Source organism: Streptomyces caeruleatus, from assembly GCF_001514235.1.
GTDB classification, from domain to species: domain Bacteria; phylum Actinomycetota; class Actinomycetes; order Streptomycetales; family Streptomycetaceae; genus Streptomyces; species Streptomyces caeruleatus.
This window is the reverse complement of record NZ_KQ948938.1, coordinates 1-56,085: the sequence shown is the minus strand read 5'-3', so window position 1 is coordinate 56,085 and position 56,085 is coordinate 1. Positions and strand designations below refer to the sequence as shown.

The window sequence follows — 56,085 nt, the reverse complement described above, 5'->3', positions numbered from 1 at the left end:
CCGACCAACACGCACCGCACGAGCCGCACGCCCTGGGCCCCAGCCACCCGTTCCGCACGGTCACAGGCCGCCGCGGCTCCCTCCGCCCAGTGGTCGGCCGCCGCGAGCGCCGCCAGATCCGCACCGCCGGCCGCGCGGTGCCGGGTCACGACGGCGTGGCCCAGGGCGAGTACGACGCCGAATACGACACAGAGCACGGTGATGGCACCGACGCTCCAGACCGTGGCGGAACCTCGGTCGGAACGCAGGCCGGCACCAGGGCCTCGGGGGGCGTCTCGGCTGACGGCACGCAGGTCGGCTCCACGTGGGCCGAGGGTGCGCAGCCAGGCCCGGGCCCGCCCGACGGAACGCCCCGGTGGGGAACCCCCTCTCATGTCCCTTCCCCCACCATCGCCTCGGCCGCCGCCACGGCCTCCTCCCGTACCTCGAAGGGAAGGCCGCTCAGCACCGGCGGCTCGGCCACGACGACCACGCGCACCTCGTCCTCCTTCCGGCCCACCGTGACCTTCGCACCGCGCGGTGCCGCCTCGCGGGTCACCCTGATCACCGCGTCGGCCGGATCCTGCCGGGCCGCCGCACGGGCGCCTGTCCGGGCCGCGTCCACGCACTGGATCTGCGCGGCCACCACGAGCAGCCCCCACACCAGCGCCATCGCGAACATCACCAGCACCGGCAGCACGACGGCCGACTCCGCCGTCACGAACCCCCGGTCCGACTGCCGACCCGACCACCGGCCCGGCTCTCGGCCCAACTCTCGGCCCTGTTGACGGTCCGACTGTCCCAACTGTCGCTCCGCCCACCGGGCAGCGCCGAGCCCCTCCGCCCGCTCACATTTCCGCATCGAGCGCCCGTTTCACGATGTCCTGAAGCTCCGCGCTGACCTGCCCGCTCGTCACGACCTTGTAGAGCACCACGGCGAACGCCACCGCCGCGACGATCCCCATCGCGTACTCGGACGTGACCATCCCCACGTCGCTCCGCATCGCCCGCGCCCTGCACACCAGGGCACGCATCCGTGCCCGTACTGCCTTGTACATCTCAACCCCCGTAAGGTTCGGTTCTGTTACTCCTGCTGCTGACCGGCGGCGCTTGCCGCCCCTCAGTCCGTCATGCCGTCACGCGTCGCCCATCACCTGTCGCCCATCACCTGTCACCCGTCACCCGTCACCCGTCACCGACCACCCCCTCCCAGCACCCCACCCGCCAGCCCGATCACCACCGGTGCCACGCCGACCGCGATGAACGCGGGCAGGAAGCACAGCCCCACCGGGGCGGAGACCATGACGGCCGCCCGTCTGGCCCGTTCGGTCGCGGTGCGCGTCCAGTCGGCGCGGGCCTCCACGGCGAGCCGCGCGGCCGGACCCGCCGCGGGGAGCCCGGACACATCGGCCCGTTCCAGCAACCGCGCCAGCGCACCGGCCCGTGGCAACGACGCCAGCCGCTGCCACGCCTCACCCGGCTCACCACCGAGCCGCACCTCCGCGGCGCCTCGCGCCAGCCCTTCTCCGACGGGACCGCCCAGCGCCTCCCCGACGGCCTGCGCCGCGATCACCGGAGCAGCTCCCGCGGCGATGCAGGCCGCCAACAGATCCGCCGCGAGCGGCAGTTGCCGCGCCACCTCACCGGCATCGGGCTCCTCCACCGGACCGGCGGCCTCCTGTCGTCGCCGCCACAGCCACAGCCCGCCCGCGGCGATCGAACCCACCGCCATCCCGGCCGCCCCGCCGACCAGCGCCCAACCGGCGCCCACGACAGCCGCCATGGGCAGCACTCGCCGCACACCGTGCCGGACGTCGAACCGTCGGCGGGTCGACTCCACGTCCCCTGTCGTCATCAGCTCGGCGAGCCGTCGCCGGGCGCCACGTTCCCGCCGGGCCACGATCGACCAGTGCAACAGCCACCCGACGGCCAGCGCCGCTCCCAGCGCCATCCCCAGCCTGTGGACAACGTCCGCGCTCACCCCGACACCTCCCTCTCACTCCCCGAGCGGCTCGAATCCCTCATGCCGCCTCCGCTCCCCGAGCGGCTCGAATCCCTCATGCCGCCTCCGCTCCCCGCACGATCCGCATGGCCCACCACATCCCCAGCCCCTCCAAGGACCCGCCGACGACCAGGCAGCCGATCCCGGCCCCGGTGTGCAGCAGTACATGGAGTGGCTCAGCCCCCATCGCGGCGCCTAGCAGCAGCCCGAGGACCGGCAGGCCGGCGAGCATCACCACCGTCGACCGCGCCCCCGCCAACTGGGCTTTCAGGTCGGCGCGCTGATCCCGCTCGGCGCGCAACGCCCCTTCCAGCCGGTCGAGTCCGGCCGCGAGCCCCGCGCCCTGTCCGACGGCCACCCGCCAGCACGCCGCCAGGCCCAGCAGCCCCTCGGCGCCCGGCTGCCGTCCCGCCGCGGTGAGCGCCCCCGGCACATCCCCGCCGAACCGCGCCGCCGCCAGCACCGCGGCCTGCGCCTCACCGAGCCCACCCGAGTCCCGTGCCGCCCACTGCAGCGCCTCACCCGGCTGCCGTCCGGCCCGCACCTCCCCGGCCAGCGCCCCGCACAGCGCGATCACTGCGTTCCCGTGACGTTCGCTTGCCCGCCGCGCCTCCCGGGCCAGCCGCGCCCGCCGCAGCAACGGCACTCCGGCCGCCCCCGCGACAACCGGCAGCACCGACGACCCCAGCACGGCCAGCACCAGCCCGATCACCGGCGCCCACCACTCGGCCCGCAGCCGTCCCCGCAGCCGCCGCAGCTCCCCGGCCAACCACCGCCAGTCGGGCGGCCCCGCACCCACCGCCCCGCCGCCCGCGAGCAGCAACTGCGCCCGCCGAGCCCCCGAGTTCGGCCCACCCAGCAGACAGACGGCCGCCCCGAGGCACATCACGGCCGCGCCCAACGACACCTCACCCACGCAGATCACCCGCACCCTTCACGCCCCGGCTCTCATCGGCTGCGTCGCCCTCTCCCCGAAGCAGCCCTCGCAGCCGCTCCCATCCGCGCTCGTGAACGAACCCCTCATCGCCCCACCGCAGCGCCGGCACCGTCCGCACCCACCCCGACGCGTCCCGCTCCAGCACATGCACCTCGGCGATCCGCCGCAGCCCGGTCCGGTCGCGTACGAGATGGACCACGACCGACAGTGCGGCCGCCAACTGGCTGTGCAGCGCGGCCCGGTCGAGTCCGGCCGCCGTGCCGAGCGCTTCCAGCCGGGCCGGGACGTCGGCCGCCGCGTTGGCGTGGACGGTCCCGCAGCCTCCTTCGTGGCCGGTGTTCAACGCGGCCAGCAGATGGACCACTTCGGCGCCGCGCACCTCGCCCACGACCAACCGGTCCGGTCGCATCCGCAGCGCCTGCCGCACCAGGTCCTCGAGGGTGACGAGCCCGGCGCCCTCCTGGTTGGCGGGTCTGCTCTCCAGCCGTACGACATGCGGATGTTCCGGCCTGAGCTCCGCCGAGTCCTCCGCGAGCACGATCCGCTCGCCCGCACCGACCAGTCCGAGCAACGCGCTCAGCAGCGTCGTCTTGCCGCTGCCGGTCCCGCCGCTGATGAGGAACGACAGCCGCGCGTCGACCAGCGCCCGCAGCACCCGGTCCCCGCCCGGCGGTACGGTGCCCGCGGCGACCAGCTCGCCGAGCGTGAACGCCCGCGGCCGTACAACCCGCAGGGACAGGCACGCGCAGCCGACGGCGACGGGTGGCAGCACCGCGTGCAGCCGGGTCCCGTCGGGCAGCCGGGCGTCCACCCAGGGCCGCGCGTCGTCCAGGCGCCGCCCTGCCACCGCGGCGAGGCGTTGTGCAAGGCGCCGTACAGCCGCCGCGTCCGGGAAGGACACCGAGGCCAGCTCCAGGCCACCGCCCCGGTCCACCCAGACCCGGTCCGGCGCCGACACCAACACGTCCGTCACCGATGGGTCGGCGAGCAGCGGCTCCAACGGGCCGCTGCCGACCAGCTCGGACCGCAACTCCTCGGCCGCTCCGAGGACTTCGGCGTCCCCCAGCACCCTGCCCTGCTCCCGCAACGCCTGCGCCACGCGCGCGGGTGTCGGCTCACCGCCGCTCTCGGCCAGCCACTGCCGCACCCCGTCCAGCAGCCCCGACGGCATACCCGCCCCGGCCGCCGTCCCGTTCGACGCCCATGCCCCAGCCGAGGGAACGAGCCGATCGGTCGAACTCCGCCGCGCGGGGGCCGTACTCGTCGCGGCCTCCGGCACGCGCCGCACCACCAGGGCGCCCGTATCTCCCTCCGCCACCCGCCGCACCACACCGGCGTTCACCGAACCGTCCGGCACCCGCCGTCCGACCGCATCACTCCCCGAACCCTCCACCGCCCATCGCGGCACAGCCCTTCGCCCCTTCCCGTCCGACCTGGGGTCCGACCGGGCGCCCGTCCTCCCGTCCGTCCTCCCGTCCGTCCTCCCGTCCGTCCTGCCGTCCGCCCTTCCGTTCCCCGTCCCGCCCGACCGCCACCGCGCAGGAGCCGCCCGCACCGCACCACCCGTGCCATCGCTCACCCAGTCGAGCCCCGAAGCCGTACTCACACCCCCGCTCGTCCCCTCTCTCATGCCGCCCTCGCCTCGAGCAACGCGCCCTCCCAGAACTCCCGGCAGAACCGCGCCAGCGGCCCGCGTCCCGCCACCCCCGGCGGTTCCTTGCTCTCGTGCGGCCGTAACAGGCCGGATTCCAGCGGCACCTCGCCCACCAACGGCAGCTCCAGCAGCCGGGCCACCTCGCGGTCGTCGAGCCCGGGTGCGTACGGTCCGCGTACCGCCACCCTCAGGTCCCGCAGGACCAACTGCACCGCGGAGGCCACCTGTCGAGCCGCCGCGACGGCGCGCAGTTCGGCGGGGACCACGAGGATGCCGACGTCGAGCTGGGCGAGGGCCTCCGCCACCCCGTCGTCGATACGGCGGGGCAGGTCGACGACGACCGCGCCGCCCCGGCGCCGGGCTGCGGCGAGCACCGCGCGCATCGCCTGTGGCGGGACGGCGACGCAGTCGCCGCGATCCCAGCTCAGGACCCGCAGCGAGTGCAGTTTCGGCAGTGACTCCTCCAGAGCGCCGCTGCCGAGCCGCCCGCGCGAGCCGGCGAACGCGGGCCAGCGCAGCCCGTCGGCCGCCTCGCCGCCGAGGAGTACGTCGAGTCCGCCGCCCAGCGGATCGCCGTCCACAAGCAGGGTGCGCAGCCCCTCCCTCGCGGCGGTCACGGCGAGGGCACACGCGAGCGTGGAGGCTCCGGCCCCGCCACGGCCGCCGATGACACCGACGGTGAGGGCGGGACGGCCGACGCCCTCGGCGACGTCGGCGATACGGTCGACCAGCCACTGCTCGCCGTCGGGCAGCATCAGCACGTGGTCGGCGCCGATCTCGACGGCCCGGCGCCAGACCCCGGAGTCGTCCTGGTCCCGGCCGACGAGCACCACTCCGCGTCTGCGCGCGACCCCGCGCACACGGCGTGCGGCGTCGTCGCCGACCAGGACGAGCGGCGCGGCCTCCCAGCTGCCCCTGGGTTCGGGCACGCCGTGGTGGACCTCGGGTGTGGCGCCGGCCGCCGCGCACAGGCGCAGCAGGTCGTCGAGCAGTCCGGCGTCCTCCGTGACGATCAACGGCTTGCCCGGTCGCCCGGAGGCGGCGGGCGGCGGATCGTGAGTGACGACTGCGGTCACGGTTTTCGTCCCCCTTCGCTGCATCACTCGCGCAGCCCTGCGGCCCCGCGATTCCCAAACGTGTGAAGAACCGGCAACCGGCCTCCATATGAACGGCCGATACGAACCGGCCAAACCCGCCCGACTAACCAGAACCGGCCATGAAGTCGGCCCTCGGCGGTGCGCGTTGGAATCACGGTGCAGCGATCCCGGAAATCGTGTGGATCTTGGTCGATAACTGTGGACAACTCGGCGGTTGTGAATATCGCCGTCACCCATACCGGTGACCCCCGCACCGACCCCTGTGCGACTTCCGCAGAGCAGCGCGACGGCTACACACAGTCACGGATCATGGGCATGCAAAAAAGGCGGCCGCAGCCGCCTCGTCGCGGCCTCGCGGCCGCGCTCGGAAGAGGAAAACCCACCCGGACATGCGACGACCCCCGCCGGGGGGGAGAGCGGGGGTCGTCTCCACGGCCGACTCGGGGGGGGGAGGAGTCGGACCGGGTTAGCACGGTCGCGAACGATCCGTGACTTCCATGGTGTACCCGAGAGCCCTCTCAGGCAAACCCACGCGCCCACCTTACGCCGAATGGGCTGCGCCTATGCTCAGGGTCGTGGAAAACCACTCCTTGCCCCGCACAGCCGCCTTCTTTGACCTGGACAAGACGGTCATTGCGAAGTCGAGCACGCTCACGTTCAGCAAGTCCTTCTACCAAGGCGGTCTGATCAACCGCCGGGCCGCCTTGCGGACCGCATATGCCCAGTTCGTCTTCCGACTGGGCGGTATGGACCATGACCAGATGGAGCGCACGCGCGAGTACCTCTCCGCGCTCGTCCGCGGCTGGAACGTCCAGCAGGTCAAGGAGATCGTCGCCGAGACGCTGCACGACCTGATCGACCCGATCATCTACGACGAGGCCGCCTCCCTCATCGAGGAGCACCACACGGCCGGGCGCGACGTGGTCATCGTGTCCACGTCGGGCGCCGAGGTGGTCGAACCGATCGGTGAGCTCCTCGGCGCCGACCGCGTGGTGGCGACCCGTATGGTCGTGGGCGAGGACGGCTGCTTCACCGGCGAGGTGGAGTACTACGCGTACGGGCCGACGAAGGCCGAGGCGATCAAGGAGCTTGCCGCGTCCGAGGGTTACGACCTCTCCCGTTGCTACGCCTACAGCGACTCGGCCACCGACCTGCCGATGCTTCAGTCCGTCGGCAATCCGCACGCCGTGAACCCCGATCGCGCGCTGCGCCGCGAGGCACTCGCGCGCGGGTGGCCGATTCTCGACTTCCATCGCCCGGTCCGGCTCAAGCAGCGGCTTCCGTCCTTCTCCGTACCGCCGCGGCCCGCCCTTGTCGCGATGGCTGCCATAGGAGCCGCCGCGGCCACCGCGGGCCTCGTCTGGTACGCGAGCCGGCGCCGATCGGCGCTCGCCTGAACCGCGCCCCTCGGATTAGACGCGCCTCGCCGACATGCCGATGACCGTTTGTCTCCGATTTGCGACCAAAAGTAAAGAACTGCAGCCAGGCCTTCCGCTTGGTTGGGTCCCGGAGTACAAAGGACTCAACGGCCCGCGAGACCAAGGACATCCAAGAGGATCACCTTCGATACGCATTTGGCCCCACGGACCGAGCATGAACATCGAGCACCCACGCGACGTCGACCCGTCGATTACGGGCCAGCCGCACCAGGTGACGGGCAAAGTTCCCGACCTGATGGGCAACATATCGAGGACGCTTGGTAACCCGGTGAACATGCCAGCGGCGGTACGAATCCTCGTACCGCCGCAACTTGTGTGAGCCACCCGCAGAGCCCCCGTAAAGGGGCTCTTTTTCACGCCCTATGCCTTTCGAGCCGCTCCACGACAGCCCACGCGCGCGTGCGTCACGCCGCGCCGCGCTGCAGCGCCTCGCAGACGGCCGTCGACTCGCGCGCCCCGAGTTCGACCGCCTTGCCGCAGTGGGCGATCCAGGCCGCCATGCCTTCGGGGGTGCCGGAGACATAGCCCTCCAGCGCAGCCAGATAGGCCGCGCGGCCCAGTTCGGCGTGACCGACCTCGGCCGCGCAGACGGACTTCGGGTCGAGACCGCTGCCGACCAGGACGACACGCTCGGCCGTGCGCGCGATCAGACCGTTGTGCGAGGTGAAGGGGCGCAGTGCGACGAGCTCGCCATGCACGACGGCGGCCGTCACCAGCGCGGGCGCCGAACCGCCGGCGATGATCAGCTCGGACAGCCCCTCCAGCCGGCCGTGCACCTCCGCCGCGCTCGGCAGCGGCAGCTCGACCAGCGGCTCGTCGACCGCCTCACCCTCCTGACGCGGCCGCCCCACCCGGTCGTCCTTGCCGGCCGCCGCCACCAGGTGCAGCCGGGCCAGCACCCGCAGGGGCGACTGCCGCCAGATGGACAGCAGTTGGCCCGCCTCGGCCGTCAGCCGCAGGGACGCGCCCATGACGCGCGCCTCGTCGTCACCGCTGAAGTCGGTACGTCGACGCACCTCTTCGAGTGCCCAGTCGGCTCCGGACAGCGCGGCCGAGCCGCGCGCGCCACGCAGGGCCGCCTCGGCGGTGATCTCGTTGCTGCGGCGCCGCATGATCCGGTGCCCGTACACCCGGTCCACGGCCTTGCGCACGGACTCCACGGACTCGGGGACTCCGGGCAGTGAACCGAGGGCCGCGAGCGGATCGGCGGCCGCGCCTGTCGTACTCATGAGTACGACAGTACGCACCTCGGGCCCGTACCCCACGATCGAGTGGCCTTCTTCACGCACACCTGCCACATACAGCTATCGTCCGACTACGCTTCGTGAACATGAAAATTGCTTTCGTCGGAAAGGGCGGCAGCGGCAAGACCACCCTGTCCTCCCTGTTCATCCGCCACCTCGCGGCCACCGGCGCGCCGGTCGTCGCCGTCGACGCCGACATCAACCAGCATCTGGGTGCCGCGCTGGGCCTCGACGACAGGGAGGCCGCCGCACTGCCCGCGATGGGCGAGCGCCTGCCGCTGATCAAGGACTACCTGCGCGGCTCCAATCCGCGCATCGACTCCGCCCGCACGATGATCAAGACGACGCCGCCCGGCGAGGGATCGCGGCTGCTGCGGGTGTGCGAGAGCAATCCGGTGTACGACGCCTGCGCCCGGCCGGTGGAACTCGACGGCGGCGCCGTCCGTTTGATGGTCACCGGCCCCTTCACCGACTCCGACCTGGGGGTCGCCTGCTACCACTCCAAGACGGGGGCGGTGGAGCTCTTCCTGAACCACCTGGTGGACGGCCCCGACGAATACGTCGTGGTCGACATGACGGCGGGCTCGGACTCCTTCGCCTCCGGCATGTTCACCCGCTTCGACATCACGTTCCTCGTCGCCGAGCCGACCCGGAAGGGGGTCTCCGTCTATCGCCAGTACAAGGAGTACGCCCGCGACTTCGGCGTCATCCTGAAGGTCGTCGGCAACAAGGTGCAGGGCCAGGACGACCTCGACTTCCTCCGCGCCGAGGTCGGGGACGACCTGCTGGTGACCATCGGGCACTCGGACTGGGTGCGCTCCATGGAGAAGGGCCGCCCGCCCCGGTTCGAGCTCCTGGAGGACGCCAACCAGCTCGCCCTGCGCCGGCTGCGCACGGCCGTGGACGCGACGTACGAACTGCGGGACTGGGAGCGCTACACGCGCCAGATGGTGCACTTCCACCTGAAGAACGCCGGGTCCTGGGGAAACGAGCGCACCGGGGCCGACCTGGCCGCGCAGATCGACCCCGGATTCGTACTGGGCGAGAGCGTCAGCACCTGTCCGGGCGACAACTCCCGTCTGACTCCTACTGCCTGACGGCCGGAGCCCCGGGCACCCCCTTCGGGGCGGGGGCCGGGCTCGCCGACAGGAAGGACGCCCAGCCCTCCTTCGGAGGCTCGCCGACGTCCAGGGTGCGCAGCTTCTGCAAGGTCGCCGGGTCCTGGGCGTCCAGCCAGTCGGCGAGCTGACGGAAGGAGACGCAGCGCACGTCGGGCTTGTTGCAGACCGCTTCGACGACGTCCTCAACGGCGCGCATGTAGGTGCCTCCGTTCCAGGACTCGAAGTGGTTGCCGATGATCAGGGGCGCACGGTTGCCGTCGTAGGCCCGCCGGAAGCCCGCGAGCAGACCGTCCCGCATCTGGTCCCCCCAGAAGTCGTGCTTGGCGGGGTCCCCCTGGGTCGCGGTGCCGGACTGGTTGACCATGAAGTTGTAGTCCATGGTCAGCTGCTCGTAGGAGTGCCCGGGGAAGGGCACGAGCTGCATCGACAGGTCCCACAGGCCCCCCTTCTTCGCGGGCCACAGCTGGTTGTTGACGCCGCTGGAGTCATAGCGGAAGCCCAGCTCGCGCGCGGCCTTCATGAAGTTCTTCCGGCCCTCCAGACAGGGGGTCCGGGCGCCGATGAGTTCCTTGTCGTAGTCGAAGGGCAGAGGGGCCGCCTTCGTCATGCCGGTGGTGCTCTTCCAGGACTTCACGAACCTCTTCGCCTGGGTGATCTCGTCCTTCCATTCCTCCACCGACCATTCGCCGACTCCGCCGCCGCTGCCGCAGAAATGGCCGTTGAAGTGCGTCCCGATCTCGTTGCCTTCGAGCCACGCCAGGCGCAGTTGCCGCACGGTGGCGGCGATGCCCTCCTCGTCGTTGAAGCCGATGTCGGAACGGCCCGGGGAGTGCTGGGGCGGCCGGTACAGATCGCGTTTGTGGTCCGGCAGCATGTACACGCCGCTGAGGAAGTACGTCATCGTCGCGTTGTTCGCCTTGGCGACCGCGCGGAAGTGGGAGAACAGCTTCTGGCTGTCCTCGCCTGCGCCGTCCCAGGAGAACACCACGAACTGCGGTGGCTTCTGACCTGGCTTCAGGCGCTCGGGTCTGGGCAGCTGCGGCTGCGCCCCGGTGTAGGCGGTGGACCCGTCGCCGATCAGCCGCACCACGCTCTGCGGCGCCGGCGCCGCAGGCTGCGCCTTCTCCGGCCCGGGCACCCCCTGCCGGGCATCGTCGCCGGTCGAGCAGCCGGCGAGCGATGCGGCACAGACCGCGGCGGCCGCGGTGCCCGCGGCGATCCTGTGCGCGGGGGCGATCCGCCGCGTCACGGCGGCCCCGGGCGTCACGGCGGCCCCGGGCGTCACGGCGGCCCCGGGCGTCACGGCGGCCCTGGGCGTCACGGCGGTCCTGGGCGTCACGGCGGTCCCGTGTGTCGCGTAGGTCATGCGGGGGGCGGCGTTCCTGCGGGTGGCGGCCATGTTCCGTCCACCTTCTTCCTTCTCTCGGGAGCCGACAGCGCCGCCAAGGTCGCACGGGACTGAGAAGGAATAAGTACGACAAGCCGACTAATCAACCACTTCACTCTTCAGAGGGATTTATTAGTCCATTTGCTCGGAAAAACTATTCCCGCCCTTTACTCTGCATTACGGTCTGTTTACCGACTGTTGATGCATCCCGCCGCTGCATGCCGTGACCACACGGCCGCGACCCGACCCCTCGCCCGAGAGCGGGGGACCACCAGATCCGCGACCGCGCTGCCCCGGAGGAGACGGGAAAACAATGTCAGCCTTCGTTCCCACCCGAGCCGACGAACCGAGTCGAGAGAAGCGCATCCACGAACCCCACAGCCCACCCCCGACCCGACCCCGCCGACCCCGCATCGAGGGCGCCGACCTTTCGGCCTCGATCGCGGTCTTCCTGATCGCACTCCCGCTGTCCCTGGGCATCGCCCTGGCCACCGGCGCACCCCTCCAGGCCGGCCTCGTCGCGGCCGCAGTCGGAGGACTCGTCGTCGGCTACCTCGGCGGCACCCCCCTCCAGGTCAGCGGCCCCGCCGCCGGCCTCACGGTCGTCACCGCCGAGCTCATCCACCGATACGGATGGCGTACGACCTGCGCCATCACGGTCCTCGCCGGCGTCGCCCAACTGGGCCTCGGCTTGGTGCGCGTGGCACGCGGCGCGCTCGCCGTCAGCCCCGCCATCGTGCACGGCATGCTCGCCGGCATCGGCGTCACCATCGCCGTGGCCCAGCTGCACATCGTCCTCGGCGGCACCCCGCACAGCTCGGTCCTCGACAACATGCGTGAGCTGCCCGCCCAGCTGGCCGGCGTGCACCCGGCCGCTCTGTCGGTCAGCGTGCTGACCCTGGCCCTGCTGCTGATCTGGCCCCGACTGCCCGGCCGTCCCGGCGCGCTCCTGCGCAAGGTGCCGGCCCCACTCGTCGCCGTCGCCGGAGCCAGCACCACCGCCTCCCTCGCCGGGCTCAGCCTGCCCAAGGTCGACCTGCCCTCGTGGAGCAGCCACGCGCTGGCCACACTGCCCGAGGGACCGGTCCTCGGCCTCGTCGCGGCCGTGCTGACGATCACGCTGGTGTGCAGCGTGCAGTCGCTGCTCGGCGCGGTCGCCGTGGACAAGCTGGTCGCCACCCGCCCCGAGCTGTCCGCCCGCGTCGGACGCTCCGACCTGGACCGCGAGCTGCTCGGCCAGGGCGCCGCCAACGTCGTCTCCGGCATGCTCGGCGGGCTGCCCGTCGCCGGGGTCGCCGTGCGCAGTTCGGCGAATGTGCAAGCCGGTGCCGTCAGCCGGAACTCCACGATGCTGCACGGCGTTCTCGTAGTAGTCGCCGCGCTGCTGATGGTCCCGATCCTGGAGCTCATCCCGCTCGCCTCGCTCGCCGCCCTGGTGATGGCCGTCGGCATCCAGATGGTGTCCCTGCACCACATCCGCACGGTGACCCGCCACCGAGAAGTGCTGGTGTACGCCATCACGACCCTCGGCGTGGTGTTCTTCGGCGTCCTGGAAGGCGTGACGCTGGGGATCGCCATGGCCGTCGCCGTCGCCCTGCACCGCCTCACCCGCACCCGCATCACCCATGACGAGAAGGAAGGAATCCATCACGTACGAGTACGAGGGCAGTTGACGTTCCTCGCGGTGCCACGGCTCAGCCGGGCCCTGCACCTCGTACCCCAAGGGGCCCACGCCGTCGTGGAGTTGGACGGTTCGTTCATGGACCACGCGGCGTACGAGTCACTGCAGGACTGGCAGAACACGCAGTCCGCGCACGGCGGCACCGTCGAGCTGATCGGCCGCAGGGCCGGCGTCAGGATCGGCGAGCCGACGGGACCGGTCGGCCTCCACCTCGACGCGGAGACGGCCACGGCCGACGCGGCCGACTGCCGTTGCCACCCCTGGACGCCCTGGCGCAATCACCAGTGCGAGATCCCGGAGTCCGTCGCATCCGGCGACGGTCGCCCCGGGGCGACGCCCGCGACCGGGTCCGACGACACTGGCGGGGCCGACAGAACCGAGGCACTGAGCGCTGCCGGTTCTGCCGATGCCACCGGCGCCACCGGCGCCACCGGCGCCACCGGCACCTCCGGCACCTCCGGCACCTCCGGCAGTACCGGTGAGCTCGACACGGCCGGCGGTTCCGGCGGAATCGGCGGCACCGACGGTCTCGCCAGACCCGGGCGCCCCGGCGAGGGCTCTGCCGACGGGTTCGGCGGCACCGACGGTCTCGCCAGACCCGGGCGCCCCGGCGAGGGCTCTGCCGACGGGTTCGGCGGCACCGACGGGAACCGCCCGAGCGGCCACCAACTGGCCCGTGGCATCAGCGCGTTCCAGCGCAACACCGCGCCCCTGGTGCGGGGTGAGCTGGCGCGGCTGGCGCGTGAGGGACAGCAGCCCTCCCAGCTGTTCCTCACCTGCGCGGACTCCCGGGTGGTCACGTCGATGATCACCTCCAGTGGTCCCGGTGACCTGTTCGTCGTGCGCAACGTGGGCAACCTCGTGCCGCTGCCCGGCCAGGAGAGCGGGGACGACTCGGTGGCGGCCGCGATCGAGTACGCGGTCGACGTCCTTCAGGTGCGGTCCATCACGGTGTGCGGGCACTCCGGGTGCGGGGCGATGCAGGCGCTGCTCGGCTCCGAGCCGGACGGCACGCAGACCCCGCTCAGGAGGTGGCTGCGGCACGCGCAGCCGAGCCTGGAGCGGCTGTCCGACGAGAGCCGGCCGTGGGCCAGGCTCGCCGGACGCGCACCGGCCGACGCGGTCGAGCAACTCTGCCTGACCAACGTGGTCCAGCAGCTGGAGCATCTGCGGGCCCACGAGTCGGTGGCCCGGGCCCTGCGGGAGGGAGCCCTGGAGTTGCACGGGATGTACTTCCACGTGGCTGAGGCACAGGCGTATCTGCTCGCCGAGGAGGGCGGGGACGACGACGTGTTCGATCACGTCGGGGTGGCGGATCTGTCGGCATGACGCCGGGAGAGTGAGCGCGGCCCCGTTCGGTGCGGGGCCGCGCTTCTCGTGGGAGGCGTGTCCCGTGGGGCCGCGTTCCCGTGAGGGCCGCAACTGCCGCGCGGCGGCGTCGCGCCTGGCAGGGGGTGGAATGTGAAAGGGATTACAGAGCTGAACCGCGTCCGTCCGGCGTCCGTGGGAACGGATGACCCCGGCGCCGAAAGCACCTCCGGGCCACCCCCGGGGCAACCCCCGCCGACAGGTCTAAACCAATTTTCCGTCGACCCTTGTCATCGGGCCCCCGGGTCTGATGAGCTGTGGCCTGGGACACAACGGACACCCTGGGAAAGGGAGATGTCGTGAGCAACGAAAGCCTGGCCAACCTGTTGCGCGAGGAGCGCAGGTTCGCGCCGCCCGCCGACCTGGCCGCGAACGCCAACGTCACCGCGGAGGCGTATGAACAGGCCAAGGCTGACAGGCTCGGCTTCTGGGCCGAGCAGGCCCGCAGGCTGACCTGGGCCAAGGAGCCGACCGAGACGCTGGACTGGTCGAACCCGCCGTTCGCGAAGTGGTTCAAGGACGGCGAGCTCAACGTCGCGTACAACTGCGTGGACCGGCATGTGGAGGCCGGGCACGGCGACCGCGTCGCCATCCACTTCGAGGGCGAGCCCGGCGACAGCCGCGCCCTCACCTACGCCGAGCTCAAGGACGAGGTCTCCAAGGCCGCCAACGCCCTGCTGGAGCTGGGGGTTCAGAAGGGCGACCGGGTCGCCGTCTATATGCCGATGATCCCCGAGACGGCGGTCGCGATGCTGGCCTGCGCCCGTATCGGCGCCGCGCACTCCGTCGTCTTCGGCGGCTTCTCGGCGGACGCCCTCGCCACCCGGATCCAGGACGCGGACGCACGTGTCGTCATCACCTCCGACGGCGGCTACCGGCGCGGCAAGCCGTCCGCGCTCAAGCCGGCCGTGGACGAGGCGATCGGCAAGGTGGACAACGTCGAGCACGTCCTCGTCGTACGGCGCACCGGCCAGGACGTCGCCTGGGACGACAGCCGGGACGTGTGGTGGCACGAGATCGTCGACCGGCAGTCCGCCGAGCACACCCCCGAGGCCTTCAACGCCGAGCAGCCGCTCTTCATCCTCTACACGTCCGGGACGACGGGTAAGCCGAAGGGCATCCTGCACACCGCCGGCGGCTACCTCACCCAGACCGCCTACACCCACCACGCCGTCTTCGACCTCAAGCCGGAGACCGACGTCTACTGGTGCACGGCCGACGTCGGCTGGGTCACCGGCCACTCGTACATCGTGTACGGGCCGCTGGCGAACGGCGCGACGCAGGTGATGTACGAGGGCACCCCAGACACTCCGCACCAGGGCCGGTTCTGGGAGATCGTGCAGAAGTACGGGGTGACGATCCTGTACACGGCGCCGACCGCCATCCGTACGTTCATGAAGTGGGGCGACGACATCCCCGCGAAGTTCGACCTCAGCAGCCTCAGGGTGCTGGGTTCGGTGGGCGAGCCGATCAACCCCGAGGCCTGGATCTGGTACCGCACGCACATCGGCGCCGACGCCACGCCCGTGGTGGACACCTGGTGGCAGACCGAGACCGGCGCGATGATGATCACGCCGCTGCCGGGCGTCACCGCGACCAAGCCCGGTTCCGCGCAGACCCCGCTGCCCGGCATCGCCGCGACCGTCGTCGACGACGAGGCGAACGAGGTACCGAACGGCGGTGGCGGCTACCTGGTGCTGACCGAGCCGTGGCCGTCGATGCTGCGCACGATCTGGGGCGACGACCAGCGGTTCATCGACACGTACTGGTCGCGGTTCGAGGGCAAGTACTTCGCCGGTGACGGGGCGAAGAAGGACGACGACGGCGACATCTGGCTCCTCGGACGCGTCGACGACGTCATGCTCGTCTCGGGCCACAACATCTCCACCACGGAGGTCGAGTCGGCCCTGGTCTCGCACCCGTCCGTCGCCGAGGCGGCGGTCGTCGGTGCCGCCGACGAGACGACCGGGCAAGCCATCGTCGCCTTCGTCATCCTGCGCGGCACGGCGAACGCCGAGGACGAGAACCTCATCGCCGACCTGCGAGGCCACGTCGGCGCGACCCTCGGCCCGATCGCCAAGCCCAAGCGGATCCTGCCGGTGGCCGAGCTGCCGAAGACCCGCTCCGGAAAGATCATGCGCCGTCTCCTGCGCGACGTCGCCGAGAACCGCCAGCTCGGCGACGTGACGACGCTGACGGACTCGACGGTCATGGACCTCATCCAGGCGAAGCTCCCGGCGGCGCCCAGCGAGGACTGAGCCCGGCCGAAGCCGAGTACGGCTGACGACCGAGCACGACCACGAGGGGCACCCGGCGACAAACGCGCCGGGTGCCCCTCGCGTACGTACCGTGGACCTCAACGGGCTCGACGGATGCACCACGGCACACCCTTAGGTAAGCTAACCAAAACAATCGCGATCTCAGGTGCGCCGGGAAGTCTGGTCGGCATGTGCTCCGTCCTGCCCACCGACCGGAGGTCTCCCCCGTGACCGCGCCCCGCAGCACCGCCCCCGTCCGCAAGCTCTTCGGACGGCTGTCCCTCCCCGAGCGGAACTTCGTCGCGGAGGCGCTGCGCACCGAGACCGTCGGCGGCGTGCTCCTGCTCGTCGCCGCGATCACCGCGCTGGTCTGGGCGAACGTCCCCGCACTGCACGACAGCTACGAGAGCGTCGGCCACTACCACCTCGGCCCCGAGGCCCTCGGTCTGAACCTGTCCGTCGAGCACTGGGCCGCCGACGGGCTCCTCGCAGTCTTCTTCTTCGTCGCCGGGATCGAACTCAAGCGCGAGCTGGTCGCAGGCGACCTCAAGGACCCCAGGGCGGCCGTACTGCCGGTCGTCGCCGCCCTGTGCGGCATGGCCGTACCCGCGCTCGTCTACACGCTGACCAATGTCACCGGACACGGCTCCTCGGCCGGCTGGGCGGTTCCGACCGCCACGGACATCGCCTTCGCGCTCGCCGTGCTCGCCGTCATCGGCACCTCCCTGCCCAGCGCCCTGCGCGCCTTCCTGCTCACCCTCGCCGTCGTCGACGACCTCTTCGCCATCCTGATCATCGCGATCTTCTTCACCTCACAGATCAACTTCGCCGCGCTCGGCGGCGCCGTCGCCGGCCTCGCCGTCTTCTGGCTGCTGCTGAGAAAGGGCGTACGCGGGTGGTACGTGTACGTCCCGCTCGCCCTCGTGATCTGGGGGCTGATGTACAACAGCGGCGTCCACGCCACCATCGCGGGCGTGGCGATGGGCCTGATGCTGCGCTGCACCCGGCGCGAGGACGAGGAGCGCTCGCCCGGCGAGCGCATCGAGCATCTCGTACGCCCCCTGTCGGCAGGGCTGGCCGTGCCGCTGTTCGCGCTGTTCAGCGCGGGTGTGGTCGTCTCCGGCGGCGCACTCGGCGATGTCTTCACCCAGCCGGAGACGCTCGGCGTGGTCCTCGGGCTGGTCGTCGGCAAGACGGTCGGCATCTTCGGCGGCACCTGGCTGACGGCACGCTTCACCAGGGCCTCGCTCAGCGACGACCTGGAGTGGGCGGACGTGTTCGCCGTCGCGACCCTCGCCGGCATCGGCTTCACCGTCTCGCTGCTCATCGGCGAGCTCGCCTTCGTGGGCGACGCGGCGCTGACCGACGAGGTCAAGGCTGCCGTGCTGATGGGCTCGCTCACCGCTGCGCTCCTGGCGACGGTGCTGCTGAAGATACGGAACGCCAAGTACCGCCGGCTGTGGGAGGCCGAGGAGCGCGACGAGGACGCGGACGGCATTCCGGACATCTACGAGGAGGACGAGCCGGAGTACCACCTGCGGATGGCCGCCATCCACGAGCGCAAGGCCGCCGAGCACCGCCGTATCGCCGAGGAGAAGGCCGCCGCACGCCACAGGCTTGCCGAAGTGGCGGGCGGGGCAGGCGAGGAGGAGCATCGTCGGGCATGATCTGACGGGACGGTACAAAAGACGGAACCGTACTCAGCCAGGCAGAAGACGGAACCGTATCTACGAGGGAGACCGCGATGAGCGCACCCGACGGCAGCCCGGTCGGCGCCGAACGCAGCATCGGCCAGCTGTTCGCGTCGGCGACGACCGAGATGTCGGCGCTGGTGCACGACGAGATCGCACTGGCGAAGGCTCAGCTCAAGCAGGACGTCAAGCGCGGCGCGACCAGTGGCGGCGCGTTCACGGCGGCCGGCGCGGTGCTGCTGTTCTCCCTGCCCATGCTGAACTTCGCCCTTGCGTACGGGATTCGGACCTGGAGCGACTGGAACCTCGCGATCTGCTTCGTGTTGTCCTTCGCGGCGAACGTGCTCGTCGCCGTCGTCCTCGCGCTGATCGGGGTCGCGTTCGCGAAGAAGGCCAAGAAGAGCAAGGGCCCGCAGAAGGTCGCCGCCTCGGTGAAGGAGACGGCGGGCGTCCTGCAGAACGCCAAGCCGCATCCGCGTCCGGCCCCGGCGACGGCACCGGAGCTGGAGGACCGGGCGCCCGCGGCCATCGAGGCTGTGGCACGCTCGTCGTCATGACGGATCCCGCCACCCCCTCGGCGCAACCTGCCTCGGTCGTACGACTGGACGTCCCCGGCGGGAAAGAGGTGACCCACCGGGACGTGGCCGCCAACGGCGCGCGCTTCCACATCGCGGAGATGGGCGACGGCCCGCTGGTGCTGCTCCTGCACGGCTTCCCCCAGTTCTGGTGGACCTGGCGGCACCAACTCGTCGCCCTCTCCGACGCCGGGTTCCGGGCCGTGGCGATGGACCTCAGGGGCGTCGGCGGCAGCGACCGCACGCCGCGCGGTTACGACCCCGCCAACCTCGCACTCGACATCACCGGCGTGATCCGCTCGCTCGGCGAGCCCGACGCCGCGCTGGTCGGCCACGACCTGGGCGGCTACCTGGCGTGGACGGCTGCCGTGATGCGCCCGAAGCTGGTACGGCGGCTCGCGGTCGCGTCCATGCCGCACCCCCGGCGCTGGCGTTCGGCGATGCTCTCGGACGTCAAGCAGACGAGTGCGAGTTCCTACATCTGGGGGTTCCAGCGCCCCTGGATCCCCGAACGGCAGCTGACCGCCGACGACGGCGCGCTCGTCGCCCGGCTGATCCGGGACTGGTCCGGCCCCCGCCTGCCCGACGACGAGGCGGTGGAGACGTACCGACGGGCGATCTGCATCCCGTCGACGGCGCACTGCTCCATCGAGCCGTACCGCTGGATGGTCCGCTCGCTGGCCCGCCCCGACGGCATCCAGTTCAACCGGCGCATGAAGCGGCCGGTGCGCGTGCCGACCCTCCACCTGCACGGCTCACTCGACCCCGTGATGCGCACCCGCAGCGCGGCCGGTTCGGGCGAGTACGTCGAAGCGCCGTACCGCTGGCGACTGTTCGACGGGCTCGGGCACTTCCCGCACGAGGAAGACCCGGTCGCCTTCTCCACCGAACTGATCAACTGGCTGAAAGACCCCGAACCCGATCGGTGACCGCGCCGATGCGCCCGGTATCCGGATCTGAACACGTGTCCTACGAACAGCCAATTGCCCGGCGCATAGGCCAATTGGGGGCCCTGGGGGCGGTTATCGACCTTGGGGCAGGGGCAGACGTCGGGGTATGGGCTGGACGCACGACTACAGTGACGCAGCACGCAATCGACGCTCGGCCGGAGGCCTGAGCTCCCACCAGCGAGGCAGCGCCCCGCAGATGCCGGGCTCGGACCTCCGGGTGGGCATTCCGCGCATCCTGCGCCGCCGAGCCCGCTGGGTCTCGGTGCGGCTACGCCACCCGCGCGGCTGACCGGCCGCCCTTTCACGGCCGGTCTCACACCCCTTCCGGGGGTCTCACACCCCTTCCGGGGGACTACAGCGCGCAGCTGTCGCTGTCCACCTGCTGGTTGGCGGTACGCCCCTTGACGATGTCCTCCTGGATCTCGTCCGCGGTGAGCGCGTAGCCGGTGTTGGCGTCGTCGAGGGACTTGGCGAAGACCACGCCGTACACCTTGCCCTCGGGCGTGAGCAGCGGACCGCCGGAGTTGCCCTGGCGGACGGTCGCGTACAGCGAGTAGACGTCGCGGCGCACGGTGCCGCGGTGGTAGATGTCCGGCCCGTTGGCCGGCAGCCGCCCGCGGACCCGCGCGGCCCGCACGTCGTACGCCCCGTTCTCCGGGAAGCCCGCGATGATCGCGCCGTCGCCGCTCTCGGCGTCGGTGGCCGTGAACTGCAGGGCGGGCGCGCGCATGTCCGGCACGTCGAGCACGGCGATGTCGCGCTCCCAGTCGTAGAGGACGACGGTCGCGTCGTACTTCTTGCCCTCGCCGCCGATCTGGACGGTGGGTTCGTCGACGCCGCCGACGACATGCGCGTTGGTCATGACGCGACGGTCGGCGAAGACGAAGCCGGTGCCCTCCAGGACCTTGCCGCAACTCGGCGCCGTGCCCATCACCTTGACGATGGAGCGCTGGGCGCGGGTGGCCACCGGGCTGTTAGCCAGGGCCGGGTCGGGCGGCTGGACCTCGTTGATCGGCTCATTCGAGAACGGGCTGAAGACCTGCGGGAAACCGTTCTGCGCGAGTACGGAGGAGAAGTCCGCGAACCAGGTGTCGGCCTGGTCGGGCAGCGCCCGCGAGACGCCGAGCAGCACCTTGGAGTTACGGACCTCCTTCCCGAGCGTCGGCAGCGTCGTCCCCGCGAGGGCGGAGCCGATCAGCCAGGCGACGAGGAGCATCGCGACGACGTTGACGAGGGCGCCGCCGGTGGCGTCCAGGGCGCGGGCCGGGGACCAGGTGATGTACCGGCGCAGCTTGTTGCCGAGATGGGTGGTCAGCGCCTGGCCGACCGAGGCACACACGATGACGACAACGACGGCGACGACGGCGGCCGTCGTGCTCACCTCGGCGTTGTCGGTCAACGCGTCCCAGATGACCGGGAGGAGGTACACGGCCACGAGGCCGCCGCCCAGAAAGCCGATCACCGACAGGATGCCGACGACGAAGCCCTGGCGGTAGCCCACGATCGCGAACCACACGGCGGCGACCAGCAACAGGATGTCCAGCACGTTCACTGCTTCTGGCCTCGCCTCTTCACTCTCCGGTCCCACCAGCTCGGCCGGGGGTCCGGGGGTTGACCCCCGGGAAAACACAGCACGGCAGACACCCTGTCATGACCGCCAGTCGAGCGGGACCTGCTTCCCCCGGTCCCAAGGCCGCTCCCAGCCCGAGAAATGGAGCAGACGGTCGATGATCCCGGCGGTGAAGCCCCACACAAGCGCCGATTCGACCAGAAATGCCGGACCTCGGTGGCCGCTGGGGTGGACCGTCGTGGCGCGGTTGTCCGGATTCGTGAGATCCGCCACGGGGACGGTGAAGACGCGTGCCGTCTCGTTCGGATCGACGACGTCGACCGGGCTCGGCTCGCGCCACCAGCCCAGCACGGGCGAGACCACAAAGCCGCTGACCGGGATGTACAGCTTCGGCAGGACGCCGAAGAGCTGGACACCGCTCGGATCGAGCCCGGTCTCCTCCTCGGCCTCCCGCAGGGCGGCCCGCAACGGCCCGTCGCCCTGCGGGTCGCCGTCCTCGGGGTCGAGGGCACCGCCCGGGAACGACGGCTGACCGGCATGGGAACGCAGCGAACTCGCCCGCTCCATCAGCAGCAACTCGGGCCCGCACGCACCCTCACCGAAAAGGATCAGCACGGCGGACTGCCGCCCCGCGCCGTCCTTTGGCGGCAGGAACCGGCTCAGCTGCACCGGCTCGACCGTCTCGACCACCCGCACCACCGGGTCCAGCCAGTCCGGCAGCCCGTCCTTGCTCAGCATCACCGGCCCGTCCTGCGTCTCACTCGCCCGCGTCATCGCCACCCCCGTCGTCCTGCCCGGTCCAACGCCCGACGCCATCTGGATCGTTCCGCCCCGCCCGCTCCGGTCATCCGGCCCCCAGCGGCGGAGCCGCCTTGCCACCCGCGTCCAGGTAGGACTGCGGCGGATTGAGCCGCTGGCCGGGGAAGCCGCCCTTCTCGTACTTGAGGAGCTTCTTCGCCTTCTCCGGGTCCGTCTCGCCCTCGCCGTACGCCGGGCAGAGCGGCGCGATGGGGCAGGCGCCGCACGCGGGCTTGCGGGCGTGGCAGATGCGGCGGCCGTGCCAGATCACGTGGTGCGAGAGGTCCGTCCAGTCGCCCTTCGGGAACAGCGCGCTGATCTCGGCCTCGATCTTGTCGGGGTCCGTCTGCCCGGTCCACTGCCAGCGCCGCACGAGCCGCTGGAAGTGCGTGTCCACGGTGATCCCGGGCCGGCCGAAGGCGTTGCCGAGCACGACGAAGGCTGTCTTGCGGCCGACGCCGGGCAGCTTGACCAGGTCATCGAGCCGCCCCGGAACCTCACCGCCGTGGTTCTCGACCAGCGCTTTCGACAGCCCCATGACCGACCTGGTCTTGGCCCGGAAGAAACCGCACGGACGGAGGATCTCCTCGACCTCCTCCGGATCGGCGACGGCCAGATCCTCGGGGGTCGGGTACTTGGCGAAGAGCGCCGGGGTCGTCTGGTTGACCCGCAGGTCGGTGGTCTGGGCGGACAGCACCGTGGCGACCAGCAGCTGGAACGAGTTGTCGAAGTCCAGTTCGGGGTGGGCGTACGGATAGACCTCGGCGAGCTCGCGGTTGATCCGCCGGGCACGACGGACGAGAGCGGTGCGGGACTCACCCGTAGGGGGCTTGGCGGCGACCGTCCTGACGGGAGAAGCACCCTTCACCGCGGCGGTGGCCTTCTCGGGCACGACGGCGGGCTTCTTCTTGATCGCCTTCGTCGTGCTCGTCTTCTTCACCGCGGCTTTCTTCACCGCCGCTTTCTCGCCACCAGCCGCCACGTCACCGACCCCGCTCTTCGCCGCTTTCGTCGCTTTCCTTCCACCACCAGGACCCTGTTCGCCCACAGCGGAATCCCGACGTACAACCACCCGCCCAGCCCCCTTGGCCTGTGCTCTCACCGGCGATTTGGACACTCGGCCAGCCTAAAGCCCGACACTGACATCCGCCCCGGACCCTGAAGATCGGCCCCCAATTGGACCCCTGCCGCTTACCTCGGGACACCTGTGCGGCATCCTTGTGACAGATCACACTGTTTGGACCGTCCGGCAAAATGGGGAGCACGGTTCCCTGGTACGCGGGGGAAAGATCCCCTGAGCAGGTCGACAAGGAGAGAACTCGTGGACGACCCTCTGCGGCGCAATCCGCTCTTCGCGGCTCTCGACGACGAGCAGTCCGCGGAACTGCGCGCCTCCATGAGTGAGGTGACCCTCGCCCGTGGCGACTCTCTGTTCCACGAGGGCGACCCCGGCGACCGGCTCTACGTGGTCACCGAGGGCAAGGTCAAGCTCCACCGCACGTCTCCCGACGGCCGCGAGAACATGCTCGCCGTCGTCGGCCCCGGCGAGCTCATCGGCGAGCTGTCCCTGTTCGACCCGGGCCCGCGCACGGCGACCGCCACCGCGCTGACCGAGGTCAAGCTGCTCGGCCTCGGCCACGGCGACCTCCAGCCCTGGCTGAACGCCCGCCCCGAGGTGGCCACCGCACTCCTGCGCGCCGTGGCCCGCAGGCTGCGCCGCACCAACGACGCGATGTCCGACCTCGTCTTCTCGGACGTCCCCGGCCGCGTGGCCCGCGCGCTCCTGGACCTCTCCCGCCGCTTCGGCGTGCAGTCCGAGGAGGGCATCCACGTGGTCCACGACCTCACCCAGGAAGAGCTGGCCCAGCTGGTCGGCGCCTCCCGCGAGACGGTCAACAAGGCCCTGGCGGACTTCGCCCAGCGCGGCTGGCTCCGCCTGGAGGCCCGCGCGGTGATCCTCCTCGACGTAGAACGCCTCGCCAAGCGCTCCCGCTAGCCACAAACACCCCCGGGGCCCCACCTCACCAAGAGGCGGGGCCCCGCTTTGTTTGTCGGAGATCGCCTCACGACTGTTTGTCGGAGACCGCCCCACGGCGCGGCACCCGCGTACGGCGGCACGGCCCCGCCCCCCACTCACCGAACCGCGCTACGCGAACCCCCACCGGACAACAACGGGCCGCCGCAGGCATCCCCCGCCAACCGCCGGAGGCACCCCGCACACACAGCCACCCCTCGAACATCCACGCACCACGAGATAGCCTCCGCCCATGGCAAACGGGCAGTGGTACCCACCGGAATGGCCGGACCGCATCCGCGCACTGGCGGACGGAAGCCTCACCCCCGTAGCCCCGAAACGAGCGTCCACAGTGATGCTGCTCAGGGACGCCGACCCCGGCACCACCACTGCCCCCGGCCCCGGCCCCGCAGTCCACATGCTCCGCCGCCGAGCATCCATGGCCTTCGCGGGCGGCGCCTACGCCTACCCGGGCGGCGGCGTGGACCCGCGCGACGAGCACCCGATCCGCTGGGCGGGCCCCACGCGCGCGTGGTGGTCTCAGCGGCTCGGCGTCGACGAGGCCACAGCCCAGGCGATCGTCTGCGCGGCCGTGCGCGAGACGTACGAGGAGGCAGGCGTCCTGCTCGCCGGCCCCACCCCCGACTCCGTCGTGGGCGACACCACCGGCGAGGACTGGGAGACGGACCGCGCCGCCCTGGTCACCCGCGACCTGTCGTTCGCCGAGTTCCTGGACCGCCGGGGCCTGGCCCTGCGCTCCGACCTCCTGGGCGCCTGGACCCGCTGGATCACCCCGGAGTTCGAACCCCGCCGCTACGACACGTGGTTCTTCGTCGCCGCCCTCCCGAAGGGCCAGCGCACCCGCAACGCCTCGACGGAGGCCGACCGCACGGTGTGGATCCGCCCCGCGGACGCCGCGGCCTCGTACGACAAGGGCGAGCTGCTGATGATGCCGCCCACCATCGCGACGCTCCGTCAGCTGACGCCGTACGACAGCGCAGCCCAGGCCCTCGCGGCCGCCCCCGACCGCGACCTCACCCCGGTCCTGGCCCAGGCCCGCCTGGAGGACGGCGAGATCGTGCTCTCCTGGCCCGGGCACGACGAGTTCACCAAGCACATCCCGACCGACGGAACCCCGGCATGACGGCGCCCAAGAATCCCGCACCCCCCACAGCCCTGAGCTCGAACCCGAACCCGAACCTGGCCCCGGACCCGGAAGGCCCCCTCGCATGACGGACGCAGCAGCCCTCCCCGGCCAGCCGCGAGGCGCGGTCCTCTCCGGCCCCGCCACCCCCCGCGCCGTCAACGTCCTCGCGCCCAACCCCTCCGCGATGACCCTGGACGGCACCAACACCTGGCTCCTGTCCGAGCCGGACTCCGACCTGGCGGTGGTCGTCGACCCCGGCCCGCTGGACGAGGGACACCTGCGCAACGTCGTCGCGACGGCCGAGCAGGCCGGCAAGCGCATCGCCCTGACCCTGCTCACCCACGGCCACCCGGACCACGCAGAGGGCGCCGTACGCTTCGCCGAACTGACCGGCACACGCGTGCGTGCCCTCGACCCGGCGCTGCGGCTGGGCGACGAGGGGCTGGCCGCCGGGGACGTGATCGGCGTCGGCGGACTGGAACTGCGGGTCGTACCGACGCCCGGCCACACCGCCGACTCGCTCTGCTTCCACGTCCCGGCGGACCGCGCCGTGGTGACCGGCGACACGATCCTGGGGCGCGGCACGACGGTCGTGGCGCATCCCGACGGCCGCCTCGGCGACTACCTGGACTCGCTGCGGCGGCTCAGGTCCCTCACGGTCGACGACGGCGTCCACACCGTCCTCCCGGGCCACGGCCCCGTCCTGGAGGACGCCCAGGGCGCCGTCGAGTTCTACCTCGCCCACCGCGCCCACCGCCTCGCCCAGGTCGAGACGGCCGTGGAGGACGGCTACGGCTCACCGGCCGAAGTGGTCGCCCACGTGTACGCGGACGTCGACCGCTCCCTGTGGCCGGCGGCCGAGCTTTCCGTACGGGCGCAGTTGGAGTACCTGGAGGAGCACGGGCTCATCTCGGGCCCGGCTGGGCCGTGATCGCCGGTGCGGCGGGTCTCCTCGCCGCGGCGCTGACGGCCCTGGGCCTGCCCGGATCTCACCGGACAGGCTGCCGCGTCACGACTTCGGCCGCCGGCGCCCGACGGCCGTAGCCGACGACCGGCACCCCACAACTGGCACCCGACGACCGTCCTGCCGAAGGCCTACGCCCCCGTCAGCTCCACCTGGACCTCGACCTCCACCGGCGCGTCCAACGGCAGCACGGCGACGCCCACCGCGCTGCGCGCGTGGACGCCCTTGTCGCCGAGGACCTCCGCGAGGAGCTCGCTGGCGCCGTTGAGGACACCCGGCTGCCCCGTGAAGTCGGAGGCCGACGCCACGAAGCCCACGACCTTCACCACCCGCGCGATGCGGTCCAGGTCGCCCGCCACCGACTTCACGGCGGCGAGAGCGTTCAGAGCACAGATACGGGCGAGGTCCTTGGCCTCCTCGGCGGTGACCTCGGCGCCCACCTTGCCGATGACCGGAAGCTTGCCCTCCACCATCGGCAGCTGCCCGGCGGTGTACACGTACACGCCCGACTGCACGGCCGGCTGGTACGCGGCCAGCGGAGGGACGACCTCCGGAAGCGTCAGCCCCAGCTCGGCCAGCTTCGCCTCGACGGCGCTCACGCCTGCCTCTCCCGCTTCAGGTAAGCCACGAGCTGCTCGGGGTTGTTCGGCCCGGGCACGACCTGGACGAGCTCCCAGCCGTCCTCGCCCCAGGTGTCCAGAATCTGCTTCGTGGCGTGTACGAGCAGCGGCACGGTTGCGTATTCCCACTTGGTCATGTGGCCGACTTTATCCGCTGCCCGCAGGGGGCCATGCGGCCGACCACGTCCAAGTTATCCACAGGCTGCCGCGTGACTCGCGCCGCGACTGGTTAGGCTCGAAGACGTGAGCAGGCTCCAGGTCGTCAGCGGCAAGGGCGGGACCGGAAAGACCACGGTCGCCGCCGCGCTCGCGCTCGCCCTCGCGACGGAGGGGAAGCGGACGCTTCTCGTCGAGGTCGAGGGCAGGCAGGGCATCGCGCAGCTCTTCGAGACAGAGGCGCTGCCCTACGAGGAGCGGAAGATCGCCGTCGCTCCAGGGGGCGGGGAGGTGTACGCCCTCGCCATCGACCCCGAACTGGCCCTTCTGGACTACCTCCAGATGTTCTACAAGATGGGCGGTGCGGGCCGGGCCCTGAAGAAGCTCGGCGCCATCGACTTCGCCACCACCATCGCGCCGGGCCTGCGTGACGTACTCCTCACCGGCAAAGCCTGTGAGGCCGTACGCAGGAAGGACAAGGCCGGCCGGTTCGTCTACGACTACGTCGTCATGGACGCGCCGCCCACCGGCCGCATCACCCGCTTCCTGAACGTCAACGACGAGGTCGCCGGGCTCGCCAGGATCGGGCCGATACACAATCAGGCGCAGGCCGTGATGCGGGTGCTGAAGTCATCCGAGACGGCCGTGCACCTGGTGACGCTGCTGGAGGAGATGCCCGTCCAGGAGACCGCGGACGGGATCGCCGAGCTGCGGTCGGCGCGGCTGCCGGTCGGGCGGGTCATCGTGAACATGGTGCGGCCCGAGGTGTTGGACGCGGCCGATCTGGAACTCGTACGCAGTGTGCCGCGCGCCGCCGTCGCCAAGTCGCTGTCCTCGGCCGGGCTCGGCGGGGCACGGCGCGGCGGGAACGCCGAGCGGCTGGTGAGCCCGCTGCTGACCCAGGCCGACGAGTACGCCGAGCGGCACACGCTGGAGCACGAGCAGCGGGCGGTCCTGCAGGAGTTGGAGCTGCCGGTGCACGAACTGCCGCTGCTCGCCGAGGGCATGGACCTGGCGGGCCTGTACGAACTCGCGGGCGGGCTGCGGGAACAGGGCCTCACATGAGTCCGTTCACAAGTCGGGAGCCGTACGCGGTACGTCGGAAGCAGGGGATGTCATGAGTCGTCCGGAACCGGCCCAGGCGCAGGACGCGACCCGCCACCACGCCCCGCACCTGTCCCCCACGCGCGTCCTCGACCTCGACCCGCTGCTCGACGACCCGAAGACCCGCATCGTGGTGTGCTGCGGCTCGGGCGGCGTCGGCAAGACGACGACCGCCGCGGCGCTGGGGCTGCGGGCGGCCGAGCGGGGCCGCAAGGTGGTCGTGCTCACCATCGACCCGGCGCGCCGGCTCGCCCAGTCGATGGGCATCGACTCGCTGGACAACACCCCGCGCCGGGTGAAGGGCGTGGAGGGCGACGGCGAGCTGCACGCGATGATGCTCGACATGAAGCGCACCTTCGACGAGATCGTCGAGGCGCACGCGGACGGCGAGCGGGCGGCCGCGATCCTGGGCAACCCGTTCTACCAGTCGCTCTCGGCGGGCTTCGCGGGCACGCAGGAGTACATGGCGATGGAGAAGCTGGGCCAGCTGCGGGCCAAGGACGAGTGGGACCTGATCGTCGTCGACACGCCCCCGTCCCGCTCGGCGCTGGACTTCCTGGACGCGCCCAAGCGGCTCGGCTCGTTCCTGGACGGCAAGCTGATCCGCGTCCTGCTGGCCCCGGCGAAGATGGGCGGGCGTGCGGGGATGAAGTTCCTGAACGTCGGCATGTCGATGATGACGGGCGCCCTCGGCAAGCTGCTCGGCGGACAGCTGCTGAAGGACGTACAGACCTTCGTGGCCGCCATGGACTCCATGTTCGGCGGCTTCCGCACGCGCGCGGACGCCACGTACAAGCTGCTCCAGGCGCCCGGCACGGCGTTCCTGGTGGTGGCGGCACCGGAGCGGGACGCGCTGCGGGAGGCCGCGTACTTCGTGGAGCGGCTGGCCGCCGAGGACATGCCGCTGGCGGGTCTGGTGCTCAACCGGGTCCACGGCAGCGGCGCCGACCGGCTGTCCGCCGAGCGGGCGCTCGCCGCCGCGGAAAATCTTGAAGAGCCCCGCATTGTGGATCAGGAGGACGGGAAAGCTGGACTTCGTAACTCCCCCGACACGTACGAGAGTTCAGAATCGGCCGCTTCCGAGGCACCGGCTCCCGACGCAGGCTCCCCCGCCGCCACGGACCCCGAGCGCACCGCGGCCACGGACGGACCGAAGTCCGTCACCCCGCATGTGGAGCGGTCCGTCGACCAACTCACCGCAGGCCTGCTGAGGCTGCACGCCGAGCGTATGCGGCTGCTCTCCCGCGAGCAGCGCACGCGTGACCGCTTCACCGCGCTGCACCCCGAGGTGGCCGTCGCCGAAGTGGCCGCGCTGCCCGGCGATGTGCATGACCTCGCGGGACTGCGGGACATCGGCGACCGGCTCGCGGCCCATCGGCCGGAGCTGCCTGACACCGCGGTCGACGCCTGAGGTCAGAGGGAGTCCGAGGGAGTCCCGCGGGCCCCGCCCAGGGAGGCCCGGGAGTCCTGGCCCCTCAGCTCACCGCCGCGTAGTTCTCGTACACCTCGTCGTCGTCGAGCGGCAGGATGCCTGCCCCCCGCTCGTACTCCGTACGCGCCGTCTCCAGCAGCCGGCGCCAGGAGGTCACGGTGGGCCGCCTGCGCAGCAGAGCGCGGCGCTCGCGCTCCGTCATTCCTCCCCACACGCCGAACTCGACGCGGTTGTCCAGCGCGTCCGCCAGGCACTCCGTGCGCACCGGGCAGCCGGTGCACACCGCCTTGGCCCTGTTCTGCGCTGCTCCCTGAACGAACAGTTCATCCGGATCGGTAGTGCGGCAGGCCGCCTGCGCACTCCAGTCGACTACCCAGCCCATACCGGCGCCGTCCTCTCCCGAATCGAGGCTCCCCCACGGCGGCAGCGGCATATTCACCGCCGCCAGTTGAGGACGTTACGGAAGGTGGGCACAGCGCAACACCCCCTTCGGGCCCAATCTTGAATGGCCCGAACGGACTATGCGTAAGCGGCAGATCACCCGGGGGAGTGAGCTGGCGACATACATGACCTTCCCGGCAAACCGGGACAGTTCTGTTGAGTCACAACGGACGCCGGATGACACACAAGGCGGATTCGGACACGCGCCCACCAAAAAAGTGGGGAACCTCCGCAACGATTCGGGGTCGCCGGACGTATTGATACGTGGCCGCACTGCTGTGACAGTTGAGAGCAGCTTAGGCCAAGGCCTGTACGCCTGTCCGGGAAATGGGCGGCATTGCCATGCCATGCCTCACGTCCGGTCGGGCCTCGGTTCGCTCATCTCTACGGTTTAGGCTGCCCCCATGCCAAAGAAGCGCTCGGGCGGTGGTCTGTCGCCAACGCAGCAGGCCGCCAAGTTCCTCGGTGTCAGTGTGCTCGCGGGAGCCGTGCTGGCCGGTATCGCACTGCCCGCCGTAGGCGCGCTGGGACTCGCGGCCAAGGGTTCGGTCGAGAGTTTCGACGAGCTCCCGGCCAACCTCAAGACGCCACCGCTGAGCCAGCGCACCACGATCCTCGACGCCAAGGGCGGCACGCTCGCCACGGTCTACTCACGCGACCGTACGGTGGTCGACCTCAAGGACATCTCGCCGTACATGCAGAAGGCGATCGTCGCGATCGAGGACGCCCGTTTCTACCAGCACGGCGCGGTCGACCTGAAGGGCATCCTGCGCGCCGTCAACCGCAACGCGCAGAGCGGCGGCGTCAGTGAGGGCGCCTCGACACTGACGCAGCAGTACGTGAAGAACGTCTTCGTCGAGGAGGCCGGCGACGACGCGACGAAGGTCCAGCAGGCCACCCAGCAGACCCTCGGCCGCAAGATCAAGGAGCTGAAGTACGCGATCCAGGTCGAGGAGGAGCTCGGCAAGAAGAAGATCCTCGAGAACTACCTGAACATCACGTTCTTCGGCCAGCAGGCGTACGGCGTCGAGGCCGCTGCCCAGCGCTACTTCTCCAAGTCCGCCAAGGACCTCAAGCTCCAGGAAGCCGCGCTGCTCGCCGGCATCGTCCAGTCGCCCAGCCGCTACGACCCGGTCAACGACGAGGCCGAGGCCACCAAGCGGCGCAACATCGTCCTCCAGCGCATGGCCGACCTCGGCGACGTCTCCCAGGCGGAGGCCGACAAGGCCAAGGAGGCGCCGCTGGGCCTGAAGGTCAGCAAGCCCAAGAACGGCTGCATCACCGCGGTCAAGGGCGCCAGTTTCTTCTGCAAGTACGTCGAGCAGGTCTTCCTCAGCGACCCGGTCTTCGGCAAGAACCGCGAGGCCCGCGCCAAGATCTGGAACCAGGGCGGCCTGACCATCACGACGACCCTCGACCCGCAGTCCCAGGAATCGGTCCAGGCCTCGCTCAAGGAGCACGTCTACCAGGACGACAAGGTCGCCGCCGCGACCACCCTGGTCGAGCCCGGCACCGGCAAGATCCTCGGCATGGGCCAGTCGAAGCCGTACGGCTTCGGCAAGAACGAGACCGAGCTCAACTACTCCGTCGACAAGGCATACGGCGGCTCCAACTTCGGCTTCCCGACCGGTTCGACGTTCAAGCCGTTCGTCGCGGCGGCCGCGCTGGAGGAGGGCCGGCCGCCGACGCAGGAGTACTCGTCGCCGTTCGAGATGCCGTACCCGAGCCCGGTACAGACGTGCGACAGCTCGCCGTGGACCAACCTCAACAACGAGAAGCTGGAGAACGAGAGCGAGTCGGAGCACGGCCCCTACCGTCTGAAGAAGGCGATGGAGCTGTCGGTCAACACCTACTTCGTGCAGATGATCGCCGACATCGGTCTGTGCCCGGTGGTCAACATCACCGACAAGCTCCAGGTCCGCCAGGGCAACGGCGACAAGCTCCCGGAGAAGCCCGCCATCGCCCTCGGCTCCATCGGCCTCTCCCCGCTGACGATGGCGAGCGCGTACGCCGCCTTCGCCTCCCGCGGCATGTACTGCACGCCGATCGCCATCGAGTCGATCTCGCAGAAGGTCGCCGGGCAGCAGAAGTCGCTGGAGGTGCCCAAGTCGACGTGCTCGCGCGCCATGTCCGAGCAGACCGCGGACACCATCAACAACCTGCTCCAGGGCGTGGTCGACTCCGGCACCGGCAAGGAGGCCGGCCTCACCGACCGCGACAGCGCCGGCAAGACCGGTACGACGGACGAGCGGCGCAACGCCTGGTTCGTCGGCTACACGCCGAACCTCTCGGGCGCCGTCTGGGTCGGCAGCGCCACCCAGAAGGTCAAGATGCGCAACATCTACATCGGCGGCGTGTACAACGACCTGGTCTACGGTGGCCGCGTCCCCGGCCCGATCTGGCGCGACGCCATGATCGGCGCCCTCGACGGCAAGCCCGTCGAGAACTTCAAGCGCGTGCACATCCCGGACGACGAGGACAAGGGCCGGGGTGACGACGACGGTGACGACAACGGCAACGACGACGGGAACAACGGCGACGACGGCGGCCTCATCGGCGGTCTGATCGGCGGCGGAGACACCGGCGGGAACAACGGCGGCGGCACGGACGGCGGCACGGGCGGCGGCACGTTCCCGACGCCCACCTTCTCGATCCCCGAGGGCTGGTGGCAGGGCCAGTCGAACGGGAACGGCAACGGGGGGCGCGGCTGAGGCGTGGGCCCCGCCCGGCCCGCCTGGCCCGCCCGGCCCGAAGGCCGGCGTGACATGGAAACGGCCCCTGTCCCCTCGTACGAACGAGGCGACAGGGGCCGTTTCCGACGGGGCCGCTAGGCCGCTAGGCCGCTGCCTGGGGGTCAGCCCGCCAGCAGCTTCTTGACGGCCGCGGCGACCCGGCCGCCCTCGGCGAGCCCGGCGACCTTCGGGTTCACGATCTTCATGACGGCGCCCATGGCCCGCGGGCCCTCGGCGCCGGCGGCCCTGGCCTCCTCGACGGCCTGGGCGACGATGTCGTTCAGCTCGTCGTCGCTGAGCTGCTTGGGCAGGTACGTGGCGAGGAGCTCGCCCTCAGCCTTCTCCCGCTCGGCCTGCTCGGCACGACCACCCTGCGCGAACGCCTCGGCCGCCTCACGGCGCTTCTTCGCCTCGCGGGTGATCACCTTCTGCACCTCGTCGTCGGAGAGCTCGCGCTTCTCCTTGCCCGCGACCTCCTCCTTGGTGATCGCGGCGAGCGTCAGCCGGAGCGTCGAGGAGCGGAGCTCGTCGCGCTCCTTGATCGCGGCGTTGAGGTCTTCCTGAAGCTTCGACTTGAGCGTGGTCATGGGGTGATTGTCGCAGGTGTGGGGAGCGGAACGCCCGTTGATTTCAAGGGGGGTGCGGTTGCGGGGAGTACGCCGAAGCTGCTGGGTACGTGGCCCTCCCCCGGTCTGACACGATGGTCGTATGCGTGCGCGATACGGAGTACCCCTGGGAATCACGGCGGTTGGCGCCGCCGGTCTGCTGTACTCGGCGGGTTTCGAGGCCCGTTCCTTCCGTCTGCGACGGGTGACGATCCCCGTCCTGCCGGCGGGGATGCGTCCGCTGCGCGTGCTCCAGGTCTCCGACATCCACATGGTCGGCGGCCAGCGCAAGAAGCAGCGCTGGCTGCGCTCGCTGGCCGGTCTGCGCCCCGACTTCGTGATCAACACCGGCGACAACCTGTCCGACCCGGAAGGCGTCCCGGAGGTGCTGGACGCGCTGGGCCCGTTGATGGAGTTCCCGGGCGCGTACGTCTTCGGCTCCAACGACTACTACGGCCCCAAGCTGCGCAACCCCGCCCGCTACCTGCTGGAGAAGACCCAGGGCCGCCACGGCCTGAACGGCAACCCGCCGGCGGTCGGCGCGATCCACAACCCGTGGGAACGCCTGCGGGACGGTTTCGACGCGGCGGGCTGGCTGAATCTGACGAACACGCGGGGGACGCTCAAGGTCGAGGGCGTGTCCGTCGAGCTCACCGGCCTGGACGACCCGCACATCAAGCGGGACCGCTACCAGCAGGTGGCGGGCGGCCCGTCCGGCGCCGCGGACTTCGCGATGGGTGTGGTGCACGCGCCGTACCTGCGCGTCCTGGACGCGTACACGGCCGACGACTACCCCCTGATCCTGGCCGGCCACACCCACGGCGGCCAGCTCCGCATCCCCTTCTACGGCGCGCTGGTCACCAACTGCGACCTGGACACGGACCGGGCGCGGGGCCTGTCCACGCACACGGCGGAGGGCCGTACCGCCTACTTGCACGTCTCGGCAGGCTGCGGCACGAACCGCTACACGCCGTTCCGATTCGCGTGTCCGCCGGAGGCTACGTTGCTGACGCTGGTGGGGCGGGAGTAGGGGAGCAAGGGGAGCTGAGGCCGTCAGGGCACTTGCTCCGCGGGGCGTGGCGGGCGGGCGGACGGACGGACGTAACCCCGTCCCCCTCCCCGTAACCCGCACGGACCACCCATATCGCCCGTTTCGCCCACCCTGCTTAGCGTGAGGGCATGACCGCCCCGATACCCAGGGACATCCCGGACCTCCCCGCGATACCGGGCATCCCCGTGCTGCTGCCCTCCCACGTCCCCGCCACGGCGGTGGTGCCCCCCGTACGCCGCCCCCTGGTAGCCACGTACCGCCTGCTGGTCGCCCTGATCGCGGCGGCAGCGGTGTCACTCGAACTGGCCCTCGGCAGCCCCCTGCGCACCTTGAGCCACTTCGCGATCCAGAGCAACATCCTTCTGGCCGTGGTCCTCACCCTCTCGGCCCGCCGCGCCTGGACCGCCCGCCGTCCCCTGCCGTCCGCACTGACGGGCGCCACCCTGCTCTACGTCATCGTCACGGGCCTCACCTACCACGCGCTCCTGGCCAACGAGGCGAGCCCCTACATGCTGCCCGGCGTCCTCACGGGTGAGGCCGCCGGACCGACGGGCTGGCACGTGATCACCACCCAGGTCCTGCACACGGCGACGCCCATCGCGGCCCTGCTGGACTGGCTGCTCCTGACGGCCCCCGGCCAACTGCACCTCCGCCCGGCAGCGACCTGGATGCTCTACCCCCTCACCTACCTGGCGTTCACCCTGGTCCGAGGCGAACTCCTCGTGCCCGGCACGCCGGCCCGCTACCTCTACCCCTTCCTCGATGTGGCCCGGCACGGCTACCGCAGCATCCTGGCGAACGCCCTCCTCATCGGCCTCACCAGCTACGCCCTGGCCATCCTCCTCGTGGCCCTCGACCACGCCCGCCCCAACCCGCTCCGCCACCGCCTGCACCACCGCGCGAAAACCGGATTTCGTCTCCAGCCGCCCGTGGGCTAAAGTAAACGACGTCGCCGCGACAAGCAGTGACATCGGGGTGTAGCGCAGCTTGGCAGCGCGCTTCGTTCGGGACGAAGAGGTCGTGGGTTCAAATCCCGCCACCCCGACAGAGAAACACCAGGTCAAGGGCCTGATCCTCACTGAGGATCAGGCCCTTCCTGCGTCTTCGGTGATCGTTTGGGAGAAATCTGGGAGAAGATCTTGGTGGACTTCTCCCAGACGGTCCTGCATCTCGAAGCCAGCGACCAGCAGCCATGCCGCGGCTGACCCTGTGCACTCGCCAATCGGTATCCACAGTGCCTGGCTGGGACGCCCAGAGACGGGCCGTGGACGCGGTATTCCCTCGCCTTCCGATCCCACTTATCCTCGCGATCACACAACCGGGGGGCGGGCATGGCTGCTGAGGCAACGAGCTGGCAGAAGGAACAAGTCAGTCGCGCGTACGTGCATGCCTTAGCAACGCAAGGCGGGTACACGATCTGCGACTGGAACGTAGACAAAGACGGGGTCGACGTCACGCTCCGCTCGCGCGGCCTCATGGTCGATATCCAGCTCAAGTGCACGCAGAACCCACGCACCATCAGAAGCGGCTACAGCTTCGACCTGGACATCGAGACCTACGACAAGTTACGTGATCCTGAGCGTTCAGCACCTGGTCACCTGGCGCTGCTCATAGTCCCGCCCGACATCGGTCGCTGGGTGATCCACCAGCCGGATTCGATCGTCCTTGCTTGCCACGGCTACTGGTCCTCCCTCTACGGGATGGGACACGCTCCTGGTGGATCAACTACTGCGATCCACCTTCCTGAGCACCGAGCTCACCGTGAAGGCCATGGGGACCATGTTCGATGCTGCGCGACGCATGACCAACAGCGCCGGTCTGGGGTTGAGTTGACATGGCGGACAACACCCCAGACTTCGGTCCCGAAGAGATTCGCAGCTACATCAAGGTCACCGGCTGGGCCCCGGTATCGGGCGGGGACGTAGCCGAACTTTGGAGGCTCCCAGGGCCGGCGGACGAAGTCGTCCTCGTCCCCATGAAGCCTGGCGCACCAGACTTCGCCAAGAGGGCACGGATCCTCATCCAGGACCTGGCGAGAGTCGGGAGCGAAGACGTTCAGACAGTCCACGACGCCATCGCAACGGTCTATAACGACGTCACTGACCTCCGGGCCTCCCACCCGTCGATGAGCGATGGGTCGATCCCGCTTGAGTCCGGGTATGAGCTCTTCGTCTCTGCGAAGCGCCTCCGTGTGGCCTCTGCTGCGGCGACCATCCGGCGACAAGGGCACTTCCGGAACTTCCCGACTCGAGCACGTGATCAGGCACGGGAAGTTCGCCTAGGCCAGACTCGTCGCGGCTCCTACATCGTGCCCATCATCAGCCAGGCACGCTCCCCAGAGGACGTCTACTCGCCCCGCCAGGATCACATCGACGTTCAGATCGAGGAGACTCTCTTTGACCGCCGGGTGACGGCCACGATGTCTCGCGCGCTCGGCGTACTGGAAGACATGGCGGGCGCCGAACACGCACCCACCGCAAGCGAGATCAACGACTCCATCGGTGAAGGGGTCTCCTACGAGCTGTGTCAGGCTCTCGCCAAGGTCGTGAACACGGAGTCCGTCAGCGCGCTCGACGTGGCTTTCAACTGGTCCCGTGTGGCTGCGCCACCTCCAGGTACGCCAGCGCATGTTGAGTTCAACCGCGATGCGATCGAGATCGTCGACCTTGTATCCGAACAGCTCAAGACCAAGGTCTACACACGAGAGCACCTGATCTACGGCGTGGTCACAGACCTCAGTCGCCACCCCGATGACGACACCGGCCGAGTCGGGGTCCAAACGCTCATACAGCGCCGCAGCCGCACGGTATGGATGGACCTTGCCGACAGGGACTATCACGCAGCCGTGCACTGTCACGATGCCGGAATCCCGGTCCGCGTGAGCGGCACGCTGACCAGTCCACCCGGTGGGCTCGCCCGCATGGTTGTCACTGCCTTCGGCCCTGACCCGTCGCTGGGAGCAGACGACTAGCTGTTGCGCTCCAGCTACAGGGCACACTGCTACCACCAAGCCGCCCGCATCCTGACATCACTGTGGGCGACCCAGTGATTTCGGCATGACATAGGCCGTGGGTCGCCGGTGCCGTAGTCGTACGGGGAATACAGCGGTGCCCCACAACAGTGTTGTGGGGCACCGTGGGGCTATTGCAGGGCTACCGCGCGTGCACGCAGGAGGTCGTTGAGCACGCGCACCGGTGACCGCGGGCACAGAGCCAGGCGGGCGTCGAGGGCCGCCTCCCACTGCCGGGTCAAGCCGAGCATGAGGCGCTGGCGCATGCCGGGGGTGACGTGGGCGTAGCGCGCGGAGACCGAACCGTCGAGGTGGCCCATGCGCTCGTCCATGAGCACTTTCTCTGTGCCCAGGTCCTCCATCATCGTCCGGTGAGTGTGACGAAGGCCGTGGGGTGTGAGGCCCTTGGCGATCGGGAGCCAGCAGGCGTCAGCGCGATCGGTGGCGCCGCGTCCTCGGGCGGGGACGCCGGGCCACGGCTCGCCGAGTAGCGGTACGGGGCGGGCCTCCTGCGGGGCTTTCTTCGGATACCAGCCGGAGGCTGCCGGAGTGAACAGCCAGGTGGCGAAGCCGTTCCTGCGCCAGTGCGCTGCGTGCTCCGACACGGTGCCGCCCCGTACGAATCCCAGGTCGGCGATGGCCTTCTCGACCCGCACTCGGGTGGCCTCTGCGACACGGTCAGGGCGGTTGAGGACGTTGGAGACCGTCCCCGTGGAGACGCCTGCCAGCCGCGCGACGTCGACGAGCTTCGCGCCCTGGTGCCCACCGGTACGCGCTGCCCCCTGGCCCCGGAAGACGTACATCTTCCCGTGGCATAGGCACGGCGTCGGCTTCGTACGGGCGATGTGGTCGGAGACCAAGGCCGACAGCCAGTCCATCGCGTCGATGGTGCGGTAGCTGTCGTCCTTCGGCGGACAGCGCACCAGCTCGCCGGTGTCCAGCTCGTAGAGCTGCCACTCGACACGGAACGCACCAGGTCGGACGAACTCCGTTTCAAGACCCACGATTTCGCCCCAGCGCTTGCCCGTGTAGCCCTTGAGGACCACGGCGACGAACTCGTCGTCGCGGCCGGAGAGGAGACCAGCTCGTTCGGCCGTCAGCAGGATGCCGAGCGCGTCGGTGACGACCTTCTCCGGGCCACGGTCGCGGGAGCGGCCTGCGCGCTTTCCACGCCCTCTCCGCCTGGCGGCAGGGTTGGACGTGATCAGACCCTCGTCGATCGCGTCCTCGAAGATCAGGTGAAGCGTCGAACGCCAGGTCTTGACGCTGGAGGCCGCATAGACGGCCTTCTCCTTCTTCTCCCACACGTCGACATCCGTGCGCAGGATGCCGGCCAGCGCCTTGTCCTCGAACTCCGGGAGCAAGTGCTCCTCGATGTGGCGCTTGTAGTTCTGCATGGTCGAGGCAGCCAGGTCCTGGGCCTCGTACCAGCGGCTGGCGTACTCGCCGAAGGTCTCCTGGCCGAGGCCGGGGTCGCGCCACTGGCCGCGCCGGACGTTGACCTCTTCGGCATCTGCGGCCTGCTTGGCCTCGCGCTTGGTGGCGAACTTGACCACGGCACCTGTCGAATCGGCGACGGTGCCGTACTTCCCATCCTCGATCTTGTACCGGCCGCGCCAGTAGCCGGCGCGCTTCTCTGCGTACCCCACTGGGTTCCCTCCCTTCTGTCGTGTGGGGTGCGTTAAGCGGCGGTGCCGTACTGAGACTTGAGCATGCGGCGCGGTGGCCGGGCCTTGAGGCGGACCGCAGTCACAGGCCCCTCGCTTTGCCGACGCGCTGGGGGCTGCGGAGCGGACGCAGTCATGCCGCTGGGGCGCTGCGGATTCCGGGCCGGGCGTTCTTCGTGCATGCAGATGATCTCGGCGAGGTGATCATCCGAGAAGCGGTAGGCGCGGCCTACGCGGGTGAACGGGATGAGCCGTCGGCGGGCGCGGTCCTTCACCCACCAGGCGGAGCAGCCGAGGACGGCGGCGACTTCCTCTGGGAGGTAGAGGCGCGGGAGGGCGGCCTCGGTGTGCGGAGTCGGTGCGGAGGCAGGGGGTATTGCGGGTTGGTGCAAGGGGTGAGTCCTCTTCTGGCGGGCGTGTGCGCGGCAACGCCGACCCGCCGGTCGATCGCTAGGGATGAGGGTGAGATGCCCGTACTGGGGGTTTGCGGGTCCAGGACGGGAGTGAGAGTCGGCGGCTACGCCTCGCCATCGGCATCGGCATCGGCATCGGCATCGTGATGCTCGCCGGGCGGCGGTCCGTACGTCTCCAGCAGGTGCTGGGTGGACGCCTCGGCCATGGCGTTAGAGACCATCACGTCTGCCTCCTCGCGGATGTCCGGGTGCTCGGCGAGGTACGCGTCGAGGGCATCGCGCGCCTTCGTGTAGGCGGCGTTGGCGCGCTGGGTCTCGCGGAACGAGTCCACGACGGCGTCGATGAGCTCCATGGCGCGGGCCTGGGCAGCGAGCTGTGGGGGGCCCACTAGGTTGCGTAGGTCGATGCCGAAGACCTCGGCGAAGCCGATGGCCTCGTCGAGGTTGATGCGGCGTTTGCCGTTTTCGATGCGCCAGACCGCGGACGGGTTCATCTCGAAGCCGGCCTCGTTCAGGCGGTCGGACAGAGCGTTGGTGCTCCAGCCACGCGCCTCGCGCTCCAGCTTGATGCGCACCGCCACGTTGCTCTCGCCGCTGAGCAGGACGCCCTGCTGGGTGCCTTCATCGGCCATACCCACCTCCTTCCGTTCGTAGCAGTCTCCTGCCAATCGCAGTGACCCCATAACAGTAGCATGCCCGCTGCGAGACGCAGAATACTTCTGCGATCTGCAATTCATGTGGCATACTGATGGTCCCACCCGCCAACCCGAGGAGTCCGCGCGACCGCACGTCACATGAAAGAAGCCCCCGGCGATGCCGGGGGCTCAAGCGCAAACCTCTCAACCGCCATCCCTAGCGATCGACCCGCGGAGTCCGGGATTGCCGTCCCATATGGCCCGCGAGCAGAGGAGCTGATGCCTAGTATGGCCGATCCCCAACCGAATACGCCATCCCGCTTCAGGGAAGGCCCCGAGCCGACGCTGGACGCGACGGAGCCTCCGTACAACGTGGAGGCCGAGCGCTCGGTGCTCGGTGCCTGCATGCACAACAGTGACGTCGTCGACACGGTCCGGCCGATTCTCGGCGAAGACGCCTTCTACCGGCCCGCGCACGAGACGATCTGGCGTGCGCTGCGTGCCCAGCGTCGTGAGGACAAGCCGACCGACCCGATCGTCCTGACCGAGCTGCTCCAGCAGCAGGGGGACTTGCAGCGCGTCGGTGGCGTCGCCTATCTGCACCAGCTCGCCAACGTGCACTACGGCACCGGCAGCGCGGAGTACCACGCGGAGATCATCCGCGAGAAGGCCAACCTCCGCCGCCTTCTCGCCTCCGCGACACGCACCGTCCAACGCGCCCAGGAACCGGGCGCCGACCCCGAGGCGATACGCAGCGAGGTCGAAGCGGAGATGCGGGCCGAGCGCGAGCGTGCGCTGGCCTCGGGCCAGGGCCGTCTGAACCGCTTCGCCACCGACGGGTGGTCCTTCGTCAAGGAGACCGGCGCGGACGCCGAGCCCTTGTGGGGCACGCGGGAGAAGACCGTCTGGGCGCCCGGCGAGAGCCTGATGATCGTCGGCGCACCCGGGGTCGGCAAGACCACCCTGGCCCACCAGGTGATCTTCGCCCGCATCGGCCTGCAGCAGACCGTCCTGGAGATGCCGGTCGCCCCTAGCAGGCGGGTGCTCTACCTGGCCATGGACCGGCCCCGGCAGATCGCCAGGGCCATGGACCGGCGTGTCTTCCCCACCGATGAGAAGATCCTGCGCGAGCGGCTCGTCGTCTGGGAAGGCCCGCTGCCCGCCACCCTCGACAAGGAGCCCGACCTCCTCGCCGACCTCGCCGCCGCCCACCGGGCCGACACCATCGTGATCGACAGTCTCAAGGACGCTGTCAGCACGATGGTCGACGACGGCCTCGCGGTCGCCTTCCACAACGCCCGCATGCGCGCCCTGCGCAACGGTGTGGAGATCATGGAGCTGCACCACCAGCGCAAGGCCACCGCCGACGCCCCGCGCGGCCAACGCCCCGCTCTGGACCAGGTGTACGGCTCCGCCTGGATCACCGCCGGCGCGGGCAGCGTCCTCTTCATCGCCGGACGGGCAGGCGACCCCGCGGTCACCCTGCACCACCTCAAGACCCCCACCGGGGAGATCGGCCCGCTCGACGTCACTCACGACCACGTGCGCGGCACCACCACGCTCGACCCCAGCAAGGACCCCGCCGTCCTGCTGCGCAACTCTCCAGGCGGCCTGACCGCCCGCGACCTGGCGACCGTCCTGTTCGGCAGCGCCGAGCCCGAACGCGGCGACCTGGAAAAGGCGCGGCGCCGACTGCAAAGCCTCGTCGCCAGCGGCCTGGCGACCAAGGTCGACGGGACCGCCGGAGGAGCCGGAGGCGGACAGCAGACCCGCTACTACGCCTCGGCACGCCACCTCACGTCCGTCGGCTGACGCCCAGCGGCAGCGCCCGGAAGCGATCACGCGACCGTACACGCGGCCCTCACGCGAATGCCCCACCGCGAACCGCTCACGGCGTCCACGCTCACCGCAAAATCGCAGGTCAACCGATCACGCGAGCGTCCACGCCGTACACGCGCCCAAGCGATCACGCGCGGGGCCCCCCTTTAGAAGGGGGCCCGCGTGAACGCCCCCTCCGTGAACGCCCCTCACCCCCGCACCACAAGCCCCACCGCACCACCCTGGAGCCCATCGCCTTGCACTCCCCCACCCCCGATAACCCGCGCCACGACACGCAGCAACCGGTACCTCCTCGCCGGCGCCTCCTCACTCGCCTCCTCCGCCGCCGGGCAATCTCACCCACTGGGGGTCGTCGCGTGAAACACAAGGGACGTACCGCCCTCGTCCTCGGCCTGGTGGCGGTCGTCCTCATGGCCTTCCGGGTCTCGTGGAACGCGCTGTCCGATGTGGCCCGCGCCATCGGCGCCGACTCCACCGCCGCCCTGCTCTACCCGATCGTGGTCGACGGTCTGATGGCCCTCGCGCTGATCGCCACACTTGTGCTGACCGGCGCCGACCGGAAGTTCGCGCTGCGCGTCCTGGCCACCTACACGATCGCCAGCCTTCTGCTGAACTACGTGCACGGCCTCGTTCCGGCCCTGCACACCACGTCGGTCCAGTGGGGCCAGCTGGTCGGCTGGGACCCTGCGAACTGGGCTCTCGTCCTGCTGGCGACCTCGCTCCCGGTCGGGTCGATCTACTTCGGGTCCGACCTCGTGGCGAAGGTGCTGCACCACAACCCCGAGGCGGCCGACTGCGCCGAATCAGCCTCTGCCCAGTCGGGGAGTCAGCAAGCTGACCAATCGGCGGCACGGTCGAGGTCTGACCAGGCCGGATCGGCCCCCGAGCAGCCGACCGAGTCGACCCCCGTCAAGGTCACCGAGGCACCCGTTACTCGGCCGACCGGGACCCACGAGTCGGCCCCCGATACCCGACCGCCCCGGTCTGCTGCCGTGGCGGAGTCGACCGGAGCCGCCCCGCGTCGGGCGATCGGTCGGCTCTCCGCCAACGCCAAGTCGACCGCCGACCGCAACCGCACCGACGCCGAAGTCCTCGACGAGGCCCGACTCCTGACCGCCGAATGGAGCGACGACCAGCTGAGTGCTGAGCGTCTGCGCAGCGCACTACGGATCGGTCAAAAGCGCGCCCGCGCCCTGCGCGACCAGCTCCAGGCCGAGCGCACCGGCCAGGCCGAGCCCGCCGCGTACGACGGCTTCGAGGCCGAGCCTCCCGATGGACTCAACAAGGCCGCCTCACAGCGGCACAAGGAACTCGACACAGCCTCCGTCGGCGCCGCCTGACCCGGCAAGCGCACCGATCGTCCCACCCCTTCCGGCTCACCCCATGCCCCGGGCAGACAAGCGCGGGCATGGGGGCAGGCCGCGCACAGCGAAGCACCCAGCACCCCACGGAGAACCCACCCATGCACGACCCACACCACGAACAGCCCACCACCCACCAGGAGATGACCACCACCTCTAACAGCGCAGCAAGTTGTCGGATAAGGAGTCCTTATCCGACCCCCGCCCTGGAGGGTGCGGAGGCGCCCGGCGCAGGGGCGCCGCGGTCGGCCGGCCCGGGGGAGCCGAACGAGGCAGGGGGCAGTGAGCCGTCGTCGAGCGTGTCGCAGCAGCCTGCGCCGCGTCGCCGTCTGCGTGACAAGCAGCTACGCGAGCACCGCGTCCATCCCCGCTACAACGACAACGAGATCGCTCTCGTGAAGAATGCCGCCGCCCTCAGCCGCATGAAGCCCGGCGGCTACGTCGCCGAGTGCGCGCTCGCCGCCGCCCGCGCCGACGACCCCACCGCAGCCGTCGCCGACTACCGCGCTCTGGTGAAGACGCTGTTGGCCGCCAACCGGCAGCTCGGCATGGTCGGCAGCAACCTCAACCAGCTCACCTGGCACCTCAACAAGGAGGGCTCCTGGCCCCACCCCGACACCGTCCGACGGCTCCTGGAGCGTGTCGAGGTGTCCATCGCCGAGGTGGACACCGCGGTCGCCCAGATCACCGAGGGGCGGTGAGCCCTTGATCCCGAAGATCATCCTCGGCAAAGGGCCACAGGCCACGCGCCGCACGATCGGCTACCTCTTCGGCAAGGGCCGGGCCAACGAGCACGTCGACCCGCACCTGGTGGCCTCCTGGAACGACTTCGCCCCCGACCCCGGCCGCAGCCCGCACCGCGACCCGAAGGAGGTGGAGGCCCAGCTCGCCGCACAGCTCGACCAGCCCGTGAGGATGCTGGGCGACAAGGCACCCAAGTACACGGTGTGGCACTGCCCCGTCCGTGCCGCGCCCGAAGACCCGATCCTCACCGACGCCCAGTGGGCGGACATCGCCCGCCGGATCGTGGCCGCTGCCGGCATCGCCCCCGCAGGCGACGAGGAAGCCTGCCGCTGGGTGGCCGTCCGCCACGCCGACGACCACATCCACATCGCCGCCACCCTCGTACGCCAGGACGGCCGCCGCCCCCAACGTGATTACGACCAGCGGGCCGTCCAGCGCGAAGCCCGCCAAATCGAGGTCGACTACGGGCTGAGGCGGTTGAAGCCGGGCGACGGCACCGCCGCCAAACGCCCCACCAGCAAGGAGCACTTCAAGGCCAAGCGCCTGGGCCAGGACGCCACCTCCCGCGAGATCCTGCGCCTGCGGGTCCGCCGCGCGATGGCAGCTGCCTCCACGGAGGCCGAGTTCTTCGCCCTGCTGGAGGCGACGGGTGTAACCGTGCGCCTGAAGCTCGGCCCCTCCGGCGACGCGCTGGGCTGCAACTTCGCCCTGCCCGGCGACACCAACGACAAGGGCGAGCCCGTGTTCTACGCCGGCTCCACCCTCGCCGGCGACCTCTCCCTCCCCCAGATCCGCCGACGACTCACCACCACCAGCCCCGAGCCCGCGACCGTCCGGCCGGGCAACCCCTGGCACCAGGCCACCGCCGCAACCGAACGCATCCCCCACCACCTCACCCGCAGCAGCGACGAAGTGGCCCAGGGCCAGCTGGCCGCGCTCGGAGCAGCCTTCGACCTGCTCCCGCTCACCGCCCCCGCCACGGTGCGGGCCGAACTCGCACGCGCCGCCGTCGCCTTCGAGCGCGCCACCCGCTCCCGCATCGCTGCCGACGACGCCAGTGCCTGCGCCCTGCGCCTCAGTGTCCAGGCAATCTGGAAGGACCCCTCGCGGCATGGCGACGGTGCCGGGCTGGCGATGCTGCTGGACGTCGCGCTCACCGCGGTCGCCTACGCGATGCACTGGCACCGCACCCGCCAGCACGCCCAGCAGCAGGCGGCAGCCGAGCAGACCCTCATCCACCTGCAGGCCGCATACGTGCAGATCGCCGGACCGGTCCTGACCGGCCTCGCCAGCCGGGCACCCAGCCCGCAGACCCAACGCCGCTACGCCCACCACCTGAAACAGGCGGTCCCCGAACACGCCGAGCGCATCCTGACCGACTCAGCCTGGGATGCCCTGGCCACCGTGCTCGCCGAGGCGGAAGCAGCCGGACACAACCCGTCCGCGATCCTCGACCGGGCCCTCAGCCAGCGCACGCTCAACGACGCCCACAGCCCCGCACGAGCCCTGACCTGGCGCATCCGCCGCCTCGGCGAACGCCACGCACCCGGCCCGCGAGCCCAAGCAGCCAATGCACAGCACACCGCCCTGAACCCCACAGCTTCGCACCCGCAGAAGCCTCAGGCACGGCGGCGCTGACCAGGCTCACAAGCACCACCGACCTCACGACACCACCCAAGGAATCGACAATGCCCCACTCCCCCATTCGCCCCGAAGTCGTCGTCCTCATCACCGACTTGGACTTGGACCGTCGCGACGACCGGACGCGCCCGTACCACCGCGACGGACGTCCATTCACCCGCGCCGAGCATGCGCTGCTGGCCACCTCCACCAAGGCAGAGGTAGCCGCCGCGCACACGCAGATGCGACTGGAAGCCGAATGGCAGCGTGAACTCGACGAGATGAAGGACGCCTTCGTCGAGCTGCTCATGAAGTACTTCGCCAAGCTCCCCAAGGGATCCGTGGTCAGCGACGCCGTCGAGATCATGACCGATGAGGACTACGCAGAGTTCGAGCGCCTCGCCGAGATCGTCACCGCGGAAGACACCCTCGAATATCGCGCCCTGCACGGAGAAAGCTGACCGGACATACACCAACGGCGGCCCACCCACTGGGCCGCCGTTGCGGCTGGACCGAAGCGGCTGCCGATTCACCCCGCAGACGTGGCCTTGGCGACCGCCTTGCGCACGTGGGCATCGACCAGGCCGGGGACACCGGAGACCACAACGACCACCGTCCCGGTACGGACGGCCGTCTGCTTGACGATGCTGCTGCGCCCGCCAGCGATGAAGGTCAGCAACTGGCTCCACTGCTCGTCGCCCCGCCGCGCGACGGGCACCTTCCGAGTCGTGACCGTGACGGGGGTACTGCCGGTGAGGACCTGGTAGGTGGGGCAGGCGGTCATCGCCTCGAAAATCCGCCCCACCTCTCGGGAGAGTTTGTCCTCGGCGTCGCTGTACAGCTCCTCGGCCACCTCGGAGTTGCTGCCACCGGCATAGGTGAAGGACGCCTTCGCCTTGTGCGGGAAGTCGAAGCTCCCGCCGACCGCGGCCTCGCTGCCGAGCTTCTCCAGCGCCGGGCAGCCGATCACGGTCACGTCGTCGTGTTGCGCGGGGCGCTGCGGCGTGCGGGTGTAGCCCTCGCCCAGGTCGCTCCTGTCCAGGAGCCGCTTGGCCAGTGCGGCCGAGGACAGCGGAGCGAACACACGGGCACTCTCGCCGTCCGGGCGCACCGAGACAGTCGTCGAGGACGTCGGGTCGACGGAATCAGCGTTTGCCGTCGAACAGCCCGTCATGGCAAGGACGGTGAGGGCACTGAGGCTGAGGACGGTCGTGGTGCGAAGGCGCATGCGAACCCCTTGGCGGTCTGCGAAGCGGACAGGTTGACCAGGCCGGCCCTCCGGGCACCGGCATGCGAAGAGATGGACGGATTTCGGGGGTTCAGTGGCCGAGGTGGCGAAGCCCCTCTTCGGGGGTGGGGTGGAACCGGTCGACGGGACCGGAGTTGCGGTTGTACCAGGCCGCGTCCAGACCGGGCTCCTTCGTGTCGTGGCCGGCGCGGCAGCGCAGCCAGATCGAGTCGTCGCGCATGCAGAAGACGATCCAGTCCCGGTACGCCCCGCACCCGGGGCAGGTACGGACCTCGCCGCCGATGACGAGGGGCTGCAGCCAGCGCATCATCAGCCCGGCCACCTCCTGGCGGGACGGCACTCGCAGGTCTGGGGGCAGGAAGTCGGGCGCCACCACTTCCTCCTCAGTCGGAGCCGGTGCGGTGGGCTTGGGGAAGCCGAGCCACGCCTGCGTGGCCTGGAACCGCGGAAGCGCCTCGTGGCCCGCGCGCTGGGCTTCACGAAGTGCGCGGTCCTCGCGAGCACGTCGAAAGAACAAGATCCCTTCCTCTCTGTCTTCTGGCGCGCACGAGGGCGTGCCTTTGCTGGAGGGTTTGGCGACGAGCCGCACAACAGCGGCTTCTCGGGGCAGGAGTCGTCAGCTGCGGCGGACGATGGTGAGCCGGCCCTCGGCACTCTCGGGCACGGTGCGGCGAGGCACCGGGGCTGCAGAGGCGAGTGAAGACGCGAACGCGGCGACCAGGTCGTAGGGAACGCTGGCGCTGAAGCTGGCGCACCACAGGTACGGGGCGCCGAGGACGGGCTCTGCCCACGCCTGCCAGCCCACGAGGTCAGGGCGCGGGTCAGCGTCCTCGATGAGCGGCGGCAGCATCTCCAGGGAGACGGAAGTGGAGAACCCAGGGTCCATGGCAGTGGTGCGGGGATGGTCCATGTCACGGATCCAGCCCCGGGCGCTCAGCGCGTTGAGGACCATCTCGGGTCCCGCGAAGCCGACCGCCTCACGGGCGTCGATGGCCACGAGGAGATCGGCGAGCGCCTCGTACGGGACACCGGTGGTGAAGTACGCGTTCCACTCCGGCATCACGGACGTGGCATGCGAGCGGGCACTCAGCTGCCAGGCCACCGGCAGTCCGCCCAGCTCGAACGGGTAGGCCGCGAGGATCCACTCGGCGCCGCGCAGCCCGTCAGGACTGACGTACAGCAGGGTGTGGCGGGAGGTCGGCCACATGCGCCAGCCGAGGCCGGCCAGGGTGTCACCGATCCGCTCGGCGAGCGCATCGTCATCTCCGGCCAGGTGGCGCGGGGACACCCAGCACACCGGGTCCGGCAGTTCGGGTTGGAAGGGATTGCTGGGGTCGTGCGGTTGCAGGGGCGCCTCCGTAGGCTCGGGGACAGGTCAACAGCGGTCGCTGAGACCGGGGGGTTCGGAAGGGTGTCCACGTTGACATGCTTGTTCACCGTGCACCAGTAGTTGCGGGATCTTCCCCTGTCTGCCTCCGGCGAACTGATGCACTGTCGCAGTAGGCCGCATACAAACGTCCGTGTACTGCCCGCCGGACTGCTCACTTGGGGTCACCGCCCGAACTCCTGGCAAGTTTCGGCAAGTTCCTGGCTCGACGACTCAGTTGCGGGCAAGCTCTGGCACAGAGATCGTTACCGGCATCCGAGGAGGACATCATGGCCCTGCGTAAGCTCGGCAAGGACCCGGAGAGTCCCAGTGGCGGCTCGCCCACCATCTACCTCGACGAGGAGAAGGACAGCTACCTCGTACAGGGGTGGAAGGTGGAGGACGCCGAGCGCCTCGGCCAGATGGACATCCCCGGCCACGAATCGGTGGTGGAGATTCCCCGGCGCATGGTGCAGTTCTTCCTGGAGGTGAAGAAGGATGACGAGGCCCCCGACGTTTGAGGAGTTGTTCCGCGACTGTCAGAGGACGGCTGTCCATCTGGAGATGCGCGACGCCTACATGAAGTCGGACCCGGCCTTCATCGACTGGAAGGCGGGTGTGGTCCTCGATCCCGCCGAGCGCTGGGCCGACTGGCACGCCATCGTCACAGAGGCGACCGTGCGAGGCGTCGAGGTTCGACGCGCCCGCGTCGTTTCGACTCCGGTCAGCGAGTACATCCGCTTCGAGTACGACGTGACCGACGGACTGAACATCGCCGCCGGTGAAAGCGTGCGGTGGCTCTCACGGCGGAACGCCACCGACATCGCGCTGCCGGGCAACGACTTCTGGCTGTTCGACTCCAACCTCGTCCTCGTCAACCACTTCGACGGTGAGGGCGAGAACATGGAGGTCGAACTCACGGAGGACCCGGAAGTAGCGAAGCTCTGCGAGTCGGCCTTCGAGGCCGTGTGGAAGCGCGCAGCTCCGCACGCGCAGTTCGAGCTGGCCTGACAGTTCGACCATCACCCTCGCACTGACATGACATCACCATCTTCGAGCGTCCAGGAAGCCCGCAAAGCGCTCGGACAACGCCTCGCCGAGATCCGGAATGCGGCCGGACTCACCAAGCGAGCGCTGGCCCAGAGCCTGGGTTGGCATGAGTCGAAGGCATCGCGCTTCGAGAGCGGCGCCCGTTCGCCCTCGGAGCGCGACCTTCGCGATTGGTGTTCCGCGTGCGGCGCCGAGGGCGAGGCTGAGGATCTCGTCTCGACAGCCCGCGGAATTGAGGGCATGTATGTCGAGTGGCGCAAGATGGAGCGCCACGGGCTGAAGTGGGCGCAGGAGTCCGTTGTTCCCCTGTGGGAGCGCACCGAGCGCTTTCGAATTTACTCGCCGTGGCTCATCCCCGGCCCCGTGCAGACGGCGTCGTACATCACCGCGCTTCTAACGTCCATTCGTGACCGCCGAGGACTCATCGACGATGTGCCGGCGGCCGTCAAGGTGCGTGTGGAGAAGCAACAGGTCGTCTACGGCAACCACACGTTCGCCATCCTCTTGGAAGAAAGCGTTCTGCGGTACCGCATCGGCGGCACTGACGTGATGGCAGGCCAACTCGGATACCTTCTCAGCGTCATGGCGCTCCCGTCGGTGAGCATCGGCATCATCCCCCAGGACGCCGACCGTTCGGGCCTGTGGCCCGTCGAGGGATTCTTCCTGTACGACGACGAGCTGGTGAACGTCGAATTGATCTCGGCGCATCTCACCGTCGTCCAGAAGCACGAACTTGCCATGTATGCCAAGACGTTCAGCGAGCTGGCAGAACTTGCCGTCTACGGCCCCGCAGCTCGTGAACTCATCACCGCCGCCATTGAATCCCTGGGGTGAATGCCCGGCAAGTTCCGGCACACTCGTGGAGCCCCATCCAGCTTCCTTCCTAGCTTTATAGGCACGGCTGAAAGCGTGCTCCGGAAGGGCCAGTGATGACAGTGGCAAGCACCGGCAAGACGTTGGAGACGGCCGAGGAGACTGGCGGCGACGAGATCCCCATCGACGTAGAGGCGATCTCCTCGCAAACGAATTCCGTCCTCGGTCTGCAGATGGGCACCACGACCCGCGCGGCGATGGACAGGCAGTTGCCCACGATCGCTGGTCACTTGAACCGGTTGCTCCGCGAGGACTTGGGCGCCGACGGCAACAGTGAGGTACGGCAGCTGCTTCGCCAGGGGACCAAATTGGTCGACCTCACGAACCGGCCGACCGCCGAGACGCCCACCTTCGGGACCTACCTCTACCTCCGCGACGTCGCCCTTCTCACCCGGCGGCTGCTGTGGGTTTACGCCGAGCGGAACGGGCTGGGTGCCCTGTGAGCGTCAGGGACGACCAGATCGTTCGGGAACTCTCCCGCTACCTCCACGAGCACCCCGCCGACAGGATGGCGCTGATGCCGGTCTACGACGCGGGCCGCGACCACGCGCAGCGCCGAGCCTGCACCCACGACCAGCGCTGCCCCCTCGTGATGACCGGAGCCGTCGTCCTCGACGAACGCAACCGCGTCCTGTGCCTGCGGCACGAGGGAGGCTATGCCCTCGCTGAAGCGGAGCCAGAGGACGCGGACGACTCCCTCAGCGAGGCCGCCCTGCGCCTGCTGGCCGAGGAGGCCGGCATCCGGGACGTGTGGACGCAGCCCGGCACTGAAGGGCCCTTCCTGGTGGACGTGACCAGGCCGGGGCAGCACCGGTACGGGCCCCGGCTCCGGGTCGGCATCCGCTACCTCTTCCGGGCCCACTCGGGCGCGGTCTTCCCGTCGCTGCTTGAGACGGGTGCAGCGGCCTGGGTGCCCCTGCCGGAGATAGGCATCCCGTCAGTCCGCTGCCGCCTGGAGCACCACCTGATCGGAACCCGATGAACCCCCGATACCAACAATTCGCCTACGTAGTGGGCCTCGTCGCAATCGGCGGCTCCCTTCTGCTCGGCATCTGGAGGGGCTGATGTACCAGCGCAGGACGAAGGAGCCGCCCTCCATACCCCCTCCGCCCGTCGGAACCATAGGAAGCACCCGGCCGCCCAGCGATGTCCGCGTCGGTGACTTCGTCTACCTCGACGGCGAGTACCAACGAGTCCAGGACATGAGGTCCGCCGGCACCGCAGCCCACCGCGTACTGATCTTTGCCGGGCGAGAGCCCTGGATCATGCGAGAAGCCCGGACCACATACCGGCCCATCGACTTCCGCTGACCGCCCTGTTCGGGCATCGCATCATCACTCTCACCTCACCATGCGAGGAGCTTTGCCATGCGCTTTCGCAAGATCCATGGCGCAGGAAATGACTTCGTCCTTCTCTCCGACCCCGGGTCGGACGGGCCCGACGGCGGCAAGGAATGGCCCAAAGAAGCGGAACGCTTATGCGCCAGGCGTACCGGCGTAGGCGCGGATGGCCTGGTCATCAGCAGGCTGATCAGTAACAGCCCTGCCGTCCTCGAAATCACCTGCTTCAACGCGGACGGCTCGATCGCCACCATGTGCGGCAACGCCCTGCGGTGCTCGGCCTGGGCCGCTCACCGTGATCACGGCTTCCAGCAGATGAGCCTCCACATGGCCGGCGTGGTGCACGAAGCAGTCGTGTCCGACAACTCCGTGTGGGTCACGGCCGAGGTCGGTGCAGTTCTCCCTCGGCGCTTGCAGACCGTCATCAATGGCCGGCCGACATGGTTCGACAGCGCTCACACCGGCACGGAGCACGTCGTAGCGATCGTGGACGACGTGGACGCCATCGACGCGGTCATGGTCGGGCGCCTTGTCCGCCACCACGCCGACCTTGCCCCGTTGGGGACCAACGTGAACTTCGTCCAGTCGGCCGGCCACCAGGCGCTGAAGATCCGCACCTACGAACGCGGGGTGGAGGCGGAGACCCTGTCGTGCGGCAGCGGGGCAGTCGCAGCCGCCGTCGTCGCCACGATGCGCGGACTGGTGGCGCGACGCGCCGTCACCGTCCACAACCGCGCCGGGGAGCCGCTCACGGTCCGCCCGCACGACGCCCGGCCGAACCGGACTCACTGGGTCGGTGGCCTGGTCACCAACACCTTCGAAGGGGTACTCGCATGACTCTCTTCCTCAGCCCCAGCTCGGACCTTGCGGTGCAGAAGGCCGCCAAGGAGCTTCGTGAGTGGGGGCAAAGCCGCCAGGGCCTCGGCGTTGCCCTCATCTACGGGCCCGTGTCCGCCGAGGACAGGCTCTACCACTCGAAGTGTCCCGTCGAACAGCGCTCTGTCACCGCCCTGGCCGAAGCGCTGGAAGAGATCGGCGCCCGCTGGAAGGTACTGAATCCGTGCGAGCCCGACTTCATCATGGAACTGGTCGAGTACGACGTGGCTCTCTCCAACCTGCACGGACCGTACGGCGAGGACGGTCGGCTGCAGGGCCTGCTCGACTACCTCCGCGTGCCCTACTGCGGCAGCGGAGTCGGGGCATCCGCGGTTGCCGCCGACAAGATTCTCTGCAAGCGGGTGATGCTGACTCTCGGCGTCCCTACGCCCGGCTGGCACACCTGGTCCGGTGGCACGATGGCCTGGAACGGGCACCCCGTCATGGTCAAGCCGCCCTTCGGCGGGTCCAGCGTGGGCATGAGCCTCGTCCGTGGTCCGGCGGACCTGCCTTGCGCCCTGGCGGACGCCGCCGGCGACGAGGGTGCGGCCGTGCTCGTCGAGGAGTACGTGACCGGCACGCCGATGACGGTGGGGCTGCTGGAGCTGCCGGGTGGCTCGGTCGTCGTCTTCCCACCACTGATCACTGAGGCAACCGAAGCCGACTTCTACGACGCCGACACCAAGCTCGACGTGAACTCCAGAGGCGCGGTAATCGTGCGCGCCGCCGACTTGGCGCCCGATGTGCTGGACACGATCACCGGGGATGCGCGGACACTGTGGGACGGACTCGGGCTGCGCGGTTCAGCCCGCATCGACTTCATCCTCACCGAGGACAACGAGCCATACGTGCTAGAGGTCAACACCACACCGGGCATGTCCCGTGACAGCAACTTCGTGGTGGGGGCAGCGATGGTCGGACTCACGCACACGGACGTCGTATTGGCCATGCTGCACGAGGCCCTGGCCCGCCCGCCATACGATGTCCCCCTGCCCACTCCCGCGTTCTCCAGCACCACACTGACTCGGGAGGCTGCCGTCTCGCCGTAGGAGCCCGCCACTGTGCCGCGCGTCCACGATGTCCCCATGTGCCGTCAGCTCATCGCCCCCGCCGAGTGGGAACTGCACGGAGGCTGGGCACTAGGCGACAGGATCGAATGGTCCAACCGGGCGTGCGGCCTGGCATCTCTGAGAATGATCCTCCTCGCCTACGGGCGCGAAGCACCCACGGTTACGGAACTCCTCAAACTCGCGGTCAAGCATGAAGTTCTGACCCCGCGTGGAGCACTCCACGCGGGGATCGCGAGCCTGGCGACTGACCTCGGAGTCCCCTCAACCTCCGAGCCCGTCCCGGTCGAAGACCTGACGAGACGCCTCGACGACGCCCCGCTCATCGTGTCCGTGACCGAGCAGTTCCCCGACGACGGCCGCACCGGCGGACACCTCGTCATCCTTCGCGGCTCGGAAGACGGCCCCGACCCGACGATCCACTTCCGAGACCCGTCGGCCTGGGGCCAGACGCACGATCGGGCCCCCCTCAGCCGCGTATCCGCTTCCTACACCGGCCGCGCGATCACCTTCGCGCCCCTGATTCACAACGGAGAGTCTTGATGACCGAGACAGACGGCGACACGACCGAGGCCGCAGGGGGCCGGAGGATCGCCGTACTCGGAGAGATGCTGGAACTGGGCGACGAGTCCGTCGAAGCCCACCACGAGGTCGGGCGTATGGCGGCCGAAAACGGTGTCGATCTCCTCGTCGCAGTCGGCGGAGACCTCGCCAAGCAACTCGCCCTCTCCGCAGGCGCGGCGGGCGTGCCAGACATTGCGTTGGTAGGCGACAACGGCACCGCCGCCGCCTACCTCGAATCCATCCTCCGCCCTGGTGACGTCGTACTCGTAAAGGCTTCCCGCGGCGGTCAGCTCTGGCAGATCGCCCAGGCACTCAACGGGCAGGCCGTCACGGGCCTGTGAGCCTGCTCCGAGCCAGCTGTCAGTGAGCGTCTCACGAGGCCGCATGATCCACGAGGTGATGTCACAGAGGCTGAGGCGGCCCGGATCCGGTGTCCTAATTCTGGACGCGCAGCGGCAGGAAGGCTCGGAGCTGGTCGGTGTACGGCATCACGCCTCTGCCCTTCTTGATTACCAGCCCTCGCTTGATCAGCGCGTTGACATCGCGAGGGACAGTACGCGCACCCTTACCCGCGTAGTCCCGGGCCAGCCTCGGGGTCAGCACCGGGATCTGTGCCAGGGGTGTGAACTCGCCCCAAGGGAGATCCAGCACAAGGCGGCGCTGACGCAGGCACGCCGGGGTCTCTGCTCCCTCGAACTCCTCGTGGACGAAGTTCTGCCAAGTGACCACCATCTGCTGCTTTCGGATTTCCTCGATCTGCTCGCGTAGACCGTCGACGAACCCCTGGAGCCCGTAGCGGATGAAGCCGGTGATGTCGTACGGCGGCCTGCTGGTGATCGCTAGTTGACGGTAGTACTCGCTTCGTGTTCGGTTGTAATGGTCGGACAGCACGTGGGCGGCCACGGTGGGCGCGCCAGCCGCGAGCAGGAGCTGGAACTCCATGAGGCGTGCGGTACGCCCATTGCCATTGCCGAACGGGTGGATCCAGGCCAGGTAGAGGTGCGCGAGGATCGCCGAGAGAAGGGCAACGGGCTGTTGGAGGGACTCGGGCGCTTCTGACAAGCCATTGAGCCAGTCACAGAGCTGTTTCAGGAGCTGTTCGCATTCAGCAGCCGGCGCGCCGCGGTAGTGGTTGCCGACAAGAACGCTGTCCGTACGTACCTCGCCAGGGACAACGCCCTCTTCCGGCGGCAGGTCCTTGAGGACGATGGCGTTGAAGTGCTTGATGCGTTCCGGTGTGAGCGTGAGGGGACGCCCCTCGTGGACGTCTTTGATGATCAGGTTGTAGCCCTCAACGATGTTGTCGACTTCCTGCCCCAGGTATGCCTGGGAAGGTGGCAGCTTCAGGTCCTTCTCGATCCGCTTGCGAACCTGATCCTCCGAGAGGGTGTTGCCCTCGATCTGAGTCGTGGCGTGGACGCCCTTAGTGAGGTACACGCCGTTCAACCTCCTTGCCACCTCGGGCTGCAGCGGCACTCCGGAGATGTGTTCGCACTTGGAGATGGCTTCGCCGAGCAGCATCCACGTCACGTGGTCCAACTCACGCAGATTGATCTTGAATGAGATCCACGGGTGTGACTCAAGGTACGTCGTGCCCACCGTCAGCTCCAACCCCGATGAAATTGCAGGTGAGAGACCTACAATCCCTAATATCCGCAAGTTTTTGTCCCTTACTGTGACAGGCTACATCGGCACTGCCTCCGTGCAAGATGGCGCGGTTAGTGTGCGCTGAACTCCACCCAGAAGGATCGACTAGAGGCACGTAGGGCACGGTCGGCCCCTCGCGCCAGCAAGCGTTCCCAGTAGCAGCTGCGGGTTACGTGCTCCGGGTGGACTTTCGACGGCCCGGACGACGTCGACAACGGACTGTGCCTGTGCTCGCCGCACCACAAGCCCTTCGACAAGGGTGTCCTTGGCATCGGCGACAGCCACCGCATCCTTGTCTCCCAACGCTTCGTCGGCCACAGCCCCGCCGCCCGCGAACACGTCATATACCTCGCGGGCCGCCCGCTCGTTGGCCCGCAGCCAGGTACCCGCCCTGTCGCAAACGCCAACCACGCCTGACACACTGGCCAGGTGCTCCACGGCACTCCACGTCCGGCCGAGGCCACGGGGCAGGTCCGCTTGTAGCCACGCCAGGGGACCAAGCAACGGCTCACCGACCGTCAAGCATGGCGCACCCGCTCAGAGCAACAGCGCCGCCGCCACCGCACCGGCGGGAGCCAGCCCCGATGGTCAGCCCGATCGCAAGCCGCAAGGTCGGCATCAATCGAGCGCGTGACGGGTATCCGTCCTGGTGGCTGCCGAGGGCGCGCCAGAAACGGCCTGAGACACGCTCAGGGTCCGCCTACGCGACGACCTCCTCCAGTCTGTCGTGGCGGGGAAGGTCGCAGC

At 69.7% G+C, this 56,085-nt stretch carries 56 protein-coding genes, 1 tRNA gene and 1 pseudogene (1 of these 58 only partly in view); 35 read left to right on the top strand and 23 right to left on the bottom strand.

The window, feature by feature from the left end:
- From AQJ67_RS46030 to ssd, 7 genes are all read right to left on the bottom strand, one after another.
- Window positions 1-293, bottom strand: the 5' portion of a protein-coding gene (locus tag AQJ67_RS46030) for an Rv3654c family TadE-like protein (RefSeq protein ID WP_425264203.1). It extends 220 nt beyond the left edge of the window; 293 of the gene's 513 nt are visible here — the first part of the coding sequence; its start codon is at window positions 291-293; the stop codon falls past the left edge of the window.
- 77 nt (window positions 294-370) lie between these two features.
- A complete protein-coding gene (locus AQJ67_RS35400; RefSeq protein ID WP_425264202.1) occupies window positions 371-841 on the bottom strand; it encodes a TadE family type IV pilus minor pilin in 471 nt (156 codons plus the stop codon).
- Window positions 828-1,037, bottom strand: a complete 210-nt coding sequence (locus tag AQJ67_RS35395) for a DUF4244 domain-containing protein (RefSeq protein ID WP_062723500.1) — start codon at window positions 1,035-1,037, stop codon at window positions 828-830. The genes AQJ67_RS35400 and AQJ67_RS35395 overlap by 14 nt, the downstream gene beginning before the upstream one ends.
- Window positions 1,038-1,171: 134 nt before the next feature.
- Complete coding sequence (locus AQJ67_RS35390; protein WP_062723498.1) at window positions 1,172-1,960, bottom strand: type II secretion system F family protein; 789 nt, start codon at window positions 1,958-1,960, stop codon at window positions 1,172-1,174.
- 76 nt (window positions 1,961-2,036) lie between these two features.
- Complete coding sequence (locus AQJ67_RS35385; protein WP_062723690.1) at window positions 2,037-2,867, bottom strand: type II secretion system F family protein; 831 nt, start codon at window positions 2,865-2,867, stop codon at window positions 2,037-2,039.
- Window positions 2,868-2,889: 22 nt separating this feature from the next.
- Window positions 2,890-4,089 (bottom strand): TadA family conjugal transfer-associated ATPase, encoded by a 1,200-nt coding sequence (locus AQJ67_RS35380; RefSeq protein WP_062723496.1) that lies wholly within the window; start codon window positions 4,087-4,089, stop codon window positions 2,890-2,892.
- Between the two features lie 455 nt (window positions 4,090-4,544).
- Window positions 4,545-5,672, bottom strand: coding sequence for a septum site-determining protein Ssd (ssd, locus tag AQJ67_RS35375; RefSeq protein ID WP_062723494.1), 1,128 nt, complete (start codon window positions 5,670-5,672; stop codon window positions 4,545-4,547).
- A gap of 560 nt (window positions 5,673-6,232) precedes the next feature.
- On the opposite strand from ssd, the gene AQJ67_RS35370 reads away from it, so the two are divergent.
- Window positions 6,233-7,066 (top strand): HAD family hydrolase, encoded by an 834-nt coding sequence (locus tag AQJ67_RS35370; protein WP_062723492.1) that lies wholly within the window; start codon window positions 6,233-6,235, stop codon window positions 7,064-7,066.
- 196 nt (window positions 7,067-7,262) lie between these two features.
- Window positions 7,263-7,427: a hypothetical protein gene (locus AQJ67_RS47915; protein WP_159058887.1), complete on the top strand. Its 165-nt coding sequence runs from the start codon at window positions 7,263-7,265 to the stop codon at window positions 7,425-7,427.
- Between the two features lie 85 nt (window positions 7,428-7,512).
- Here the strand turns inward: AQJ67_RS47915 and AQJ67_RS35365 are convergent, their stop codons facing one another.
- Window positions 7,513-8,337 (bottom strand): Fic family protein, encoded by an 825-nt coding sequence (locus AQJ67_RS35365; RefSeq protein WP_062723689.1) that lies wholly within the window; start codon window positions 8,335-8,337, stop codon window positions 7,513-7,515.
- A gap of 101 nt (window positions 8,338-8,438) precedes the next feature.
- Between AQJ67_RS35365 and AQJ67_RS35360 the strand changes: the two genes are divergently transcribed.
- Window positions 8,439-9,449 (top strand): ATP-binding protein, encoded by a 1,011-nt coding sequence (locus tag AQJ67_RS35360; RefSeq protein WP_062723490.1) that lies wholly within the window; start codon window positions 8,439-8,441, stop codon window positions 9,447-9,449.
- On the opposite strand, the gene AQJ67_RS35355 is transcribed toward AQJ67_RS35360, so the two are convergent.
- Window positions 9,439-10,710: a polysaccharide deacetylase family protein gene (locus AQJ67_RS35355; RefSeq protein ID WP_062723688.1), complete on the bottom strand. Its 1,272-nt coding sequence runs from the start codon at window positions 10,708-10,710 to the stop codon at window positions 9,439-9,441. The genes AQJ67_RS35360 and AQJ67_RS35355 overlap by 11 nt on opposite strands.
- A gap of 463 nt (window positions 10,711-11,173) precedes the next feature.
- Here AQJ67_RS35355 and AQJ67_RS35350 point away from each other — a divergent pair, with 463 nt between their 5' ends.
- From AQJ67_RS35350 to AQJ67_RS49765, 6 genes are all read left to right on the top strand, one after another.
- On the top strand, window positions 11,174-13,870 hold the full coding sequence (locus AQJ67_RS35350) for a bifunctional SulP family inorganic anion transporter/carbonic anhydrase (RefSeq protein ID WP_062723488.1): 2,697 nt from the start codon (window positions 11,174-11,176) through the stop codon (window positions 13,868-13,870).
- Window positions 13,871-14,208: 338 nt separating this feature from the next.
- The gene (acs, locus tag AQJ67_RS35345; RefSeq protein WP_062723486.1) at window positions 14,209-16,167 is read left to right on the top strand and encodes an acetate--CoA ligase; all 1,959 of its coding nucleotides are present in this window, start codon (window positions 14,209-14,211) and stop codon (window positions 16,165-16,167) included.
- Window positions 16,168-16,394: 227 nt separating this feature from the next.
- On the top strand, window positions 16,395-17,834 hold the full coding sequence (gene nhaA, locus AQJ67_RS35340; protein WP_062723484.1) for a Na+/H+ antiporter NhaA: 1,440 nt from the start codon (window positions 16,395-16,397) through the stop codon (window positions 17,832-17,834).
- Between the two features lie 77 nt (window positions 17,835-17,911).
- Entirely contained in the window at window positions 17,912-18,415 is a 504-nt protein-coding gene (locus AQJ67_RS35335; protein ID WP_062723481.1) for a phage holin family protein, read from the top strand.
- Window positions 18,412-19,362 (top strand): alpha/beta fold hydrolase, encoded by a 951-nt coding sequence (locus AQJ67_RS35330; protein WP_030046013.1) that lies wholly within the window; start codon window positions 18,412-18,414, stop codon window positions 19,360-19,362. The genes AQJ67_RS35335 and AQJ67_RS35330 overlap by 4 nt, the downstream gene beginning before the upstream one ends.
- Window positions 19,363-19,489: 127 nt before the next feature.
- On the top strand, window positions 19,490-19,672 hold the full coding sequence (locus AQJ67_RS49765) for a hypothetical protein (protein ID WP_078662374.1): 183 nt from the start codon (window positions 19,490-19,492) through the stop codon (window positions 19,670-19,672).
- Window positions 19,673-19,735: 63 nt separating this feature from the next.
- Here AQJ67_RS49765 and AQJ67_RS35325 read toward each other — a convergent pair whose 3' ends face one another.
- The 3 genes from AQJ67_RS35325 to nth all read right to left on the bottom strand — a co-directional run bounded on the left by AQJ67_RS35325 (window position 19,736) and on the right by nth (window position 22,706).
- Complete coding sequence (locus tag AQJ67_RS35325; protein WP_062723479.1) at window positions 19,736-20,935, bottom strand: MarP family serine protease; 1,200 nt, start codon at window positions 20,933-20,935, stop codon at window positions 19,736-19,738.
- A 96-nt stretch (window positions 20,936-21,031) separates the two neighbouring features.
- The gene (locus AQJ67_RS35320; protein WP_062723687.1) at window positions 21,032-21,727 is read right to left on the bottom strand and encodes an NUDIX hydrolase; all 696 of its coding nucleotides are present in this window, start codon (window positions 21,725-21,727) and stop codon (window positions 21,032-21,034) included.
- A 70-nt stretch (window positions 21,728-21,797) separates the two neighbouring features.
- Window positions 21,798-22,706 (bottom strand): endonuclease III, encoded by a 909-nt coding sequence (gene nth / locus AQJ67_RS35315; protein WP_425264201.1) that lies wholly within the window; start codon window positions 22,704-22,706, stop codon window positions 21,798-21,800.
- 366 nt (window positions 22,707-23,072) lie between these two features.
- On the opposite strand from nth, the gene AQJ67_RS35310 reads away from it, so the two are divergent.
- The 3 genes from AQJ67_RS35310 to AQJ67_RS35300 all read left to right on the top strand — a co-directional run bounded on the left by AQJ67_RS35310 (window position 23,073) and on the right by AQJ67_RS35300 (window position 25,843).
- Window positions 23,073-23,747 carry a Crp/Fnr family transcriptional regulator gene (locus AQJ67_RS35310; protein WP_030046018.1) on the top strand — a complete coding sequence of 225 codons (675 nt, stop codon included), beginning with the start codon at window positions 23,073-23,075 and terminating at the stop codon, window positions 23,745-23,747.
- A 271-nt stretch (window positions 23,748-24,018) separates the two neighbouring features.
- Entirely contained in the window at window positions 24,019-24,909 is an 891-nt protein-coding gene (locus tag AQJ67_RS35305) for an NUDIX hydrolase (protein WP_062723477.1), read from the top strand.
- Between the two features lie 85 nt (window positions 24,910-24,994).
- The gene (locus AQJ67_RS35300) at window positions 24,995-25,843 is read left to right on the top strand and encodes an MBL fold metallo-hydrolase (RefSeq protein WP_062723475.1); all 849 of its coding nucleotides are present in this window, start codon (window positions 24,995-24,997) and stop codon (window positions 25,841-25,843) included.
- Window positions 25,844-26,007: 164 nt separating this feature from the next.
- Here the strand turns inward: AQJ67_RS35300 and AQJ67_RS35295 are convergent, their stop codons facing one another.
- On the bottom strand, window positions 26,008-26,475 hold the full coding sequence (locus AQJ67_RS35295) for a RidA family protein (RefSeq protein ID WP_062723473.1): 468 nt from the start codon (window positions 26,473-26,475) through the stop codon (window positions 26,008-26,010).
- A complete protein-coding gene (sp36, locus tag AQJ67_RS47170; protein WP_010986011.1) occupies window positions 26,472-26,633 on the bottom strand; it encodes a Sp36 family protein in 162 nt (53 codons plus the stop codon). Before sp36 ends, AQJ67_RS35295 begins: the two co-directional genes overlap by 4 nt.
- Window positions 26,634-26,739: 106 nt before the next feature.
- Here sp36 and bagA point away from each other — a divergent pair, with 106 nt between their 5' ends.
- Together bagA and bagB are read left to right on the top strand one after the other, a co-directional pair.
- Window positions 26,740-27,717 carry an ATPase BagA gene (gene bagA, locus AQJ67_RS35290; protein WP_062723471.1) on the top strand — a complete coding sequence of 326 codons (978 nt, stop codon included), beginning with the start codon at window positions 26,740-26,742 and terminating at the stop codon, window positions 27,715-27,717.
- Window positions 27,718-27,769: 52 nt separating this feature from the next.
- Window positions 27,770-29,167: an ATPase BagB gene (bagB, locus tag AQJ67_RS35285; protein ID WP_062723469.1), complete on the top strand. Its 1,398-nt coding sequence runs from the start codon at window positions 27,770-27,772 to the stop codon at window positions 29,165-29,167.
- A gap of 64 nt (window positions 29,168-29,231) precedes the next feature.
- Here bagB and wblA read toward each other — a convergent pair whose 3' ends face one another.
- Window positions 29,232-29,570, bottom strand: coding sequence for a transcriptional regulator WblA (wblA, locus tag AQJ67_RS35280; RefSeq protein ID WP_062697668.1), 339 nt, complete (start codon window positions 29,568-29,570; stop codon window positions 29,232-29,234).
- A 463-nt stretch (window positions 29,571-30,033) separates the two neighbouring features.
- Here wblA and AQJ67_RS35275 point away from each other — a divergent pair, with 463 nt between their 5' ends.
- A complete protein-coding gene (locus AQJ67_RS35275) occupies window positions 30,034-32,340 on the top strand; it encodes a transglycosylase domain-containing protein (protein ID WP_062723467.1) in 2,307 nt (768 codons plus the stop codon).
- A gap of 143 nt (window positions 32,341-32,483) precedes the next feature.
- Here AQJ67_RS35275 and AQJ67_RS35270 read toward each other — a convergent pair whose 3' ends face one another.
- A complete protein-coding gene (locus AQJ67_RS35270) occupies window positions 32,484-32,948 on the bottom strand; it encodes a GatB/YqeY domain-containing protein (RefSeq protein ID WP_062723465.1) in 465 nt (154 codons plus the stop codon).
- Between the two features lie 121 nt (window positions 32,949-33,069).
- Between AQJ67_RS35270 and AQJ67_RS35265 the strand changes: the two genes are divergently transcribed.
- The 5 genes from AQJ67_RS35265 to AQJ67_RS35250 all read left to right on the top strand — a co-directional run bounded on the left by AQJ67_RS35265 (window position 33,070) and on the right by AQJ67_RS35250 (window position 36,988).
- Entirely contained in the window at window positions 33,070-33,996 is a 927-nt protein-coding gene (locus AQJ67_RS35265; protein WP_062723463.1) for a metallophosphoesterase, read from the top strand.
- 149 nt (window positions 33,997-34,145) lie between these two features.
- On the top strand, window positions 34,146-34,955 hold the full coding sequence (locus tag AQJ67_RS35260; RefSeq protein ID WP_062723461.1) for a Pr6Pr family membrane protein: 810 nt from the start codon (window positions 34,146-34,148) through the stop codon (window positions 34,953-34,955).
- A 33-nt stretch (window positions 34,956-34,988) separates the two neighbouring features.
- Window positions 34,989-35,062, top strand: a tRNA-Pro gene (locus AQJ67_RS35255).
- Window positions 35,063-35,348: 286 nt separating this feature from the next.
- Window positions 35,349-35,942, top strand: a complete 594-nt coding sequence (locus AQJ67_RS46010) for a DUF4365 domain-containing protein (protein WP_244190684.1) — start codon at window positions 35,349-35,351, stop codon at window positions 35,940-35,942.
- The gene (locus AQJ67_RS35250) at window positions 35,852-36,988 is read left to right on the top strand and encodes a hypothetical protein (RefSeq protein WP_062723459.1); all 1,137 of its coding nucleotides are present in this window, start codon (window positions 35,852-35,854) and stop codon (window positions 36,986-36,988) included. Before AQJ67_RS46010 ends, AQJ67_RS35250 begins: the two co-directional genes overlap by 91 nt.
- Before the next feature lie 170 nt (window positions 36,989-37,158).
- Here AQJ67_RS35250 and AQJ67_RS35245 read toward each other — a convergent pair whose 3' ends face one another.
- From AQJ67_RS35245 to AQJ67_RS35240, 3 genes are all read right to left on the bottom strand, one after another.
- The gene (locus AQJ67_RS35245) at window positions 37,159-38,676 is read right to left on the bottom strand and encodes a LacI family DNA-binding transcriptional regulator (RefSeq protein ID WP_062723457.1); all 1,518 of its coding nucleotides are present in this window, start codon (window positions 38,674-38,676) and stop codon (window positions 37,159-37,161) included.
- Window positions 38,677-38,708: 32 nt separating this feature from the next.
- Entirely contained in the window at window positions 38,709-39,086 is a 378-nt protein-coding gene (locus tag AQJ67_RS49760) for a helix-turn-helix domain-containing protein (RefSeq protein WP_079056362.1), read from the bottom strand.
- A gap of 125 nt (window positions 39,087-39,211) precedes the next feature.
- Window positions 39,212-39,739: a helix-turn-helix domain-containing protein gene (locus tag AQJ67_RS35240; protein ID WP_062723456.1), complete on the bottom strand. Its 528-nt coding sequence runs from the start codon at window positions 39,737-39,739 to the stop codon at window positions 39,212-39,214.
- A gap of 282 nt (window positions 39,740-40,021) precedes the next feature.
- On the opposite strand from AQJ67_RS35240, the gene AQJ67_RS35235 reads away from it, so the two are divergent.
- From AQJ67_RS35235 to AQJ67_RS35215, 5 genes are all read left to right on the top strand, one after another.
- A complete protein-coding gene (locus tag AQJ67_RS35235; RefSeq protein WP_062723453.1) occupies window positions 40,022-41,554 on the top strand; it encodes a DnaB-like helicase N-terminal domain-containing protein in 1,533 nt (510 codons plus the stop codon).
- A 383-nt stretch (window positions 41,555-41,937) separates the two neighbouring features.
- Window positions 41,938-42,921 (top strand): DUF2637 domain-containing protein, encoded by a 984-nt coding sequence (locus AQJ67_RS35230; RefSeq protein ID WP_279616914.1) that lies wholly within the window; start codon window positions 41,938-41,940, stop codon window positions 42,919-42,921.
- Between the two features lie 320 nt (window positions 42,922-43,241).
- The gene (locus AQJ67_RS35225) at window positions 43,242-43,643 is read left to right on the top strand and encodes a plasmid mobilization protein (protein ID WP_208615098.1); all 402 of its coding nucleotides are present in this window, start codon (window positions 43,242-43,244) and stop codon (window positions 43,641-43,643) included.
- Window positions 43,644-43,647: 4 nt separating this feature from the next.
- Window positions 43,648-45,324, top strand: a complete 1,677-nt coding sequence (locus AQJ67_RS35220; protein ID WP_062723450.1) for a relaxase family protein — start codon at window positions 43,648-43,650, stop codon at window positions 45,322-45,324.
- Between the two features lie 50 nt (window positions 45,325-45,374).
- Complete coding sequence (locus AQJ67_RS35215; protein ID WP_062723448.1) at window positions 45,375-45,767, top strand: hypothetical protein; 393 nt, start codon at window positions 45,375-45,377, stop codon at window positions 45,765-45,767.
- 68 nt (window positions 45,768-45,835) lie between these two features.
- On the opposite strand, the gene AQJ67_RS35210 is transcribed toward AQJ67_RS35215, so the two are convergent.
- The 3 genes from AQJ67_RS35210 to AQJ67_RS35200 form a co-directional block, all read right to left on the bottom strand.
- Window positions 45,836-46,534 carry a hypothetical protein gene (locus tag AQJ67_RS35210; protein WP_062723446.1) on the bottom strand — a complete coding sequence of 233 codons (699 nt, stop codon included), beginning with the start codon at window positions 46,532-46,534 and terminating at the stop codon, window positions 45,836-45,838.
- Window positions 46,535-46,625: 91 nt separating this feature from the next.
- Complete coding sequence (locus tag AQJ67_RS35205; RefSeq protein ID WP_244190682.1) at window positions 46,626-47,072, bottom strand: hypothetical protein; 447 nt, start codon at window positions 47,070-47,072, stop codon at window positions 46,626-46,628.
- A gap of 99 nt (window positions 47,073-47,171) precedes the next feature.
- Window positions 47,172-47,852: an SPDY domain-containing protein gene (locus AQJ67_RS35200; RefSeq protein WP_079056361.1), complete on the bottom strand. Its 681-nt coding sequence runs from the start codon at window positions 47,850-47,852 to the stop codon at window positions 47,172-47,174.
- A 359-nt stretch (window positions 47,853-48,211) separates the two neighbouring features.
- Here AQJ67_RS35200 and AQJ67_RS35195 point away from each other — a divergent pair, with 359 nt between their 5' ends.
- The 9 genes from AQJ67_RS35195 (at window position 48,212) to AQJ67_RS35150 (ending at window position 54,032) form a co-directional block, all read left to right on the top strand.
- Window positions 48,212-48,442 (top strand): hypothetical protein, encoded by a 231-nt coding sequence (locus AQJ67_RS35195; RefSeq protein ID WP_062723440.1) that lies wholly within the window; start codon window positions 48,212-48,214, stop codon window positions 48,440-48,442.
- On the top strand, window positions 48,420-48,932 hold the full coding sequence (locus tag AQJ67_RS35190) for a DUF6879 family protein (protein ID WP_208615097.1): 513 nt from the start codon (window positions 48,420-48,422) through the stop codon (window positions 48,930-48,932). The genes AQJ67_RS35195 and AQJ67_RS35190 overlap by 23 nt, the downstream gene beginning before the upstream one ends.
- Window positions 48,933-48,959: 27 nt before the next feature.
- Window positions 48,960-49,805 (top strand): helix-turn-helix domain-containing protein, encoded by an 846-nt coding sequence (locus AQJ67_RS35185; protein WP_062723436.1) that lies wholly within the window; start codon window positions 48,960-48,962, stop codon window positions 49,803-49,805.
- Between the two features lie 95 nt (window positions 49,806-49,900).
- Window positions 49,901-50,287, top strand: coding sequence for a hypothetical protein (locus tag AQJ67_RS35180; protein WP_244190681.1), 387 nt, complete (start codon window positions 49,901-49,903; stop codon window positions 50,285-50,287).
- Window positions 50,284-50,826, top strand: a complete 543-nt coding sequence (locus AQJ67_RS35175) for an NUDIX hydrolase (RefSeq protein ID WP_062723432.1) — start codon at window positions 50,284-50,286, stop codon at window positions 50,824-50,826. Before AQJ67_RS35180 ends, AQJ67_RS35175 begins: the two co-directional genes overlap by 4 nt.
- A gap of 385 nt (window positions 50,827-51,211) precedes the next feature.
- Window positions 51,212-52,021 (top strand): diaminopimelate epimerase, encoded by an 810-nt coding sequence (dapF, locus tag AQJ67_RS35165; RefSeq protein ID WP_062723427.1) that lies wholly within the window; start codon window positions 51,212-51,214, stop codon window positions 52,019-52,021.
- A 32-nt stretch (window positions 52,022-52,053) separates the two neighbouring features.
- The gene (locus AQJ67_RS35160; RefSeq protein ID WP_244190680.1) at window positions 52,054-53,109 is read left to right on the top strand and encodes a D-alanine--D-alanine ligase family protein; all 1,056 of its coding nucleotides are present in this window, start codon (window positions 52,054-52,056) and stop codon (window positions 53,107-53,109) included.
- A 36-nt stretch (window positions 53,110-53,145) separates the two neighbouring features.
- Window positions 53,146-53,670, top strand: a complete 525-nt coding sequence (locus AQJ67_RS35155) for a C39 family peptidase (protein ID WP_062723683.1) — start codon at window positions 53,146-53,148, stop codon at window positions 53,668-53,670.
- Window positions 53,670-54,032 (top strand): glutamate ligase domain-containing protein, encoded by a 363-nt coding sequence (locus AQJ67_RS35150; protein ID WP_208615096.1) that lies wholly within the window; start codon window positions 53,670-53,672, stop codon window positions 54,030-54,032. The genes AQJ67_RS35155 and AQJ67_RS35150 overlap by 1 nt, the downstream gene beginning before the upstream one ends.
- A 94-nt stretch (window positions 54,033-54,126) precedes the next feature.
- On the opposite strand, the gene AQJ67_RS35145 is transcribed toward AQJ67_RS35150, so the two are convergent.
- A complete protein-coding gene (locus AQJ67_RS35145) occupies window positions 54,127-55,290 on the bottom strand; it encodes a Fic family protein (RefSeq protein WP_062723422.1) in 1,164 nt (387 codons plus the stop codon).
- Window positions 55,291-55,521: 231 nt separating this feature from the next.
- On the opposite strand from AQJ67_RS35145, the pseudogene AQJ67_RS46000 reads away from it, so the two are divergent.
- Window positions 55,522-55,755: pseudogene (locus AQJ67_RS46000) on the top strand (HNH endonuclease); the annotation flags it as partial.
- Window positions 55,756-56,085 lie beyond the last annotated feature (330 nt).

What these genes read in the sequence shown, in the direction of transcription:
- AQJ67_RS35400 (WP_425264202.1), bottom strand. Translation starts at nt 841, where the DNA reads ATGCGGAAATGTGAGCGGGCGGAGGGGCTCGGCGCTGCCCGGTGGGCG.
- AQJ67_RS35395 (WP_062723500.1), bottom strand. Translation starts at nt 1,037, where the DNA reads ATGTACAAGGCAGTACGGGCACGGATGCGTGCCCTGGTGTGCAGGGCG.
- AQJ67_RS35385 (WP_062723690.1), bottom strand. Translation starts at nt 2,867, where the DNA reads ATGTGCCTCGGGGCGGCCGTCTGTCTGCTGGGTGGGCCGAACTCGGGG.
- AQJ67_RS35380 (WP_062723496.1), bottom strand. Translation starts at nt 4,089, where the DNA reads ATGCCGTCGGGGCTGCTGGACGGGGTGCGGCAGTGGCTGGCCGAGAGC.
- ssd (WP_062723494.1), bottom strand. Translation starts at nt 5,672, where the DNA reads ATGCAGCGAAGGGGGACGAAAACCGTGACCGCAGTCGTCACTCACGAT.
- AQJ67_RS35370 (WP_062723492.1), top strand. Translation starts at nt 6,233, where the DNA reads ATGCTCAGGGTCGTGGAAAACCACTCCTTGCCCCGCACAGCCGCCTTC.
- AQJ67_RS47915 (WP_159058887.1), top strand. Translation starts at nt 7,263, where the DNA reads ATGAACATCGAGCACCCACGCGACGTCGACCCGTCGATTACGGGCCAG.
- AQJ67_RS35365 (WP_062723689.1), bottom strand. Translation starts at nt 8,337, where the DNA reads ATGAGTACGACAGGCGCGGCCGCCGATCCGCTCGCGGCCCTCGGTTCA.
- AQJ67_RS35360 (WP_062723490.1), top strand. Translation starts at nt 8,439, where the DNA reads ATGAAAATTGCTTTCGTCGGAAAGGGCGGCAGCGGCAAGACCACCCTG.
- AQJ67_RS35350 (WP_062723488.1), top strand. Translation starts at nt 11,174, where the DNA reads ATGTCAGCCTTCGTTCCCACCCGAGCCGACGAACCGAGTCGAGAGAAG.
- AQJ67_RS35335 (WP_062723481.1), top strand. Translation starts at nt 17,912, where the DNA reads ATGAGCGCACCCGACGGCAGCCCGGTCGGCGCCGAACGCAGCATCGGC.
- AQJ67_RS35330 (WP_030046013.1), top strand. Translation starts at nt 18,412, where the DNA reads ATGACGGATCCCGCCACCCCCTCGGCGCAACCTGCCTCGGTCGTACGA.
- AQJ67_RS49765 (WP_078662374.1), top strand. Translation starts at nt 19,490, where the DNA reads ATGGGCTGGACGCACGACTACAGTGACGCAGCACGCAATCGACGCTCG.
- AQJ67_RS35320 (WP_062723687.1), bottom strand. Translation starts at nt 21,727, where the DNA reads ATGACGCGGGCGAGTGAGACGCAGGACGGGCCGGTGATGCTGAGCAAG.
- AQJ67_RS35305 (WP_062723477.1), top strand. Translation starts at nt 24,019, where the DNA reads ATGGCAAACGGGCAGTGGTACCCACCGGAATGGCCGGACCGCATCCGC.
- AQJ67_RS35300 (WP_062723475.1), top strand. Translation starts at nt 24,995, where the DNA reads ATGACGGACGCAGCAGCCCTCCCCGGCCAGCCGCGAGGCGCGGTCCTC.
- sp36 (WP_010986011.1), bottom strand. Translation starts at nt 26,633, where the DNA reads ATGACCAAGTGGGAATACGCAACCGTGCCGCTGCTCGTACACGCCACG.
- bagB (WP_062723469.1), top strand. Translation starts at nt 27,770, where the DNA reads ATGAGTCGTCCGGAACCGGCCCAGGCGCAGGACGCGACCCGCCACCAC.
- wblA (WP_062697668.1), bottom strand. Translation starts at nt 29,570, where the DNA reads ATGGGCTGGGTAGTCGACTGGAGTGCGCAGGCGGCCTGCCGCACTACC.
- AQJ67_RS35275 (WP_062723467.1), top strand. Translation starts at nt 30,034, where the DNA reads ATGCCAAAGAAGCGCTCGGGCGGTGGTCTGTCGCCAACGCAGCAGGCC.
- AQJ67_RS35270 (WP_062723465.1), bottom strand. Translation starts at nt 32,948, where the DNA reads ATGACCACGCTCAAGTCGAAGCTTCAGGAAGACCTCAACGCCGCGATC.
- AQJ67_RS35265 (WP_062723463.1), top strand. Translation starts at nt 33,070, where the DNA reads ATGCGTGCGCGATACGGAGTACCCCTGGGAATCACGGCGGTTGGCGCC.
- AQJ67_RS35260 (WP_062723461.1), top strand. Translation starts at nt 34,146, where the DNA reads ATGACCGCCCCGATACCCAGGGACATCCCGGACCTCCCCGCGATACCG.
- AQJ67_RS46010 (WP_244190684.1), top strand. Translation starts at nt 35,349, where the DNA reads ATGGCTGCTGAGGCAACGAGCTGGCAGAAGGAACAAGTCAGTCGCGCG.
- AQJ67_RS35250 (WP_062723459.1), top strand. Translation starts at nt 35,852, where the DNA reads ATGGCGGACAACACCCCAGACTTCGGTCCCGAAGAGATTCGCAGCTAC.
- AQJ67_RS35240 (WP_062723456.1), bottom strand. Translation starts at nt 39,739, where the DNA reads ATGGCCGATGAAGGCACCCAGCAGGGCGTCCTGCTCAGCGGCGAGAGC.
- AQJ67_RS35235 (WP_062723453.1), top strand. Translation starts at nt 40,022, where the DNA reads ATGCCTAGTATGGCCGATCCCCAACCGAATACGCCATCCCGCTTCAGG.
- AQJ67_RS35215 (WP_062723448.1), top strand. Translation starts at nt 45,375, where the DNA reads ATGCCCCACTCCCCCATTCGCCCCGAAGTCGTCGTCCTCATCACCGAC.
- AQJ67_RS35210 (WP_062723446.1), bottom strand. Translation starts at nt 46,534, where the DNA reads ATGCGCCTTCGCACCACGACCGTCCTCAGCCTCAGTGCCCTCACCGTC.
- AQJ67_RS35195 (WP_062723440.1), top strand. Translation starts at nt 48,212, where the DNA reads ATGGCCCTGCGTAAGCTCGGCAAGGACCCGGAGAGTCCCAGTGGCGGC.
- AQJ67_RS35190 (WP_208615097.1), top strand. Translation starts at nt 48,420, where the DNA reads ATGACGAGGCCCCCGACGTTTGAGGAGTTGTTCCGCGACTGTCAGAGG.
- AQJ67_RS35185 (WP_062723436.1), top strand. Translation starts at nt 48,960, where the DNA reads ATGACATCACCATCTTCGAGCGTCCAGGAAGCCCGCAAAGCGCTCGGA.
- AQJ67_RS35180 (WP_244190681.1), top strand. Translation starts at nt 49,901, where the DNA reads ATGACAGTGGCAAGCACCGGCAAGACGTTGGAGACGGCCGAGGAGACT.
- dapF (WP_062723427.1), top strand. Translation starts at nt 51,212, where the DNA reads ATGCGCTTTCGCAAGATCCATGGCGCAGGAAATGACTTCGTCCTTCTC.
- AQJ67_RS35155 (WP_062723683.1), top strand. Translation starts at nt 53,146, where the DNA reads ATGTGCCGTCAGCTCATCGCCCCCGCCGAGTGGGAACTGCACGGAGGC.
- AQJ67_RS35150 (WP_208615096.1), top strand. Translation starts at nt 53,670, where the DNA reads ATGACCGAGACAGACGGCGACACGACCGAGGCCGCAGGGGGCCGGAGG.